Here is a 57132-nt window from a genome sequence, read left to right as displayed (position 1 = left end):
CGACGCCTTGACCTTCTGCACCCAGGCATCGAACTGTTCGCGCGGCTCCGCGAGCGTGCGGAACTTCATGTCGGAGAAACCGCGGCCGCTGAAGTTGGCGGACGTGCCCGCGTAGTTGCCGGGTTCGTCGGCGATCAGGTGCAGGCGCGTCTGCATCCCGGCCATCGCATAGACCTGGCCGCCGAGCTGCGGAATGAAGAACGAGTTCATCACCGAATCCGACGTGATGCGGAAATTCACCGGCGTGCCCACCGGAATCGCGAGCTGGTTGACCGACGCGATGCCGAGCTCCGGATAGATGAACAGCCACTTCCAGTCGAGCGCGACGACCTCGACGTCGATCGGCTTCACCGACGACTCGAGCGGCTTGTACGGGTCGAGCTCGTGCGTGGTCTTCCACGTGAGCACCCCAAGGAACAGGATGATCAGCGTCGGCACCGTCCAGATCACGACCTCGATCGCGGTCGAATGCGACCAGTTCGGCGCATAGGTCGCGTTCCGGTTCGATGCGCGATAACGCCACGCGAACCACAGCGTGAGCAGGATCACCGGCACGACGACGACCAGCATCGCCCAGGTGGACGTCGCGATCAGCGCCTTTTCGGCGGCGCCCACGCTACCTTTCGGATTTAGTACATCTAAATTACAGCCTGACAGGCTCAACGCCGCGCCGATCGACATCAGCGCCGCCCAGCCTCTTGAAGCTTTTCTTTTCATCACACAGCCCGAGGGTCATTGAATCCGTTTGCGTATGCCCGATGCGCATTCGATCCACGAAAGTGGCCGAATCATACGTCGCGCGGGTGTGATGAAAAACCGGTGGATGCGGCAAATCATCATTGCAAAATCTGCCGTGAGTCACATTGTCGCGGGGCAATTTCACGCAGCCGGAAGCCGGCCCGGCGCCCCTGCGCCGGACCTCGATCGATGTGCGCGCAACGACCGCGTCGCCACGCGATGCGGCCTGCGTGGCGCGCGCGCCGCGCTCAGTCGTGCGTCGACGCCATGTACGACGGCAGCGCCGGCACGGGGCCGTCCCCTGCCGGCACCTTCGAGTGGCTCGCTTCCTGGATCAGCTTGCCGACGGTCGGATCGATCGCGTCGGTAAACGGCTTCGGATCGATGCCGATCGCCAGCACGATCAGCGCGAGCGACGCGAACATCACGATCTCGCGACGGTTCAGGTCGGCGAGCTTCGCGATCCGCTGGCTCGCGACCTTGCCGAACACCACGCGCTTGAGCATCCACAGCGTGTACGACGCGCTGAGGATCAGCGTGAGCGCCGCGATCGCGCCGATCCAGAAGTTGAAGCGGATCGCCCCCATGATGACCATGAACTCGCCGACGAAACCCGACGTGCCCGGCAGGCCGACGTTGGCCATCGCGAACAGCAGCGTGAAGGTCGCGAAACGCGGCATCACGCCCGCCACGCCGCCGTACGCGGCGATCTCGCGCTGCTTCGTGCGATCGACGAGCACGTTCACGCACAGCAGCATCGCGCCGGCGACGAAGCCGTACGACACGAGCTGCACGATCGCGCCTTCGACGCCGATCCGGTTGAACAGGAACAGCCCGAGCGTGACGATGCCCATGTGTGCAACGGTCGAATACGCGAGCAGCTTGCCGAGATCGGTCTGCGCGAGCGCGATCAGGCTCGCATAGACGATCGCGAACAGCGACAGCGCGATCACGGCCGGTGCGAAGAAGTGGCTCGCATCGGGCGTGACCGGCAGCGCGAAGCGCAGGAACCCGTAGCCGCCGAGCTTGAGCATCGCGAGCATCAGCGCGGCACCGGTCGGGCCGTCGGTATAGACGTCGCTCAGCCACGTATGGACCGGCCACATCGGCACCTTCACCGCGAACGCCGCGAAGAAGCCGAGGAACACCAGCAACTGCGGCGCGAAGCCGAGTTGCAGCGTGCGCCACGCGGCCATGTCGAACGTATGCGACTGCGCATACAGGTACAGCATCGCCATCAACAGCAGCAGCGAGCCGGCGAACGAGATGAAGAAGAACTTCACGGCCGCATAGACGCGGCGCTCGCGCCCCCACGTGCCGATCAGCAGGTACAGCGGGATCAGCGTCGCCTCGAAGAAGATGAAGAACAGCAGCCCGTCCTGCGCGACGAACACGCCGACCATCAGCCCCGACAGGATCAGGAACGACGCGTAGTACTGCGCGACGCGCACCGTGACCGACTCCCACGACGCGATCACCACCACGAGCGTCGTGAAGGCGGTCAGCACGACGAGCCACAGCGACGCGCCGTCGATGCCGACACGCCATCCGGAATTGAACGCCGCCAGCCAGTCGCGGCTTTCGACAAACTGCATCGCCGCCGAATGTGTGTCGAAGCCGGCAACCAGCGGGACGACGGCCGCCAGCCCCACGATCGCGCCCGCGAGCGCGATCAGCCGCGTCCGGCGCGGGTGATGGTCGGAACCGACGCGCAGCAGGCACGCGCCTAACAGGATCGGAGCCCAGATGGCCAGGCTCAGGAAGGGGAAATCATGCATGTCAACAAAGCCTTGAGGAGGTCGCGCACTGTATCGGGGACAGGCGAGACGAAAGGTACGAAATCAAATCGACAGGTAGATTTCGTGAATCGCCAGCGTTGGCAAAATGTAAAGCGGCATCACGGAAAAACTTGATGCCGCTCAAACGCGATCGGGTTAACGAGCATAAGGCGATTGATTATTTTCTGCAGCGCAGCAGAACCTCAATTTTCCACGTCGACGCATGACGCTGATTTTATTGAGTAATTTTTTGTATTACGCGCCGGGGCTCATCATGAAAAACGACGCAATGCCGCATTTTTGGCACCGGCGGTTCATTTCGTGGGGCCGGAATGGAATTATCGAGGCCGGGCAGGACGATGGTCGGGCGTACCTCTTTTTCTTACATCGATACTTACATTTGTATTTCGATCGGCCGAGCGAATGGCCACCCTGCCCGCCCACCGTCACGGCAGCCCGCGCATGCTTCATGCTCCCGGCCGTCAGCGCCGATGGCTTTGCCGGTCCCACACGCGCATCGTCACCGCTCGATAGTGGTCGTGTTGCGCGGGGAAATGAACGAAGCGGCTGTCGCGCGTCGCGTAGACCGGCGACGCCGCAAGCGTCGTCGCGTCGACGATATGACGCGCATCGATCATGCCGGACTCCAGCAGTTCCACATAGATCGCCTGCTGGTCGCCGCCGCTCGCGTAGACCGACGACCGATCGTCGAAGCGCTCGATGCGCGCGCAGATGCGCTCGACGAGTGCGCGCATCGGCGCCACGTTGCGCACGCCGATCATGCATGAATTGATCGCCCAGGCCGTGTGATCGGTACCGATCAGGAAGTCGCGGCCCTCGATCACGCCGTCGATGGACCGACTCTGGTCGATTGCCAGGATGTCCGCATCGACCCAGAACACGAATTCGTGGCGCGGCAGATGTTCGCGAATCAGATGCAGCTTCGCCCAGTTCGCATCGATGCCGCCCGGCAGAAACGCGGGCGCCTCGCGATACGTGTGGTACGCATAACCGTGCCGCGTGCAGTAGCGGACGAAGTTTTCCTCGTGCAGATCGCCATAGCCCGCGATATGCGGCGTATGCAGGCTCACGAACGCAATACGCGCGTGCGGATTCACGTGCCGCTCCGCTTCGCGCGTTCGCTGCTGCGCGGCGCGCCAGTCGTCCAGCGCGCGCGGGGAATCGCCGCGCTGGTACCGCTCGGCATCGTCGACGAGCGCGACCACGTAGCGAAAGTCGTAGTCGGCCGCCGGCGCCCAGCCACCGTCCACGTCCTGCCACTCGGGCGCGTGGTGCGCGACCAGCGGCCGCGCGCCGGCGATCGAATCGATCGCGATGCCCTCGCTCCAGACCGTCTGCACCGACGCGAAATGCCCGTTCGCGAGCGGTACATCGAACGGCAGTGGCGCAAAGTGCTCCGCGAGCAGCGTCGCCTCGCACGCGTGACGCCGTTCCGGAAGGCGCATCGCCCACTTGCCCAGTTCGAGCGCGAGCTCGCGCAATCGCTCCCGCACGCCGGGCACGTTGCGGAAAATCATGCCGCTCGCGGCAGGCAGCGGCGACTTCGACGTCTGGGTGGTGACGATTGCGTCGTAACCGTGCGCGACGTCCGGCAGCGCGTGCGGATCGAACACGACGGAGAACGGATCGAGCACGAGCAGCAACGCGCCCGGCTCCATCGCGACGAGCTGCGCGATGAGCGCGTGGTACTTGTGCAGGATCTGCTGGCGCTCGCCGTACACGTGCGTGCCGTCGACGATCGCATGCCGGTAGCCGTGCAACTGCGCGTAACGCGCGTGATTGTCGACGAGTCCGTCGACAGGCCGATGAGAGCGGAACGTCAGAACTGCATGCGGGCTTGCCACGAGCATCACCTTGAATTGCGCCGGTCGATACGCGTATGTTGCGCATGACAGGGGCTCAAGTCGAGCATTCATTGCCCGAGGGGCCGCGACGAGGTTCGCGTGAGGACGCGATCCGGCAGCATCGGACCTGTCGCGCGCGACACGGCACGACGGGCCGGAAAAAGAAAAAGCCCCGCAAGTCCGAGAACTTGCGGGGCTTTGTCACCGCTTTTGGCGGAGACGGAGGGATTCGAACCCTCGATCCAGGTTTTGGCCCAGATGCTCCCTTAGCAGGGGAGTGCCTTCGACCTCTCGGCCACGTCTCCCAAACTTTCGCTCGCACCAGGGAGGCAGTGCGACGAGAACGAGATATTATAGGGTTTCGAACCGTGCGTCAATTTCGGTGATGCATTTTCTTCAATGCATCACGAAAAATTCACGACGCCTGGTCGAGTTCGAATGCCTTGTGCAGCGCGCGGACGGCCAGCTCCATGTATTTCTCGTCGATCAGCACCGAAATCTTGATTTCGGACGTCGAGATCATCTGGATGTTGATGCCCTCTTCCGACAGCGTGCGGAACATCTTGCTCGCGACACCCACGTGCGAACGCATGCCGACGCCGACGACCGACACCTTCGACACCTTCGGGTCGCCCTGCACGCGCTCGGCGCTGACATGGCCCTGCACCTGGTTGGTGAGGATGTCCATCGCCTTCTGGTAGTCGCCGCGGCCGACCGTGAACGTGAAGTCGGTTTTGCCTTCGACGCTCTGGTTCTGGATGATCATGTCGACGTCGACGTTCGCGTCGGCGACCGGGCCGAGGATCTGATATGCGATGCCCGGCTTGTCGGGCACGCCCATCACAGCAATGCGTGCTTCGTCGCGCTGGAACGCGATGCCGGAAATGACTGCCTTTTCCATGGTCTCGTCTTCTTCAAAAGTAATCAGGGTGCCCGAGCGCATTTCTTCGTCGAGCGCAATCAGCGGATCGGTCAGGCTCGACAGCACACGCGTCTTCACCTGGTATTTGCCGGCGAATTCGACCGAGCGGATCTGCAGGACCTTCGAGCCGAGGCTGGCCATTTCCAGCATCTCTTCGAACGTCACGCGATCGAGGCGGCGCGCCTCTTCGACGACGCGCGGGTCGGTCGTGTAGACGCCGTCGACGTCCGTGTAGATCAGGCACTCTTCGGCATCCAGCGCGGCCGCGACCGCCACCGCCGACGTATCGGAGCCGCCCCGGCCCAGCGTCGTGATGTGGCCGTCCGGATCGACGCCCTGGAAGCCCGTGATGATCACGACCTTGCCGGCGTTCAGATCGACCTTCACGCGCTCGTCGTCGATCGAGTGGATGCGCGCTTTCGTGAACGCGCTGTCGGTCTTGATCGGTACTTGCCAGCCGGCGTAGCTCACGGCCTCGACGCCGATTTCCTGCAGCGCGATCGACAGCAGGCCGACGCTGACCTGCTCGCCGGTCGACGCGATCATGTCGAGCTCACGCGGGCTCGGCTGGCTCGAAATCTCTTTCGCAAGACCGAGCAGACGGTTGGTTTCGCCGGACATCGCCGAAGGCACGACCACCATCTGGTGCCCGGCCTGATGCCATTTTGCGACGCGTTTCGCGACGTTCTTGATGCGCTCGACCGAGCCCATCGAAGTGCCGCCGTATTTGTGTACGATGAGTGCCATTGTCGTTCTGAACTGGAGGAGAAACCGCACGGGCGCGCTGGGCAGGCCGCGTAGCCGTTCGGTCACGCGGCTTGTGGCTGTGGACGGACGACAAGGGGGACGGCTGGGACGCAACACGCAAGCGTGACGGATTTTGCCCGGAAGGCCGATCAGGCCGCGCAAACCGGGTACGTCACGCGGAAAACCTGCACAAAACGCTCAAAAATCGAGCCGAGCAAACGACCGAGCGTACCCGATAGAAGCCCGCTTGACAAGCCGCCCGCCGTGCTGGGAGCCGTTCAGGCGCTGTTTACCAAATGGTGAAAATGGGCGCGCCATCGCGCCGACGGACGCGTGCCGGCCACTACGCGATCAGCAGGTCGGGGCGCCATTCGATCCGGCGCCAGTCGCCGTTGCCGGCCGCCTTGCTCCCGGACAGGCCGATATCGCGATCGAGGCCAAGCCGCGGCACGTAGAGCAGCCGGTCGCCCGCGAACAGAAGCGGCACGTCGCGCTGCCAGGCCGGCACGCCGCGCTCCTGGAACAGGTTCTTCAGCGTGCGGCCCGGGCCGCCCGGCGACATGCGCATCCGCTCGCCGCCGGCGCGGGCGCGTACCGTGAGCCTGGCGCCGCGCAGCAGCGCCTCCGGCACCGCGCCGGCGCTCGCCGCGTCGGCCGGCGCGAACACGAACGTGCCGCGCCAGCCCGGCACGTGCCAGACCTCCTGCCCATCCCACGCGAGCGCTGCTTCCGGGTGCGGCGTGCCCGTGCCGTCATCGGCCGGTTCGCTGCTGTCGCCCGCTTCCCAGTAAACGGTATCGCGATAGAGCCGCAGGCACTGCCCTGCGTGATCGACACGCAGCGCGTGCGCGTCATGCGCGGCGCGCAGCTGCCGCATCATGTTGGCGAGCCGCGCGGCCGACGCGCCCGGCAAGCCGAGCCGGCGCATCCAGAAGCGCAGCAGGTTCGCGCCGCGCGTGTCGTCGAACGCGACCAGCGCGTCGCGCGACAGCGCATGCCCGTCGTCGCGCGCAACGGCGGCGAAATCCAGTTCGGCCAGATCGTCGAGCAGCTTCTGCGCGGCGGCCGCATGCTGCGCCGCGCGGCCGAGCGCATCGCGAAAGCCCGGGAAATGCACGGCCAGCGCCGGCAGCACGTCGATGCGCAACGCATTGCGCGCATAACGCGTGTCGCCGTTCGATTCGTCGTCGATCCATGCGAGCGCATGCTGCTCCGCGTAGCGCTCAAGTTGCGCGCGCAACAATCGCAGCAACGGGCGCACCCGTTCGACGCTCACGCCGTCGGGGCGATAGCGCGGCGCCATCGCGGCGAGCCCGGCGATGCCCGCGCCGCGCAACAGCTGCAGCAGCACCGTCTCCGCCTGATCGTCCGCATGTTGCGCGAGCCACAGCGTGGCCGCGCCATGGCGCTCGCACATCGCGTCGAGCGCCGCGTAACGACGCTCGCGTGCCGTGGCCTCGATACCGAGGCCGCTGTCGCGCGGCACGTCGACGCGCATCGATTCGAACGCGACGCCGAGCCGCGCGGCTTCCGCTTCGGCATGTGCAACCCATGCATCGGCGTTCGCGCTCAGGCCGTGATGCACATGCAGCGCGACGCAACGCGACGCGCCCGCGACGCGCACGGCCGCATCGAGCAGCACCGTCGAGTCTAGGCCGCCGCTGAAGGCGATCGCGATGCGCGCATCGGCCGGCATGCCGGAAAGCGCAACGCCGACCGCGTCGAGGACGGCGCGGTCGGCGGAGAATTCGGTCGGTGGGATCACGAGAGGAACGCGCGCGCAGCGGCGCGCGAATCGAATACGCAGCCGGTCATGCGCCCGGCGTGGTTTCCTTGAACTTGCCGTAGGCCATCAGGCGCTCGAAACGGCGCTCGCGCAGCGCATCGATGCTCATGCCCTGGAACTGGCGCAGCGAATCGGCGAGCGCGCGGCGCAGCAGTGCGGCCATGCCCTTCGGGTCGCGATGCGCGCCACCGAGCGGCTCGTTGATGATCTTGTCGATCAGGCCGAGCGCCTTCAGGCGGTGCGCGGTCAGGCCCAGCGCTTCCGCGGCTTCCGGCGCCTTCGCGGCGCTCTTCCACAGGATCGACGCGCAACCTTCCGGCGAGATCACCGAATAGGTCGAGAACTGCAGCATCATCACGGTATCGGCCACGGCGATCGCGAGCGCGCCGCCCGAACCGCCCTCGCCGATCACGGTCGTGATGATCGGCGTCTTCAGCTCGGCCATCACGTACAGGTTGCGGCCGATCGCCTCCGACTGGCCACGCTCTTCCGCGCCGATGCCCGGGTACGCGCCCGGCGTGTCGACGAACGTGAAGATCGGCAGCCCGAACTTCTCGGCGAGACGCATCAGGCGTTCGGCCTTGCGATAGCCTTCCGGACGCGGCATCCCGAAATTGCGCGCGGCGCGCTCCTTCGTGTCGCGGCCTTTCTGGTGACCGATCACCATGCACGGATGACCGCCGAAGCGCGCGAGACCGCCGACGATCGACAGGTCGTCCGCGAATGCGCGGTCGCCATGCAGCTCGTGAAAATCGGTAAACAGTTCCGCAACGTAATCGAGCGTGTACGGACGCTGCGGATGCCGCGCGATCTGCGACACCTGCCACGGCGACAGGTTCGCGTAGAGGTCTTTCGTCAGTTGCTGGCTTTTCTTCGACAGCCGCTCGATTTCTTCCGAAATATCGACAGCCGAGTCGTCCTGCACGAATCGCAGCTCTTCGATCTTGGCCTCGAGTTCGGCGATCGGCTGTTCGAAATCCAGAAACGTGGTCTTCATGTGTTCGAATCCTTGGGTCTTGCGGCAGCGCGTATTCTACCCGCGCGGGCGACGCTCAAAACCGGCTCTCAACTATTGACATTCAAAACCCGATAGTCGACGCTCAGGCGTCGGCGTCGGGCGCATCGAGGCTGCGCCACATGTACCAGGTCGCGACGGTGCGCCACGGCTCCCAGTTGGCGGCGACTTCACGCGCCTCGCTGCGTGTGACGGGTTCCCCGCTGAAGTAATTGACGCTGATCGCGCGGATCAGGCCCGGGTCGTCGAGCGGCAGCACGTCCGGCCGCGACAGGTTGAAGATCAGGAACATCTCGGCCGTCCAGCGGCTGATGCCGCGGATCTGCGTGAGTTCCGCGATCACGTCCTCGTCGTCCATCGACGTCCATTTGTCGACGTGCAACGCGCCCGAGACGAAATGCTGCGCCAGATCCAGGATGTATTCCGTCTTGCGTTTCGACAGCCCGCATGCGATCAGCTTGTCCGCACCGAGCCGTATCACCGGCTGCGGCGCGAGCTTCGGACACGCGTCCTCGATGCGCGCCCACAGCGACTGCGCGGACGGCACCGAAATCTGCTGGCCGACGACCGAGCGTGCGAGCGTGACGAACGGGTCGCCGCGCTTCACGAGATGCGCGGGACCGAACTTCGGAATCAGTTTCTTCAGGATGCGGTCGCGCTTGACGAGATCGGCGCACGCCTTGTCCCAGTAAGCAGGACGCACGACGACCTCCTCGCTGCCCGCTTCGGGCGCACGCGTCTTGCGGGCCGCGTCGGCGGCCGGCTGCGCAGCCGCCGGCTGCGCGTGACCGTTCAGCGCACCGTTCGGCACGGCGCGCGTCGCGTCCGCCTTCGCCGCCGGCACGCGCCTGGCTGCCGGACGTGCGGCGACCGCGGTCGCGCGCCTGACCGGCGCTTTTCTAGCCGTTGCCATCTTGCCTCCTACCTGACGGATCGGTCAGTGGAACGCGCCGCGCTCATACGCGACGCCATTCGGTCGATCCGCCCGGTTTGTCTTCAAGTGCGATGCCGGCTTCGAGCAGCTGCGCCCGGATCCGGTCCGCTTCGGCATAGTCCTTCGCTTGCTTCGCCGCGACGCGCGCGGCGATCTTCGCTTCGATCTCGTCGGCTGCGAGCGCGCCCGCCTGCGCGGCGCCGGACGCCTGCTGCAGGAATGCGCGCGGTTCGCGGCCCAGCAGGCCGAGCAAGCCCGCCAGCTGTTTCAGCTGCCGCGCGAGCGACGCGTCGCGCGTGCGATTCACTTCGCCGGCGAGCTCGAACAGCGTCGCCACCGCGACCGGCGTGTTGAAGTCGTCGTTCATCGCGGCCGCGAAACGCTGCGCATGCGGCTCGTTCCAGTCGAGCGCGAGCGTGTCGGCCTCGACGTCCTTCAACGCCGTATACAGGCGCGTGAGCGATGCGCGCGCGTCGTCGAGATGCACGTCGCTGTAATTGAGCGGCGACCGGTAGTGCGTGCGCACGATGAAGAAGCGCATGACTTCCGCGTCGTAGCGCTCGAGCACCTCGCGGATCGTGAAGAAGTTGCCGAGCGATTTCGACATCTTCTCGTTGTCGACCTGCACGAAGCCGTTGTGCATCCAGTAGTTGACGAACGTCTCGCCGGTCGCGCCTTCGCTCTGCGCGATCTCGTTCTCGTGGTGCGGGAATTGCAGATCCTGCCCGCCGCCGTGGATGTCGAAGTGATTGCCGAGCAGCGAGCAGCCCATCGCCGAGCACTCGATGTGCCAGCCCGGGCGGCCCATCCCGTACTTCGACGCCCACGACGCGCCTTCCGGCTCGTCCTCCTTCGCGCGTTTCCACAGCACGAAGTCGAGCGGATCCTGCTTCGCGTCGTTCGCCGCGACGCGCTCGCCCGCGCGAAGGTCGTCGAGCGACTTGCCCGACAGCTTCCCGTAGTTCGCGAACTTGCGCACCGAGTAATTGACGTCGCCGTCGGTCGCCTGGTACGCGTAGCCGTTCGCCTCGAGCGTCTCGATCATGCCGAGCATCTGCGGGATGAACTGCGTCGCGCGCGGCTCGAGGTCGGGCCGCTGGATACCGAGCGCGGCTTCGTCCTCGTGCATCGCGTTGATGAACCGGTCGGTCAGCGACTTGATCGTCTCGCCGTTCTCGACCGCGCGGCGGATGATCTTGTCCTCGATGTCGGTGATGTTGCGCACGTACGTGACCCGATAGCCGATCGCACGCAGCCAGCGCTGGACGAGGTCGAACACGACCAGCATGCGCGCGTGGCCCACGTGACAATAGTCGTAGACGGTGATCCCGCATACGTACATCCGCACTTCGCCGGACTGGCGCGGCACGAAGACTTGCTTGTCACGCGCGAGCGTGTTGTAGATGCGCAGTGATTCCATAGAGATGAACCGTGAGCCGAAGGAAACCGCCCTGGCGAAGCTCGCCCAGCATGCGACACGGACGGACCATCTGCTGCGGCACCGGGCCGAGCGTCCTCGTATCACATGGGGCGGTCAGGCTGCAAGCACAGCGGTGACGGCCACGAGAGGCTAAGAAAGACTGTCTGCGGCTCGCCGGAACGCGCAGACGTTTTGTTAGAATGGCTCGGAGTATAACATTCCGATTTACGCCTATGAAACCTCATCGCGGCCGCGCGCCGAGCGCTGCGACCCTCGTTGCGACCACCGTCATGGGCGTCGTGCTGACGCTTTTCGCGGCCCCCGCGGCGCATGCGCAGAAAGCCCCGGCCGTCGCCGACGGCACCCCCGAAATCGACTCGTCCATCGCCGGCAAGCAGTGGAAGCAGGCGCTCGCGCAACTCGACGCGCGCATCGCGTCGAACCCGCACGACGTGCAGGCGCAGTTCAAGCGCGGCACCGTGCTGGCCCGCCTGAACCGCGACGACGACGCGATCCAGCAGTTCGTCGCGATCACGCAGGCGTACCCGGAACTGCCCGAGCCGTACAACAATCTCGCGGCGCTTTACGCGAAGCATGGCCGCTACGACGAAGCGCGCACCGCGCTCGTCACCGCGACGCAATCGAACCCGAGCTATTCGCTCGCATACGAGAACCTCGGCGATCTCTACCTGCGCCTCGCGGCCGAGTCGTACAAGCGCGCGCAGTCGCTCGGCCGCACGAGCGGCGCGACCGCGCAGCGCCTCGCCGATCTCCAGAAGATCGTGTCGCCGCCGAAAGCCGCGCCGAATGCGCGCGCGGTGACGCCGGCCACGCGCGACTACACCGACCGCGCCGCCGCGAACGTGAGCACCACCACGCTGCCGATGTCGCCGACGTTCCAGTTCAACGGTCCGTCGGGCGCGCTGGCGGCGCCGTACGTCGCGCCGTCGCAATAAGCGGCGCGGCCTTCTTTCCCCTCCCAACCTGAGGATCGCAATGAAACGTCTGTTGCTGGCGCTTGGCGGCGCCGCCCTTCTCGCGACCGCACCCGCGTTCGCGCAATCGGCCACCGCGCACCCCGTCGTGCAGCTGAAGACCTCGCAGGGCGACATCCGTGTCGAGCTCTACCCGGAGAAGGCGCCGAAGTCGGTCGCCAACTTCCTCGATTACGTGAAGGCCGGCCAGTACAACGGCACGATCTTCCATCGCGTGATCAAGGGCTTCATGATCCAGGGCGGCGGCTACAAGACCAACTTCGAGGAGAAGCCGACCCGCGCGCCGATCCCGCTGGAGAGCCGCAATGGTCTGAAGAACCTGACGGGCACGATCGCGATGGCCCGCACGAGCGATCCGAATTCGGCCACCGCGCAGTTCTTCATCAACACGGTCGACAACAGCGGCCTCGACTACCCGAACCCGGACGGCAACGGCTACGCGGTGTTCGGCAAGGTCGTGTCGGGTCTCGACGTCGTGAAGAAGATCGAAGGCGTGGCGACGACCTCGCGCGGCCCGATGCAGGACGTGCCGGCGCAACCGGTCGTGATCGAATCGGCCAGCATCGTCTCGAAGTAAGAACCTGCCGGCACGTCCGGCGACTCACGCGGCCGCGTCGCACGACCGGCCGCGTGCCATTTAAACCGCCTCACCGAAGGAATTCATCATGGTTGAACTGCATACGAACCACGGCGTGATCAAGCTCGAACTCGACGCCGCGAAGGCACCGAAGACGGTCGAGAACTTCCTGAACTACGTGAAGAAGGGTCACTACGACGGCACCGTGTTCCATCGCGTGATCAACGGCTTCATGATCCAGGGCGGCGGCTTCGAGCCGGGCCTGAAGCAGAAGCCGACCGACGCGCCGATCGACAACGAGGCGAACAACGGCCTGAAGAACGACAACTACACGGTCGCGATGGCGCGCACGAACGATCCGCACTCGGCGACCGCCCAGTTCTTCATCAACGTGAACGACAACGACTTCCTGAACCACTCGTCGCCGACGCCGCAGGGCTGGGGCTACGCGGTGTTCGGCAAGGTCGTCGAAGGCCAGGACGTGGTCGACAAGATCAAGGGCGTCAAGACGGGCAACGCTGGTTTCCACCAGGACGTGCCGACCGACGACGTCGTGATCGAAAAGGCCGTCGTGGTCTGACGCACGGTTACGGAGACACTTCGATGTTGCAGGAGAGTCCGCCGCGAAGCGTCTCCGCGGGCGTGCCTGGCGAACGCCAGTACGCGCAAGCCGCACGCCCGTTCCTGTTTCTGTCCGATCTGCATCTGAGCGAAGCGATTCCGAAGACGGTCGCCGCGTTCGAGCATTTCGTGAAGTACACCGCCGACAGCGCCGACTCGGTGTTCATCCTCGGCGATCTATTCGAATACTGGATCGGCGACGACCTCCTCGACGACGACCCGTTCGCGGCCCGCATGGCCGCGCTGATGCACACGTTCTCCGAGCGCGGGATCGCGCTCTACGTGATGCACGGCAATCGCGATTTCCTGCTCGGCCGGCGCTTCATGAAGGCAGCCGGCGCGATGCTGCTGCCCGACCCGTCGCTGATCATGGCGTTCGGCCAGCGTATCGTGCTCGCGCACGGCGACGCGCAATGCACGGCCGACCGCGGCTACCAGGTGTTCCGCCGCTTCGCGCGCAACCGCGTCGCGCAATGGCTGTTTCTCGCGTGGCCGTTCCGCTGGCGCCGCGCGCTCGCGCAACGCATGCGCTCGAACAGCGAAGCGGGCCGGATGCGCCCTGCCTCGGCCATCTACGACGTCACGCGCGAAGGCGTGGCCGCCCTGTTCCGCAAGAGCCGCGCGAGCGTGATCATTCACGGCCACACGCACCGCCCCGCGCGCCATCTGGAACCCGGTGGCATCCGCTGGGTGCTGCCCGACTGGGATCTCGATCACGGCACGCCGCGTGGCGGCTACCTGCGCGTCGATGCGGAAGGCATCCACGCCATGCCGCTCGAGTGACGCCGCCGCTGCCGTTGCATTGACCGGCCGCCGTCGGCGCCCGCCGCGTGGATTACATCTGGCGCTCGACCGTCTTGCCTTCCAGCACCGCCGACAGCCGGCGCAGATCGAGGCGCGCCGCATCGGCGCCCTGCAGCGTTTCCAGATGCGTGCCGAGCTGCTCGAGCGCCGCGACGATCTCGTCGACACGACGGCTTTCCTTCGCCGCGTGATCGATCAGGCCGTGGATCGCGAGCGACATCGGATCGTCGGCGTTCGGCGTGATCCCGTAGGCGCAGAATGACGCACGCTCGGGCTGCGGCTTCGGCTGCGCCGGCATCACGATGCGCGCCGGATTGCCGACCGCCGTGCCGCCTGCCGGCACCGGCTTCACGACGACCGCGTTCGAGCCGATCTTCGCCCCCGCCCCGACCGTGAAACCGCCGAGCACCTTCGCGCCCGCGCCGACGATCACGCCGGCTTCGAGTGTGGGGTGGCGCTTCGCGCCGCGCGTGAGCGACGTGCCGCCCAGCGTCACGCCCTGATAGATCGTGCAGTCGTCGCCGATGATCGCCGTCTCGCCGATCACGACGCCCATGCCGTGGTCGATGAACACCCGCCGGCCGATCGTCGCGCCGGGGTGGATCTCGATCCCCGTCAGGAACCGCCCGGCCTGCGACGCGAAACGCGCGAGCCAGTAGCGCTTCGCGCGCCAGCAGGCGTGCGCGAAACGATGCAGCACGAGCGCATGCAGCCCCGGATAACAGGTCAGCACTTCCCATGCACTGCGAGCGGCGGGATCCCGCTCGCGAATCGTGGCAACGTCTTCGCGCAGTCTCGTGAACATGATGTGGTCTGGGAAAAGGCCGGCGGGCATCGCCGGCAATGCCCGGCCGTTATCGCACCGGGTAATTTGCTTATGACGTCCGGCGATTGTAGGGCCAGTCGCGCATGGCCGCACGCGGTCGCGCGTTCACCCCGCCGCCGGCGCGGGTATTCGAACGACAGGCTTGCTGGAACGGGCTTGCGGGGAGGATCGGCCGGATGGAATGGACCGGACCCGGCGCCGCCGGTCGACCGACGCACGGCCCGACGCGATACCCGGGCGGCGACCGAACGACCGGCAACCGGTGCGCCGGCCGCTTACGCGTCGCCGTCGGGCTTGCCCGACTTCAGCAGGATGTGCTTCGCGACGCCGCGCAGGATGTTGACCTCCTCGCGCTCGAGGCCCGTGCGCGCGAACAGGCGCCGCAACCGCGGCATCAGCTTCTTCGGATTGCGCGGATCGAGGAAATCGAGCGCGATCAGCGCGTGCTCGAGGTGGACGTACATCCGCTCGATCTCGTCGCTCTGCGCGAGCGTGCCGGCTTCGGCCGACGGTTGCGCCGACGGCTCGCTCGCCTGTTCGAGAAACGCGACGCGCAGCTCGTACGCGAGCACCTGCACGGCCTGCGCGAGGTTCAGCGAGCTGTAGGCCGGGTTCGCCGGAATATGCGCGAGCGCGCTGCACTGCTCGACATGCTCATTGGCCAGGCCCGTGCGCTCGTTGCCGAACACGAGCGCGATGTCGCCCGTGCCGACCTGCGCACACGCCTGCGTGGCGGCCGCGCGCGGCGCAAGGCGCGGCGGCCCGTATTCGCGCGTGCGCGCGGTCAGCGCGATCGACCAGTGGACGCCCGACAGCGCGTCGCCGAGCGTCGGCACGACATGCGCGGACGCGAGGACGTCGTCCGCGCCGCTGGCCATCGCGATCGCCTCGGGGTCGCTCTGCACGTGCGGCACGCGCGGCGCGACCAGCACGAGACGCGAGAAGCCCATCGTCTTCAGCGCACGGGCGGCCGCCCCAACATTGCCGGGATGGCTCGGCTCGACGAGCACGAAGCGGGTGGACGTGAAGCCGCCGGACGGCGGCGGAGACGAGGCCGCGCCCGGCTCGGCCGGCGCGGCGGTGTTCTGCGGGGTTTCCACTACGATACGACTCGGTTCATCAGAATGGCAGTATGGTATCGCCATCGCCGCGGCAAACCCACTCGTCCGGACGGACAGTGGGGGTTTCCCCGTATCCCGGTCGCCTGAAACCGTCAAAAATCGGGTAAAATCATGCCTTTACGCGTCGCACACCGTGCGGCGCGGGTCGTACCCCGCTCTTTGTCAATTCGCGTCTCACCTCGCCCGGCATGCTTGCGCCGTTCCGGGCGGTTGTTCCACTTCGTGGCGGCCCGTGCCGCCGGCTACAGGATCCAGGCCCATGCATCCCATGCTCAACATCGCTGTCAAGGCTGCGCGCCGCGCCGGACAGATCATCAACCGCGCGTCCCTCGATCTCGACCTGATCGAGATCCGCAAGAAGCAGCAGAACGACTTCGTCACCGAAGTGGACAAGGCCGCCGAAGAGGCGATCATCGAGACGCTGAAGACCGCCTACCCCGATCACGCGATCCTCGCGGAAGAATCGGGCGAATCCGACAACGAATCCGAATTCAAGTGGATCATCGATCCGCTCGACGGCACGACCAACTTCATCCACGGCTTTCCGTACTACTGCGTGTCGATCGCGCTCGAGCACAAGGGCGTCGTCACGCAGGCCGTCGTCTACGATCCGAACAAGAACGACCTGTTCACGGCCACGCGCGGCCGCGGCGCGTACCTGAACGATCGCCGCATCCGCGTCGGCCGCCGCGACCGCCTGGCGGACGCCCTGGTCGGCACCGGCTTCCCGTTCCGCGAGAAGGACGGCCTCGACGCATACGCACGCCTCTTCACCGAAATGACGCAGGCCTGCACGGGCCTGCGCCGCCCGGGCGCGGCGGCACTCGATCTCGCGAACGTCGCGGCCGGCCGCCTCGACGCGTTCTTCGAGCAGGGCATCAACGTGTGGGACATGGCGGCGGGCAGCCTGCTGATCACCGAGGCCGGCGGCCTCGTCGGCAACTACACGGGCGACGCCGATTTCCTGCATCGCCATGAGATCGTCGCGGCAAACCCGAAGATCTACGCGCAGATGATCCCGATCCTCAACCGCTACAGCCGCTTGCATCCGGCAGCGGAATAAACGCCCGGGCCGCGCCCGCATGGCGCGGCTTTCGCGCAAACGCTCGCGGGCATCGCCAGGATCGCGTGCCGTCCGCCTCCCGGTCACCAGGGAGGCGCGGTAATCTTCCGTGCGCAAGGCGTGCTTCGTGCGCCTATCCTGAAGTTGCCCGAGTTGTCCGGACGGGTCGGCGCGCTGCCGCTCGCACCGCTTGCCCGTAACGACAACGAATGGTTTGCGCCCGGCAGGCGCGCGCGGCGAACAACGCCGTCATCGGCATGCCGGCCCCACCTGTATCAACATCGCCACGGCGCCGTGGCAATCGCATCCGAGTCCCCATGTTACGGCTAAGCGAAATCAAACTCCCCCTCGACCACCCCGAAAGCGCGCTCGAGGCCGCGATTCGCGCGCGCCTCGCCGAGCTCGGCGTGGCGGCGGACGCGCTCCTCCGTTACACCGTGTTCCGTCGCGCGCACGATGCGCGCAAGCGTTCGGACATCAAGCTCACGTATATCGTCGATCTCGAGGTCAAGGACGAAGCGGCCGCGCTCGAGCGCATCGCCGGCAAGCCGCATTGCGGCGTGACGCCCGACATGGCCTACCACTTCGTCGCGAAGGCGCCCGAGCGCGCCGATTTCCTGCGCCCGGTCGTCATCGGCATGGGGCCGTGCGGCCTGTTCGCAGGCCTGATCCTCGCGCAGATGGGCTTCCGCCCCATCATCCTCGAACGCGGCAAGGCCGTGCGCGAGCGCACCAAGGACACCTTCGGCCTGTGGCGCAAGAGCGTGCTCAACCCCGAATCCAACGTGCAGTTCGGCGAAGGCGGCGCCGGGACCTTTTCCGACGGCAAGCTGTACAGCCAGATCAAGGATCCCCACCACTATGGCCGCAAGGTGCTGGACGAGTTCGTCAAGGCCGGCGCGCCGGAAGACATCCTGTACCTGAGCCGGCCGCACATCGGCACGTTCCGCCTCGTCAGCATGGTGGAAAAGATGCGCGCGTCCATCCACGAACTCGGTGGCGAAGTGCGTTTCGAAACACGGGTCGACGACATCGAGATCGACCAGGGCAAGGTGCGCTCGCTCAAGCTGTCGAACGGCGAAACGCTCCGGTGCGACCATGTCGTGCTGGCCGTCGGCCACAGCGCGCGCGACACGTTCCAGATGCTGCACGATCGCGGCGTCCATATCGAGGCGAAGCCGTTCTCGCTGGGTTTCCGGATCGAACATCCGCAGGGGCTGATCGACCGCAGCCGCTTCGGCAAGTTTGCGGGCCACAAGCAGCTCGGCGCGGCCGACTACAAGGTGGTCCATCACTGCAGTAACGGCCGGGCCGTCTACAGCTTCTGCATGTGCCCGGGCGGCACGGTGGTCGCGGCGACCTCCGAGCCGGGCCGCGTCGTCACCAACGGGATGAGCCAGTATTCGCGCGCCGAGCGCAATGCGAACGCCGGCATCGTCGTCGGCATCACGCCGGACGACTATCCCGGCGGCCCGCTGGCGGGCATCGCGTTCCAGCGCAAATGGGAGGAACGCGCGTTCGAACTCGGCGGCGGCGACTACCGCGCGCCGGGCCAGCTGGTCGGCGATTTCATCGCGGGCCGGCCGTCGACCTCGCTGGGTTCCGTGGAGCCGTCGTACAAGCCCGGCGTGAATCCGACCGACCTCAGCACCGCGCTGCCGGACTACGTGATCGAAGCCATCCGTGAAGCCCTGCCCGAGATCGACAAGAAGATCGCCGGCTTCGCGATGCACGACGCCGTGCTGACCGGCGTGGAGACACGCACGTCTTCACCGATCCGGATTCGACGCAAGGACGACTACCAGAGCATGAACGTCGAAGGCCTGTATCCGGCCGGCGAAGGCGCCGGATATGCGGGCGGCATCTATTCGGCCGCCATCGACGGCATCGAAGTCGCGCAGGCGGTCGCACTCAGCATGACGTCGGGGCACACGTCCTGACAGGCCGGAAGGGGTCGGCGCGCGAAGGTCCGTGACCTGAGCGCGCCGACTTTTTTCATGTCTGCCGCACGGGTGCGCTTCGTCGACGCTCGGCCATTGCGCGCTTTCCGCATTCCCGTCAAAACACGCCCGGAATCAGCCGGTACCGGACTGTCGCCTTGTACGCGCGATAATCGGCGTCTTCCGACAGCACCCGTTCTTCCATGCTGATTCGGCCGATCTGCAACAGCATCCAGACACCGATCGTGACCAGGTTTCGGGTGCTGAAGTTAGCCAGCAGGAAGCCGATTTCGGACAACAGATAACCGGTGTAGATCGGGTGCCGCATGAACCGGTACGCGCCGGTCGAGACGACCCCGCGATTCGCCGGCAGCAAGCCGAACGAGCGCCCGAGCGACAGTTTGGCGAACAGCTGCCACGCGATCCCGATAATTTGCCAAGTGCCCCCCGCCCACTCCGGAATCAGTTGGGTACTGGCGGTCAGCTGATAGGTCAGGCAGTAGAACGAGCCGCCCAGAGAAAAGCACACCGCGACGGGATGCCAGTCGCGCTGTTTCGGCAGTTTCGCAAAAGCCGACATGCCGACGGTCAGTACCGCGGAAACCAGCAGCAGGATCAGCGTGATCCGGCTCGGGTCCGATCGCCACGGTATATAGATCAGATAGGCAAATACGCCCAGCACGGTGACCGACGCCACGCGAGCGCAAAGCTCGATCCAGTTGATCCGCTCCGACTCATCCGCGACCGCCGTAACGTGCGGCACCAGGGTATTCTGCGCGCACGCGCCCCCCGCGTCCTGTATGGCCTGCTTCATGGTTGTGCCCCGTAACTCATTGCGTTTTTATATATTGCCGTTTCAGACTAGCACGCTCCCCTCATTGAAACTTGTCTAAGTTTCAGTTTAGAGAGGTTGATTGGTGTAAGTCCCGAGAGAACAGGCGATTAAAACGGCCGAGTCACTGGAGCAGGTGGCGTGCCAAACGTTTCACAGTTTGCGGCACTCTTCGGCGGACGAAATCGCCTGCAGTCTCCGGTAACGGGTGGCTGGTATCTTCGATGAAATGGGGGCCTGATTATCCGCACTGTTAAGGCTCTGATCGGAAGGTTACGCTGCAAGCTACGCCACCGCATTCCTACCGTATTGCCGCAATGCGGCGGCCGCCAAAAGAGGATCGCAGTATGGTCACGACAGCGTTTGTCGTCGAAGTTTCCGCAGCCGAACCTGCAGTCGCCGACCTGCGGCGGCGCTTCGATGCTTCTGCAAGCCTGGGCGTCCCGCCACATATCACGCTTCTGTTCCCTTTCATGTCACCCGACGAAATTACGTCGACCGTAATACGACAATCCGAAAGCGCGTTGAGCTTTGTGCCATCGTTCGATTTTTCGTTGACGCAGATTGGTCGGTTTCCGACCACCACCTATCTCACCCCCGACCCTGCCGAGCCGTTCGTCGCACTGACAACTGCCTTAGTCGAACGCTTTCCCGGATATCGTCCGTACGGCGGCGTACACGATGGCACGATTCCGCATCTGACTGTCGCGCACGGTGACGCCGCAACCGCAAATTCCGCAGCCATCGCGCTGGAAGAACGTCTGCGCATGCTTGCGCCGATTCGAACGCGGTGTAGTTCCGTGTCTTTGCTTGAAAACACCTCAGGACGCTGGAAACAGATGCATGTATTCGAACTTCCCGCAATCAACGTGCGGAGCCGATAGGCCCAGCCCCACCACGCCCGCAACACTATTGAACGCGCCAGTGACACCGGTACGCCTCGGATAATCAGCAAGGTACGATGACAACTCGAGGCCAGCGCTTTCGGTATTGCTTTTCCGCTACACGCTTTCGATATGTCTCGACACTCACTCGCCGTGGGTTGCGCCGAATGACCATTGAAAAAAGATCGTCCAGCCCATGAGGCGCAATAACGTCGACCGAGTCGTCATCACGAAGCACGACCCCGACCGAGGTCGCAAATTCGGGCCACGACGCGACTGACTCCTCCAGCGAACCCAATGGTGAAACTGGATGGCCAAAGGTTCGCTCGAACCAGAGGTGAACGGCGGCCTGATTGGTTACCTCCCAGCGCACACCGGGAAGCATGTCGGTCAAACGAAGCTTGAAGCGCGCGTCCCGTGCGGCGGAGAAATCGGTCGAGTCAAAGTAAGCAACATCGATGTCCGATAGCGCAGACGGCGTCCGAAACGCGTGCAGTTCATCCCACACCAGGTTGCGTACCGCTCCTGCCCCAATACACCATGAGGTGAGCTTCAGGCTACGCGTGGCGACGAGTGCCGCCCAGAACCATTCCGATTGGCGCACGATACTCGTGAGACGTGCTTCCAAGTCGACTGCTGACATGGGCGCTTTTTCTCCATTGACGACGCGTTGACTGCCGGCCAAACAGCGCAAGATCCAATAGCGGAAATCGGCAATCAACTTGCCCACCCTTCCGGACGATTGTCGTCCCATCCGAGCGTCATCGTCCAACTATTCGGACACGTGATCTGCCACGCTCCCTCGCCCGCACCTGGCCAAACGGCGAACTTCGCGCGTGCACGCGGACTCGACTGGTAAACTCGGGCAACCCAAGCAACAACTTCCCGCCTGACCTATGACCACGCTGTCGCCCGAAGCCTTCGCCGGCCATACTCCGATGATGCAGCAGTACCTGCGCCTTATCTGACGCGGGTCGGCGAAAAGACCTACGCCAAGACTTACGCCTGCTGTTTTGAGAAGCCATTAGCTCAGTCCATCAAGAATCTAGATTCTGGACAAACCCACGGCCGGCCATTACCGATGAAGAAGATGTAGCGAGTGCCTTGTTCTGAAATCGAATTTCTAGCATCCGGCCTTCGCAAGAAACGAATTTTAACCGCCTTAGCAACAACACCCACCTCTGCTTTCAGGGTCGCACTTTCCGGGCTTCCTTCGACTGCTTCAAGGCGACCAAATCTGTATCCAATTGCCATGTAGAAGTGGGCAACCGCGACAACGAATAAACAAATACCCGCGCCCCCAAACGCTATTCCTCCTACTGAATCACCAGTGATGCCAAAGTACGCAATAGCGCGCTCCAATGCATAGCTACCCAGCAAGGTAGATCCCAGGCCCATGATCGCGTAAGCATTTGCGCGTGACTCTGGTCTCATTTGTAGCCTCACTGAACCGTGATTGATAATTTCAAGAAGCACACCGCCCCCTGATGCGTCCCTGGCGATCGACGAACCCAAACAGTCATAATCTAGGCGATCTAGCAGAGTCGACCAACGGGAAGTGGTCGCGTTGCGCGTTGTCGCCCCCCTTTCACTCGGACGCTTCCTCGATAGCCTTCAAAATTATTTGCTGGTCGTCAATTACACTCTCATCTCCGGAAAAGCGGGACATTTCCATATGTCCATCGTCGAACACGTCGATCTCGATACGCTCGCCTGGCACAGTTATGGAAATCGGAATGGTGTCTGGGCGATGCCGGCCCAATGCATAAAAGAGGCGGCGTTTGTCGAGGTCTCTAAGCAATTCGTACAAGGCGTGCGACATATGTCCCCCGTCACAGGCAGCAGATATCGCCCCATGATAGACCGTTGAACTTGCCGATAGCAGCCACCCGCCTTCCCTAGCACCTGGCCGGATGGCGAACTTCGACCGATCCCGTCCGGCCCACTGGTAAACTCGGGTAGCTACCGCTCGCCATCGCCGACAACTGGCCGGGTGGCGAACTTCAATCGATCGCGTGCGGGCCGCTGATAAACTCGGGCAGCATCGACGCGTCTAGTATGTCTTATGGCAATAGCGGCACTTTGAACCAACCCAGGGAGTCCAGATACCACGTGGCGTACGAATGGCAAGTGATTGACAATGCGGGCAGACTAGAACAGCAAGCTGAGCCACAGAAAAAAACATTGCAATTACAAGCGCAACGATCGCCGCCAATGCTTTGGTTGATGCTGGGAGAAAAATAGCAAGAGGTGCGGCAACGCCAAGTGGTATCGCTATGGCTGCCAAGTAGAAAAGCGTCGCCCTTGTACGCAGTCGCATTGCCGCCCCCCGCTCTAGTGAGGCTACGGATGACCGCTTGCAGCAGTCTACAAGCGGTAGAACCGCACCCATCGCCTCCTGATGTTTTCCGAGCAATCACCGAAGCCATGCAGTCACAGTCTAGACTGTCCCCCGCAACGGACGTGCATGGGTAAATACTACGTTGCAGGTTGTGACGCGCAGCGCGAAGTCCACGCCCCGCTCGCTGCCAATTCTCAACGCCCGCAACTGGCCAAACGGTGAACTTCGCGCAGGCGCGTCCGGTCCGCTGATAAACTCGGGCAGGCAAAGCAACTTTTCCCGGTCACATGAGCACCCAACCCACCGCAGCACCTGCACCCGTCACTCCAATGATGCAGCAGTACCTGCGACTCATCTGACAAGGCTCTACACAAAGCTACGCTACGACCCACGCCAACTCTTTTGGGGTTCGGCCGGTAGACCGCTACGCATCAGTCAATAACGATGCCTTCGGAATTTATAAGAATCGCGATCTCGATGAATATCAGTGCGATACCTGCTAAAGCAGATGTCGCATGCCAATAGCTGTACTTCCAGATCGAGTGGGTGACCTCATGGCATGAGCCATGTGCGCAAACAAAGTAGTGCAGATCGCGCACATAACCGTTCAGGGCGTCACCGCCCAAGTAGACAGCGGCGCACCAGAAAGCGAAGAAGTTGATAACGGCGAGCATGCCAGTGACATGTAGTATCGGTTTGGCACGCCTCGACATTTCTTTGATCTTTACAGTCACGACGAGCCTCACGACCACGCACTGGACCGGCGCCCGAGGCAGCGCCCGTATAGTCATAATCTAGACCTGTCGACTACAAACGGCGTGTTGGGGTTAGCACTACGTGGAGGGTCATTCCCGCCACTCGAAGCCCAGAAGCTGGGGCGGAAACATTCGTCGCATCGATCCCGAGCAACTGACCAAACGGCGCCCCCTGTCACTTGGACGCCTCCTCGATAGCCCTCAAAATCACTTGATGGTCATCAATTACACTCTCATCCCCGGAAAAGCGGGACATCTCCAGGTGCCCATCGTCGAACACGTCGATCTCGATACGCTCACCTGGCACAGTTATCGAGATCAGGATGGTGTCTGGGCGATGCCGGCCCAATGTATAAAAGAGGCGGCGATCGTCGAGGTCACTAAGCAATTCATACAAGGCGTGCGTCATATGTGTCCCGTCACGATCTGCAGATATCGCCCCATGATAGACCGTTGAACTTGCCGCTCGCAGCCGCTTGCTTTCCCCCGCACCTGGCCAAACGGCGAACTTCGCGCGTGCACGTGGACGCGACTGGTAAACTCGGGCAACCCAAGCAACAACTTCCCGCCTGACCTATGACCACGCTGTCGCCCGAAGCCTTCGCCGGCCATACTCCGATGATGCAGCAGTACCTGCGCATCAAGGCCGATCATCCCGACACACTCGTCTTCTACCGGATGGGCGACTTCTACGAGCTGTTCTTCGAGGACGCGGAAAAGGCCGCACGCCTGCTCGACCTGACCCTCACGCAGCGCGGCGCGTCGGCCGGCACGCCGATCAAGATGGCCGGCGTGCCGCATCACGCGGTCGAACAGTATCTGGCGAAGCTCGTGAAGATGGGCGAATCGGTCGCGATCTGCGAGCAGATCGGCGACCCTGCCACATCGAAGGGGCCCGTCGAGCGCAAGGTCGTGCGTGTCGTCACGCCCGGCACGCTGACCGATGCCGCGCTGCTGTCCGACAAGAACGACGTGTACCTGCTCGCGATGTGCACGGGCCACAACAAGCGCGGCGTCGCGGTCAATGTCGGCCTCGCCTGGCTGAACCTCGCCAGCGGCGCGCTGCGGCTCGCCGAAATCGAACCCGATCAGCTCGCAGCCGCGCTCGAGCGCATCCGGCCGGCCGAAATCCTGACGCCGGACGGTGCGACCGACGCCGTGCCCGCAAGTGCCGGCGCGAGCAAGCGCGTGCCGGCCTGGCACTTCGACATCGCATCGGGCACGCAGCGCCTGTGCGACCAGCTCGACGTCGCGAGCCTCGACGGATTCGGCGCGCATTCACTGACGAGCGCGTGCGGCGCAGCCGGCGCGCTGCTGCTCTATGCGGCAGCCACGCAAGGCCAGCAGTTGCGGCACGTGCGCAGCCTGAAGGTCGAGAACGAAACCGAATACATCGGACTCGATCCGGCCACGCGCCGCAACCTCGAACTGACCGAGACGCTGCGCGGCACCGAATCGCCGACGCTGTATTCGCTGCTCGACACCTGCTGCACGACGATGGGCAGCCGCCTGCTGCGTCACTGGCTGCATCACCCGCCGCGCGCGTCGGTCGCCGCGCAATCGCGCCAGCAGGCAATCGGCGCGCTGCTCGATGCGCCGGCGAACGCGAGCCTCGACGCGCTGCGCGGCGCGCTGCGCCAGATCGCCGACGTCGAACGGATCACCGGGCGGCTCGCGCTGCTGTCCGCGCGCCCGCGCGACCTGTCGAGCCTGCGCGATACGTTCGCCGCGCTGCCGGCACTGCGCGAGCGCATCAGCGCGATCGTCGCGAATGCCGATGCGCTCACGCGCGTCGACGCGGCGCTCGCACCGCCCGCGGAATGCCTCGACCTGCTCACCAGCGCGATTGCGCCCGAGCCTGCCGCGATGGTGCGCGACGGCGGCGTGATCGCGCGCGGCTACGACGCGGAACTCGACGAACTGCGCGACATCTCGGAGAACTGCGGGCAGTTCCTGATCGACCTCGAAGCGCGCGAACGCGCGCGCACCGGCATCGCGAACCTGCGCGTCGAATACAACAAGGTGCACGGCTTCTACATCGAGGTCACGCGCGGCCAGACGGACAAGGTGCCCGACGATTACCGCCGCCGCCAGACGCTGAAGAACGCCGAGCGCTACATCACGCCCGAACTGAAAACCTTCGAGGACAAGGCGTTGTCCGCGCAGGAACGCGCGCTCGCGCGCGAGCGCGCGCTGTACGACTCGGTGCTGCAGGCACTGCTGCCGTTCATCCCCGAATGCCAGCGCGTCGCGTCGGCACTCGCCGAGCTCGACCTGCTCGCCGCCTTCGCCGAACGTGCACGCGCACTCGACTGGGTCGCGCCCACCTTCACCGACGAGATCGGCATCGACATCGAACAGGGGCGCCACCCGGTCGTCGAAGCGCAGGTCGAGCAGTTCATCGCGAACGACTGCCGGTTCGGGCCCGAGCGCAAGCTGCTGCTGATCACCGGCCCGAACATGGGCGGTAAATCGACGTTCATGCGGCAGACCGCGCTGATCGCGCTGATGGCTTACGTCGGCAGCTACGTGCCGGCGAAGTCGGCGTGCTTCGGCCCGATCGACCGGATCTTCACGCGCATCGGCGCAGCCGACGATCTCGCGGGCGGCCGTTCGACGTTCATGGTCGAGATGACCGAAGCCGCGGCCATCCTCAACGATGCGACACCGCAAAGCCTCGTGCTGATGGACGAGATCGGGCGCGGCACGTCGACGTTCGACGGCCTCGCACTCGCGTGGGCGATCGCCCGCCATCTGCTCGCGCACAACGCGTGCTACACGCTGTTCGCGACACACTACTTCGAGCTGACCCAGTTGCCGGCCGAATTCCCGCAAGCGGCCAACGTCCACCTGTCGGCCGTCGAACACGGCCACGGCATCGTGTTCCTGCACGCGGTCAACGAAGGCCCGGCGAACCAGAGCTACGGCCTGCAGGTCGCGCAGCTCGCCGGCGTCCCGGCCCCGGTGATCCGCGCCGCACGCAAGCACCTCGCGTATCTCGAACAGCAGTCGGCATCGCAGCACACGCCGCAACTCGACCTGTTCAGCGCGCCGCAGGCGGTCATCGACGATCTCGAATGCGCGGATGCGCCGGCGTTGCCGGACACGACGCATCCGGCGCTCGACAAGCTGCGCGACATCGATCCCGACGATCTCAAGCCGCGCGAGGCGCTCGACCTGCTGTACGAACTGCGCACGCTGGTCCGGTCGCACGATGCCGACGGCCACGCTTGAACGCGTCTCGCCGGGCCTGCCGGCTCGCGCGGCCGCCGCGCTCGTCGCGGCGGTACTCGTGCTCGTGCAGGCCGGCGCGCAGGCTGCACCGCCGAAGCGCACCGCCGCGCCCTACTCGTTCGCGGTCGTGTCGGGCGTCATCAACGGCCCGGCGGACGAACCGTCCGCCCAGCGGCTGCTCGATGCGATCGCGCGCGAACGCAACCTCGCTTTCGTCGTCTATGCGGGCGATCTCAAGGGTTCGAAGGAAGCGTGCCGCGACGCGCTGTATTCGCAGCGCGGCGCGATCCTGGATTCGGCACGCATGCCGCTCGTGTTCATTCCCGGCCACGACGACTGGTTGACGTGCAATACGGCAGCCGGCGGCGGTTACGATCCGGTCGAGCGGCTCGACTTCCTGCGGCAGACGCTGCTCGCCGATGCGGCATTGCCCGACCCCGGCGCGCTGCAGATCACGCGGGAGAGCGAAGTCGCACGGTTCCGGCCATATCGCGAGAATGCCCGCTGGATGCGCGACGACATCGTCTACGTCGCGCTCAACGCACCGGCACCGAACAACCATTACCTGACGGCCGGCGGCCGCAACGGCGAATTCGAGGATCGCATCATCGCGAACGGTTTCTGGATCGACCACGCGGCCGAATACGCGAAGCGGCGCGAAGCGCGCGCGATGGTGGTGATTTTTGAAGGCGATCCGCAGTTCGAACGCTACGAACGCGCGGAACGCTTTGCGTGGCTGCGTTTCAACCGGCCGCGCGTACGCGACGGCTTCCGTGAACTGAAACGTACGCTGGTGAAGGCAGCGGCGACGTTCCGCGGCCCGATACTGGTGATGCACGCGAGCGGCGAACCGCTGGCGAACGGTTTCCTGATCGACCGGCCGCTGCGTGCCGACGACGGGGAGCTGATAGGAAACGTGACGCGCGTCGCGATCGGACCACGCCATCCGGCGAATCAGTGGGTCAAGGTAAGCGTGTCGCCATCGCGGCAGACGATCTTCAACGTCAGCCTGCAGGAGGTGCCGAAGAACCTGCCGGTGCCGCCCACGCTGCCGCTCGTGCCGCATGACGACGTGCCGCTGCCGCAGATGCCGGAAATCCCCGCGCTGCCGGCACTGCCCGACTCGTCGTCGGTCGCGCCGCCGCTGCAGGGTGACGGCGCCGCTCCGGGCGGCGCGTCGTGGCCGGCGCCGCCCCCTGCATCGGGGCCGGCGCCCGGCCTGCCTGCAAGCTCAGTGCAGGGTACGCCCTGACGACGGCGCTTCGCCGTCTTCGTCTTCGTCCTCGTCGACGATCTCGAGCCCTTCGGCGCCATGCGCGTGCTCATGTTCGATTTCGTCTTCGGTGGCTTCGCGAACGTCCTTCACGGTCAGCGCGAAACGCAGCGCCATGCCGGCCAGCGGGTGATTGCCGTCGAGCACGACCTTGTCTTCGGCGATGTCGGTGACCGTATAGATCAGCGAGTCGACTTCCTCGTCGCCGTCTTCCGGCGTGCCTTCGAACTGCATGCCCACTTCGAGCGGCTCGGGAAAACGATCGCGCGGCTCGACCTTCACGAGTTCCGGATCGTAGTCGCCGAACGCGTCCTGCGGCTCGAGCTGCACCTGCGCCTCGTAACCCGGCTCGTGGCCGTCGAGCTGTTCCTCGATCTTGGGGAACGTGCCATCATAGCCGCCGTGCAGATAGACCATCGGCTCGTCGCTTTCCTCGATCAGATTGCCCTGTGCATCCGACAGCTTGTAAGTGACCGACACGACGGTGTTTTTTGCGATTTTCATCCAATTCTCCCAAATACAACTGTCATTATACGATGCGCAACCGGTCTCAAGCCGAACCGCGGGATGCCGCTGCCGCCCCGCTCGGCGCGCCGCCTTCCGATCTTCCCACACCGCTGCTCGGCGGTCTTACGCCGGCGCAATTCATGCGCGGCTACTGGCAGAAGAAGCCGCTGCTGATCCGCCAGGCGATCCCCGGCGTCGCTTCACCGGTCTCGCGCGACGCGCTGTTCGAGCTCGCCGCCGACTATGACGCGGAATCGCGACTCATCACCCATTTTCGTAACAAGTGGCAACTGTCGCACGGCCCGTTCGAACCGGGCTCGCTGCCGGCCGTCACGCGCAAGGCATGGACCCTGCTCGTGCAGGGGCTCGACCTGCACGTCGACGCGGCGCGCGCGCTGCTCGACCGCTTCCGCTTCATCCCCGACGCGCGGCTGGACGACCTGATGATCTCGTATGCGACGGACGGCGGCGGCGTCGGCCCGCATTTCGATTCATACGACGTCTTCCTGCTGCAGGTCGAAGGCCGGCGCCGCTGGCGCGTCGGCGCGCAGAAGGATCTGTCGCTGCAACCGGACGTGCCGCTGAAGATCCTCGAAAACTTCGAGCCGAGCGACGAATGGGTGCTGGAGCCCGGCGACATGCTCTACCTGCCGCCGCACATCGCGCACGACGGCGTCGCCGAAGGCGAGTGCATGACCTGCTCGATCGGCTTCCGGGCCCCGTCCGCCGGCGAACTGGGCGCCCAGTTCCTGTACTATCTCGCGGAGCGCGGCGGCCTGCGCGACGGGGGCGGCGACGACCTCTACCGCGACCCGAAGCAACCGGCCGTCGACACGCCCGCGCAATTGCCTCCGGCGATGGTCGAGCGTGTCGCCGAGATCGTCGACGCGATCCGCTGGCGCAAGCGCGACGTCGCCGAATTCCTCGGTTGCTACCTGAGCGAGCCCAAGCCGAACGTCGTCTTCGACCCGCCGGCGCGCCCGTTGTCCGAGTCCGCGTTCGTCACGCAAGCGTCACGGCGTGGCGTGTGTCTCGACAGAAGGGCCGCATTGATGTATAACGCGCGCTCGTACTTCATTAATGGCGAGGAAGGACCGCTCGAGCAGGCCGATGAATGGCTGCCCGAACTGGCCAATCAACGCCAGATGGAGGCGAAACGGTTTGTAACACTATCCCGGGTTCCCTCGATGACAGCCTTGTTGCACGAGTGGTATTGTGCGGGCTGGATACGGGTCGGAAGCCGGAATTAGTGTGAGTCGCCCCGTATGCCCGTACAGATCAAATTCTGTATGGGAAAGACAACGTATTGACCCCGCATTTGTCGACGGTCGATAGGAAAGTGCATATAATTTCCGCCCAAGCCGTAGGGAAGATTCACGCTCTAAGAAGTGCATCTCCACCAGCGGCCCAGGTCGGTGTTGGAGCACATTACCGGTATTGTTTCGCGCTGTTGCTTACCTTTAACCATAAAAGGACGTGATCATGAAGAAATCCCTCCTCGTAGCTTCCCTGTTGGCTGCTGTTGCACTGGCTGCTTGCAACAAGAGCGCTGATCAAGCTGCTTCGTCGGCTGCAAGCGACGCGGCTGCTGCTGCTTCGTCGGCTGCTTCGGCAGTTGCTGGTGCTGCGAGCGACGCTTCGGCTGCTGCTTCGTCGGCAACGGCTGCTGCGAGCGACGCTGCTGCTGCAGTGGCGTCGGCTGCTTCGGCAGCGACGGCTGCTCCGGCTTCGGGCGCAAGCCAGTAAGCCTTCAGCATCAGCTGAAAAAAAACCGGCCCGAGGGCCGGTTTTTTTACGTCTGCCGTTTCCGAACACCGCGCCCGGCAGCCGCACAGGGCCGCAGCAGCGGCCCTGCCCTGCCCTGCTCATCCGAGCATCAGCCAGTCGAAGCCCGCGTCCTGCGAGGCCACGATCACGTCCTCTCCGTCCGTCCCCAGCACGCCGCCAAACGCCCGGCGGGCCAGTTCCGGCAGGTTGTTCTGCTGGCTCAGGTGAGCCGCGACCAGGTGCTGGAGGCGGCTGCGCTCGAGCGACGCGAGAATGTCGGCCGCCGCGTCGTTGCTCAGGTGGCCATGGTTGCCGCCGATCCGCGCCTTCAGCGATTGCGGATAGCGGCTCGCGGCCAGCATCGCGGTATCGTGGTTGGATTCGAGCACCAGCGCGTCACAGCCGCTCAGGACGGCCGTAATGTGCGGCGTGGCCATCCCGACGTCCGTCAGCACGCCGAGCCGGCTGCAGCCGTCCATGAAGACGAACTGGAGCGGCTCCCGCGCATCGTGGGGGACCGTATAGGGCATCACGGCCAGATCACGGATCGGGGCCGTCTCGTCGCCCCACAGCACGTGGAGATCGACATCGGCCTCGTCCGCGCCCACCGCGCGCGCGGTGCCCCAGCTCATGTAGAGCGGCAGCGACGCACGGCGGGCGAGCGTCAGCGCGCTGCCGACGTGGTCGCTATGTTCGTGGGTGATGAGAATCGCATCGAGATCGTCGATGGCGAGATTCAGTCGGCCGAGCCGGCGCTCGACCTCCTTGGCGGAAAAGCCGCAGTCGAGCAGCACGCGGGTGGTCGTCGTGCCGCTCGAGGCCTCGACGACCAGCGCATTGCCTTCGCTGCCGCTTCCGAGGCTGGCGAATCGCACGCGCTCAGTTCAGCTGAGCGTGCAGCAGCGAGATGATCCGCTGCGCGTCCGACGAGTTGTCGATCTGGCCGTTCGCACCGACCACCGCGACCTGCGTGCCGCCGGCGCCCTGCGCGCGCACGTTGACGAGATATTCCTTGCCCGGCTTCGCCGCCGACGGGCCGCCGTAGAACAGCTTGCCGAACAGGCCGTCACGCTTGAGCTCTTCCATCGAATTCGCATAGCGCACGGTGTACACGCCCTTCTCGCGGTCGCGATTGTCGACCGTGAAGTTGGTGCGGTCGAGCGCCAGGCCCACGCGCAGCCACGCGCGATCGAACGACTCGGCCAATTGCAGCGTCGCCGCGCCGCTGCTCGTGTCGCTGACCTGCGCCGGCGCCGTCGCGGGGCGCGCATCGGTCAGCAGCTGCTTCGCCTGGGCGTCGGTCAGGCCGAACTTCTGCATCAGCTTCGACAGGAACACGGCTTCGAGCACCGGGTTGCGCGGACGCTCTTCCCAGCGCGACGACGTGCCGCCCTGCGGGCCGACCATCATTTCCTCCATCGCGCTGTGCGTGATCGAGATGTCGGTGTTGCCGTCCGACGTACGGTTCACGAGCGTGCGGAAACGGTCGCGTGTGCCCGACGAATACGCGAAATCGATGACCTTGCCGATCGTGCGGCGGAACCAGTCGTCCGGAATGTTCGCGCGGTTTTCGGCCCAGTCGGTGGCCATGATGCCGGTCGACGGCGCGTCGGTCTTCAGCGAGAAGCCGTTCTCCTGCCAGAACTCCTTCAGGATCGGCCACAGCTGCTCCGGCGTGCGGCCATCGACGACGAGCCAGCGGCGATCGCCGTCGCGCTCGATGTGCATGCCGAGCGGATCCTGCGCGCTCGGGATGCCGTCGGTCGCGTTGCCGGCCTGCGTCGTGACCCGCGGCGGCAGCGTGCCGAGCCCGGCGTTGCTCGGCGGCGCAACGAACTGCTGCGTCGTCGGCACCGGCTTCAGGTCGCTCGGCACGGCCAGCGGCGGCGCCGACCCGGTGTTCTTGTAGTTGACCCGGTCGGGGGCCAGGTAATCGTTCAGCGTATCGCAGCCAGCGAGCGCGCCCAGCGCCAGCGCCACCACCGACAGCTGGATGGCGCGAGAGGAAATGGCGAAACGTTTCATGAAATCCTTCGTCTTGCTAGAACGCTCGTCAGGAGCGGCGCCGGACGGAGCCGGCCGGTGCGGGTTGATCAGGGGTCGAGCCGGCGGCCGCAGGACGCGGCCGCCTCGGCATCAGAGGACGCCGGCCTCGACGAGGGCCGAACGCACGGCATCGTGGCAGCGCTCGTCGAGCGCCGTGAGCGGCAGCCGGATGCCGCCCTGCATCTTGCCCATCGCCTGCAGCGCCCACTTCACGGGGATCGGGTTCGCCTCGATGAACAGGTTCTTGTGCAGCGACAGCAGCTTCATGTGCAGCGCGCGGGCCGTCTGGACGTCGCCGGCCAGCGCCGCGCGGCACAGATCGCTCATCGCACGCGGTGCGACGTTCGCCGTCACCGAGATATTGCCGTGGCCGCCGAGCAGCATCAGCGCGATCGCGGTCGGATCGTCGCCGCTGTAGATCGCGAAATGCTTCGGCGCGGCCTTGATCAGATGCGCGGCGCGATCGATGTTGCCGGTCGCTTCCTTCACGCCGATGATGCCCGGCACTTGCGCGAGGCGCAGCGTCGTCTCGTTCGCCATGTCGGCGACCGTGCGGCCCGGCACGTTGTACAGGATCACCGGCAGGTCGACCGCTTCGGCGATCGTCCGGAAATGGCGGTACATGCCTTCCTGCGTCGGCTTGTTGTAGTACGGCACGACCTGCAGCGTCGCGTCCGCGCCGACGGCCTTCGCGTGCTTCGTCAGCTCGATCGCCTCGGCGGTCGAGTTGCCGCCCGCGCCCGCGATGATCGGGATGCGCTTCGCCGCATGCTCGACCGCCGTGCGGATCATCAGGATGTGCTCTTCGACGTTGAGCGTTGCCGACTCGCCGCTCGTCCCGACCACGACGAGCGCATCGGTGCCTTCCGCGATGTGCCAGTCGATCAGTTTGCGAAACGCCGGCAGGTCGAGACTGCCGTCTTCGAGCATCGGGGTGACGATCGCGGGGATGCTGCCGCGGATTTGAATGCCGTCTTGGGTGCCGTTAGCCATGAAACGCGATTGAATGTGTACCGGTAAACGTTGAGATTGTAGCGGATTAGCCGGGCAGTTCGTAACGTGGAATTCCCGCCCCCGCCTTCGGGGTCGCGCCCTCGCGCACCGCGCTGAGACGCTGGACGAACGCCTCGCGCGGCGCGGCGACGAAACCGTCCTCGTACGCAACCACCCGCAGGTGGCCGTGCACGGCGTCCAGCAACTCGCCCGGGGCGAGCAGGAACGCGGGGTTGGACGGTTTGCCGACCGTTTCGTTTCCTTGCGCGAAGGTTTCGTAGATCAGCACGCCGCCCGGCGCCACCGCATCGAGCAGATGGGGCCAGAGCGGACGATGCAGGTAGTGGGTGACAAGCACGGCCGAAAACCGCTCGCCGGCCGGCAGCGGCCACGGCGCGCCTTCGAGATCGGCCGCACGGGCATCGACGCCGGGAATCGCCCGCAACGCGGCCAGCGCGGCCGGATCGCGGTCGAGCGCGACGACCGGATGCCCGCGCGACGCGAACCAGCGCGCATGGCGCCCGCCGCCCGCGGCGACGTCGAGCACCGCGCCGCCGGCCGGCACGAGCCGCGACCATTGCGCGACCCAGCGCGACGGCTCGGCCTGGGCGACGTGGCCGCCCGCGGCGGCGATGACGGATTCGCTCATGCGCCGGATCAGTTGTACGACAGGCCCATCGCGTCGCGCACGTCGCGCATCGTTTCCGTCGCGTACTTGCGTGCCTTGTCGCAACCGTCCGCGACGATCGCGCGCAGCAGCGACGGATCGTCCATGTACTTCTGCGCGCGCTCGAGCATCGGCTGCTGTTCGCGCAGGATGCCCTCGACGACCGGCTGCTTGCAGTCGAGGCAACCGATGCCCGCCGAGCGGCAGCCCTTCTGCACCCACTCGTGCGTCGCTTCGTCCGTATAGACCTGGTGCAGTTGCCACACCGGGCACTTGTCGGGATCGCCCGGATCGGTGCGGCGCACGCGCGCGGGGTCGGTCGGCATCGTGCGGACCTTCTTCGTGATCGTCTCGGCGTCTTCGCGCAGGCCGATCGTGTTGCCGTACGACTTCGACATCTTCTGCCCGTCGAGGCCCGGCATCCGCGATGCCTCGGTCAGCAGCGCCTGCGGCTCGACCAGGATGATCTTGCGCGCACCCTCGAGATAGCCGAACAGACGCTCGCGGTCGCTCATCGACAGGCTCTGCGATTCCTGCAGCATCGCGCGCGCCTGTTCGAGCGCCTCGTCGTCGCCCTCCTGCTGATACGCGTTGCGCAGTTCGTGATAGAGCTTCGCGCGCTTGCCGCCGAGCTTCTTCGCGGCTTCGAGCGCCTTCTCCTCGAAGCCGGGCTCGCGGCCGTACAGGTAGTTGAAGCGGCGCGCGATCTCGCGCGTCATCTCGACGTGCGGCACCTGATCCTCGCCGACCGGCACGAGCGAGCCGCGATACAGCAGGATGTCGGCCGCCATCAGCACCGGGTAGCCGAGGAAGCCGTAGGTGGACAGGTCCTTGTCCTTCAGCTTCTCCATCTGCTCCTTGTAGGTCGGCACGCGTTCGAGCCAGCCGAGCGGCGTGCTCATGCCGAGCAGCAGCGCGAGTTCCGCGTGCTCGGGCACCTTGCTCTGGATGAACAGCGTCGCCTGCGCCGGATCGATGCCGGATGCGAGCCAGTCGATCAGCACGTCCCACACGTTCTTCTCGATGACCTCGGGCGTCTCGTAGTGCGTCGTCAGCGCATGCCAGTCGACGACGCAGAAGAAACACGGGTACTCGGACTGCAGCTTCACCCAGTTTTTCAGCACGCCGTGGTAATGACCGAGGTGCAGCGACCCGGTAGGTCGCATGCCGGAGAAAATACGTTCTGGGAACATGATTGTCGTTAGAAAAGCGAGGCGAATGGGGACAGGATGGCGCTCAGGACGGCATAACCGACGTTGACGAGCGGGCGCAGCCAGAAGTTCGTCAGCACGCCCGTCGCGACCAGCGCGAGGACGATGATGAAACCGTACGGCTCGATGCGCGACAGCGCGATCGATTGCTTCGGCGGCAGCAGCGCCGCCAGGATACGGCCGCCGTCGAGCGGCGGCAGCGGAAACAGGTTCAGCACGCCGAGCACGAGGTTCGCGCTGACGCCGGCGAACGCCATCCGCGTGAAGAACGGCTCGTCGATGCCGACGGCGGGCAGCACGAGGGTCAGCAGGCCCCAGACCAGCGCCTGCACGAAGTTGCAGGCCGGACCCGCGAGCGATACCCACAGGCTGCCCCAGCGCGGATTGCGCAGATTGCCGAACGAAACCGGCACCGGCTTCGCATAGCCGAACAGGAACGCGCCGCCCGTCACGAAGTACATCACGAGCGGGATCGCGATCGTGCCGAGCGGATCGATGTGGCGCATCGGGTTGAACGACACGCGCCCCATCACGTAGGCGGTGTTGTCGCCGAGCAGGCGGGCGGCGTAGCCGTGCGCGGCCTCGTGCAGCGTGATCGCGAAGATCACGGGCAGCGCGTAGACGGCGATGGTCTGTATCAGGGAAGCATCCATATCGCGTTATTGTAACAAGCGCGTTCGCGCAAAATTGAACGACTCGCTCAGGCGGCCGAGAGGCCGAACGGTTCCAGCGCGCCGCGCCCCGCACGCACGAGCTCCGGCGCGTCGCCGGTCAGGTCGATCACCGTCGACGGTTCGCGCGGGCAGGCGCCGCCGTCGATCACGAGGTCGACCTGTTTCTCGAGCCGCGTGCGGATTTCCTCGGGATCGTTGAGCGGCTCGTCGTCCGGCGGCAGGATCAGCGTCGTGCCGAGCAGCGGCTGGCCGAGCGACTCCAGCAGCGCGAGCGTGATCGCGTGGTCGGGCACGCGCAGCCCGATCGTCTTCCGCGACGGATGCGACAGCCGGCGCGGCACTTCCTTGGTCGCCTGCAGGATGAACACGTACGGGCCCGGCGTCACCGACTTGATCTGCCGGTACTGGCGGTTGTCGACCATCGCGAAGTTGGCCAGCTCCGACAGGTCGCGCACGAGCAGCGACAGGTGCTGCTTCTCGTCGAGGCCGCGAATCCGGCGCACGCGCTCGACCGCATCCTTGTCGTCGAGATGGCACGCGAGCGCATAGCTCGAATCGGTCGGCATCGCGATCACGCCGCCCTTGCTGATGATCTCCACGGCCTGCTTGATCAGGCGCGGCTGCGGATTATCCGGATGAATCCTGAAGAACTGGGACATGGGGGTACGTAAAGGGGGATGAATCGGCAACGCACGGCGGCGGCACGGGCGGCGCTCGGCCGCCCGGCGTCAGAGCCAGCGCTCCCAGACCGGCGTGAGGTCGGACGGCAACGGCGGCAGGCTGCCGAGCTCGACGCGTCCCTCGCCCGGCGCATGGAAATCGGAGCCGCGCGACACTTCGAAGCCGAAGCGACGCGCGACGTCCGCGTATTCGCGGTACTGGTCGGGCGTATGGCTGCCCGTGATGACTTCGATCGCGCGGCCGCCCAGATCGATGAACTCGCCGAAGAAGGCGTCGAATTCGACGGGCGTGTACCGGTAGCGGCCCGGATGCGCGACCACGGCTTCGCCGCCCGCCGTGCGGATCCAGCCGACCGCGTCGGACAGCGATGCCCAGCGATGCGGGACGAAGCCGGGCTTGCCGTCGCCGAGCAGGCGGTCGAACACGTCGGACGTCGACTCGGCGTGGCCGTTCTCGACGAGAAAGCGCGCGAAATGCGTACGCGAGATCAGGTCGGGATTCGACACGTACTTCAGCGCGCCGTCGTATGCACCGGGAATGCCGAGCGTCGCAAGCTGCTCGCCGATCGCCACCGCGCGGGCCGCACGACCGTGGCGCGTACGGTACAGGCCGTCGACCAGCGCCGGGTTCGCGGGATCGATGTTCAGGCCGACGATGTGCACGGTGCGCGACGCCCACGTGACCGAAATCTCGACACCGCTCAGGTAGCGCATGCCGAGCGCTTCCGCCTCGCTGCGTGCCGCTGCCTGGCCGCCGATTTCATCGTGGTCGGTCAGCGCCCACAGGGTCACGCCGCCCGCATGTGCGCGGCGCGCGACGTCGGCAGGCGACAGCAACCCGTCGGAAACATTGGAATGGCAGTGGAGATCGGCGTTCATTGTCGGTATGGCAGGTAAGGCTTCATTCTACTGCAACGCGGCAATTGCGCCGCCCGCCTGCCCTGCCGCCGGCGTCGCGCGCCTACGCGCAGAACGCCTCGATCAGCGCCGCGACCTGCTCGGGCTGGTCGTGATGCACCATGTGACCGGCGTCCTCGACGAGCTTTTCGCGCCAGTCGGGGAACGCGGCGAAGCGCGCCTTGAACTCGGGCAGCGGGATGTCGCCGGCGATGTGCGCGAGCGTCGGCGAGTTGACGGCTTCAACGTGCAGCACCTTCGCGCGCACCTGCTTCCACGTGGCCATCACCTCGTCGAGCCGGTACAGCAGCGGGCCCGGCATCTTGTGCGCCGGGTCGGCCAACAGGTGGTAGAGACCGTCGTCGCCGCGCGTCGACCAATGCTCGGCGAGGAATGCGGCCCGGCGCGGGGCGAGCCGCGGATTGGTCTTGATCAGGCGCGCCGCCACGTCGTCGAGGGACGCGTAGGGCCGCAACGCGGGCGGCTCGCGCAGCTCGTCCAGCCAGCCGCGCAACCGGCGCGGCGCCTGCTCGGCACGCGCGGGCGCGAGCCCGAAGCCTTCGAGGTCGACCACGCGCCGCACGCGTTCCGGCCGAGCGCCGGCGTACAGGCACACGACGTTCGCACCCATGCTGTGGCCGACCAGGTTGACTTCGCCGCCCGGCGCATAGTGGTCGACGAGCGCATCGAGATCGCCCAGGTATTCGTGGAACCAGTAGTGGCCGCCGCCCTGCCGGGCGACCGGCCAGTCGGACAGCCCGAAGCCGCGCGCATCGGGCGCGATCACCTGCCAGTCGCCCGCGAACGCATCGACGACGAACTGGAACGACGCCGCGACGTCCATCCAGCCGTGCAGCATGAACAGCGTCGGCGCATCGGGCCGGCCCCAGCGCCGCACATGCAGCCGGACGCCGCGCACCGTGACGAAATCGGAAACAGAACTCGAGGCACTCATGGCAGCCGCCAAAAAAAGAATGGTCGTTCGATTATAGCGGCGGCGCTTCCGTTCCGGCGGCCCGCAATCGAGGCCGCGCTCTAGCGGCGGCGGCATTCGAGCGGCCGCCGGCTCGCACCGCCGGCCGGGCGCGCGGGCCGGCTAACGTGCCGCGTGTGCGTCCGCGGCGTCCTGCGCGGCCAGTTCGTCGAGTTCGGCCTGCTCGAAGCCGGCATCGCGCCGCGCGTCGACATTGAACGGGCCGCGCAGCCGCGGCGCATGGTATTGCCCGGCAAGCTGCCGGTAGGTCGGCACCGGATCGCGGCCGGCTGCATCGCACAGATGCCGGAACCAGCGGTTGCCGATCGCGACATGGCCGATCTCGTCGCGCAGGATCACGTCGAGGATCGCGGCCGACGCGTCGTCGCCCGCCTGCACGAGCCGCGCCCGGATCGGCGGCGAGGCATCGAGCCCGCGCGCCTCGAGCGTGCGCGGCACGAGCGCCATGCGCGCCAGCACGTCGCCCTTGGTCCGCTCGCACATCTCCCACAGTCCGTTGTGCGCCGGAAAATCGCCGTACGCATGCCCGAATGCCGCCAGCCGGTCGGACAGCAGCGTGAAGTGATAGGCCTCCTCGGCCGCCACCTTCAGCCAGTCCGCGTAGAACGCATCCGGCTGGCCCGCGAAGCGCCAGACCGCGTCGAGCGCCAGGTTGATCGCGTTGAATTCGATATGGGCGAGCGCGTGCAGCAGCACCGCGCGCCCTTCGGGCGAACGCATGCTGCGCCGTTGGAGCTGGCGCGGCTCGACGAGCGGCGGGCGGGCCGGACGTCCGGGCAGGTCGGCCGGTTCAGGCAACGCGAGCGACGGTGCGATCGTGGCCTGCCCGGCCCGCAGCGCATCGTGCAGCGCGCGGACCCGGGCTGCCTTCGCCGCCGGTTCGGACAGGCACAGCGCATCGAGCGCCACGCGGCGCACGCAGGCCGGCGCGATGCCGGAAGAAGAAGACTCCATGCTCATAAACGGGGACACCTTGCGTACGCGTCGCGGGAGCACCTGCACGCGACGGTTTACAATATGCGTTTGTTCCGCGGCGCCACGCGCCGGGCAAACCGGACGCGCCATTTTACCGGCGCCCCTCATCGAAGAGACAAGGAGACTCCGTGACGATCTACAAGCTGGGCGAGACGGCCCCGACGATCCACGAAAGCGTGTTCGTCGCCGATACGGCGGCCATCATCGGCAAGGTCGTGCTCGAGGAGAATTCGAGCGTGTGGTTCGGCGCGACGATTCGCGGCGACAACGAGACCATCGCCGTCGGCGCGGGCAGCAACGTCCAGGAAGGGGCGGTCCTGCATACGGACCCGGGCTTTCCGCTGACGATTGCCGAAAACGTGACGATCGGGCACCAGGCGATGCTGCACGGCTGCACGATCGGCGAAGGTTCGCTGATCGGGATCCAGGCGGTGGTCTTGAATGGAGCGGTCATCGGCCGCAACTGTCTGGTGGGTGCCGGCGCGGTCGTGACGGAAGGCAAGACGTTCCCGGACAACTCGCTGATTCTCGGCGCGCCGGCGAAAGTCGTGCGCGAGCTGTCGGCGGAAGACATCGCGCGGCTGCGCGCGAACGCGAAGACGTATGTCGAGCGGCGCGCGCATTTCAAGGAGCAACTCGTGCGGATCGGGTGATTCGCGCGGATTTCAAGGAAGAAGAGTGAGCGACCAGTTACAGAAATTCATGTTCAATGCGGCGCCCGTGCGCGGCGAGATCGTTTCGCTGCGCAATACGTGGCAGGAAGTGCTCGCCCGCCGCGACTACCCCGCCCCGGTGCGCACGGTGCTCGGCGAGATGATGGCCGCGTGCGCGCTGCTGTCCGCGAACCTGAAATTTCACGGCACCCTGATCATGCAGATCTTCGGCGACGGGCCGGTCCAGATGCTGGTCGTCCAGTGCGGCTCGGATCTGTCGATGCGGGCTACCGCGAAATTCGCCGGCGACGCGGCGCAGACGATCGGCGACGACACGAGCTTCGCGTCGCTCGTCAACGCGAGCGGCCACGGCCGTTGCGTGATCACGCTCGACCCGGCCGACAAGCTGCCGGGCCAGCAGCCGTACCAGGGCATCGTGCCGCTGAACGGCGTCGACGGCCCGCTCGAATCGGTGTCGCAGGTACTCGAGCACTACATGCATCACTCGGAGCAGCTCGACACCCGGCTGTGGCTCGCGGCCGATCGCGACCGCGCGGTCGGCATGCTGCTGCAGAAACTGCCGGGCGACGGCGGCATCGTGCCGCGCAACGCCGAAACCGATATCGACACGTGGGAGCGCGTCTGTACGCTCGGCGGTACGCTGTCCGCGAAGGAGCTGCTCGAGGTCGAACCGGAAGTCGTGTTCCGCCGGCTGTTCTGGCAGGAAAACGTGCAGCACTTCGAGCCGGCCGGCACGCGCTTCCAGTGCTCGTGCTCGCGCGAGAAGGTCGGCGCGATGCTGCGCATGCTCGGCCGCGAGGAAGTCGACAGCGTGATCGTCGAGCGCGGCCACGTCGAGATCCACTGCGAGTTCTGCAACCAGCGCTACGAATTCGATCCCGTCGACGTCGCGCAGCTGTTCGCGGCGCCCGGCGTCGAGACCGGCATCGCGCCGGCAACCGACCAGCGTCACTGAGCGGCGTGCCCGTGCCCGCCACCCGGGCACGGGCGCATAATGACGCACGAGCGCCGCACGCACGGTTCTGGCGCCGGAGGCCCGGCCTTCGGCGCACACCGCTTCCCGCCGTCGGCGCGCTGCAGGAGAAACACATGAATCGCCTCCGCCCGTTTCGCCCCCTCATCCTGACGAGCGTCGCCGTCGGCACGCTCGCGCTCGCCGGCTGCGCGATGCCGCCGCCGACTTCCACGATCCTGAGCCGCCTGCCCGAGCCGGGCGCGTCGAACGGCCGCCCACCCGCGCTGTCGAGCGCCGAACGCAAGCGCTACGACGAAATCGACCAGCAGGTCCTGCGCGAACAGAACAGCGCGATCGCAGCCGAGGCCGCCGCGCGCGCATGGGCGTACTACTCGCCGCCACCCGTGACGGTCTACGGCGGGTATTACGGCGGATGGGGAAATCGCTGGGGAACGGGTATCGGCTACGGCTACCCGGGCTGGTGGTGGTAAGCCGTCAATCGATCGATTGATTGATGCCTGGCAGGAAATAAAAAAGCGCGGTATTTCCCGCGCTTTTTCAATGGATTCGACCGTATCGCGATCAGTGATGCGCTGACTTGCCCTTGTCGCCGCCATGGTGCCGCGACGGCTTCGCGATCGACTGCGGATTCGGCACGACACGCACCGGCGCCGCGGAGACGGTACCGCGCGTCGACGTGTTCGACGGCGTGTTGTTCAGCGGCCCCGCAGGCGCATTGGGCGACACGAACTGCACGAACACCTCGCCGTCCTTCACCATGCCCATCTCGTAGCGCGCACGCTCCTCGATGGCCGCGGTGCCGCTCTGCAGATCCTGCACTTCGCCGGCCGTGCGCTCGTTGCGCAGCTTCTCGTCCGCATTCTTCTGGAGCTGGTCGTCGAGCTGCTGACGCAATTCATGCACCCGCAGCCAGCCGCCGTGTCCCCACCATAGGGGGTACTGAATGAGCGCCAGCAAGGCAATCAGGACGACAGTGACAAGCCGCATGTAAGAGACGCAGATATAAGAAGCGCCGCTCCGCGCACGAGCACAGAGCGGCGTCGATATGACGAACCCGATAGTAGCGCGTTAGCGCAGGTTATAGAAAGCCGATTTACCCGGGTAGCTCGCGATGTCGCCGAGATCTTCCTCGATGCGCAGCAGCTGGTTGTACTTCGAGATGCGGTCGCTGCGCGACAGCGAGCCCGTCTTGATCTGACCGGCGTTCAGGCCGACCGCGATGTCCGCGATCGTCGAATCTTCCGTTTCGCCCGAGCGGTGCGAGATCACGGCCGTGTAGCCCGCGCGCTTCGCCATTTCGATCGCCGCGAACGTTTCGGTCAGCGTACCAATCTGGTTGATCTTGATGAGGATCGAGTTCGCGATGCCCTTCTCGATGCCTTCCTTCAGGATGCGCGTGTTGGTGACGAACAGGTCGTCGCCGACCAGCTGCACCTTCTTGCCGAGGCGGTCGGTCAGCAGCTTCCAGCCGTCCCAGTCGCTTTCGTGCATGCCGTCCTCGATCGACACGATCGGGAACTTGTCGGCGAGCGTCGCGAGGTAGTCGGTGAATTCGGCCGACGACAGTTGCAGGCCTTCGCCCGCGAGCTGGTACTTGCCGTCGTGGTAGAACTCGGATGCCGCGCAGTCGAGCGCGAGCAGCACGTCTTCGCCCGCACGGTAGCCGGCCTTCTCGATCGCCTGCAGGATCGTCGACAGGCACTCGTCGTTGCTGCCGAAGTTCGGCGCGAAGCCGCCTTCGTCGCCGACCGCCGTGCTCATGCCGCGGTCGCTCAGGATCTTCTTCAGCGCGTGGAACACTTCCGCGCCGCAACGCAGGGCTTCACGGAACGTCGGCTGGCTGACCGGGACGATCATGAATTCCTGGATGTCGAGGCTGTTGTTCGCGTGCGCGCCGCCGTTGACGATGTTCATCATCGGCACCGGCAGCTGCATGGCGCCCGAACCGCCGAAGTAGCGGTACAGCGGCAGGCCGGCCTCTTCGGCGGCCGCCTTCGCGACGGCCATCGACACGGCCAGCATCGCGTTCGCGCCGAGGCGCGACTTGTTGTCGGTGCCGTCCAGCTCGAGCAGCGTCTTGTCGAGGAACGCCTGTTCCGACGCGTCGAGGCCCATGATGGCTTCGGAGATTTCGGTGTTGATGTGCTCGACGGCCTTCAGCACGCCCTTGCCGTTGTAACGGCCGGCTTCGCCGTCGCGCAGCTCGATCGCTTCACGCGAGCCGGTGGACGCGCCCGACGGCACCGCCGCGCGGCCCATCGTGCCCGATTCGAGCAGCACGTCGCATTCGACGGTGGGGTTGCCGCGCGAATCCAGAATCTCGCGGCCGATGATATCTACGATGGCACTCATGGGTTTCCTCTGAGAATGACGATGGATTCTTCAAACTGCGACGGCGCGCGCGCCGAAACCGCTTTCGCTACAGACGCGCGAAGCCGTCGCAAGGTTCATTCGATCTTTAATTGAAATCGTTTTCCAGGAACGGATTGCGCTTCACCGCCTGGTCGAGCGTGACGAGCGTCTCCAGCAACGCGCCCATCCGGTTCAGCGGCACCGCGTTCGGGCCGTCCGACTTCGCTTCCGCCGGATTCGGGTGCGTTTCCATGAAGAGGCCGGCGACACCCGTCGCGACCGCCGCACGCGCGAGCACCGGCACGAATTCGCGCTGGCCGCCCGAGCTCGTACCCTGCCCGCCCGGCAACTGCACCGAGTGGGTCGCGTCGAACACGACCGGCGCGTGCGTCTCGCGCATGATCGCGAGCGAGCGCATGTCCGACACGAGATTGTTGTAGCCGAACGAGACGCCGCGCTCGCACGCCATGAAGCGGTCTTCCGACAGCCCCGCTTCGCGTGCCGCGTCGCGCGCCTTGTCGATCACGTTCTTCATGTCGTGCGGCGCGAGGAACTGGCCCTTCTTGATGTTCACGGGCTTGCCCGAGCGCGCGCATGCGTGGATGAAGTCGGTCTGGCGGCACAGGAACGCCGGCGTCTGCAGCACGTCGACGACCGACGCGACCTGCTCGATCTCGTCGATCGCGTGCACGTCGGTCAGCACCGGCAGGCCGAGCTGGCGCTTCACCTCGGCGAGGATCCGCAGGCCTTCGTCCATTCCGAGGCCGCGGAACGACTTGCCCGAGCTGCGGTTCGCCTTGTCGTAGGACGACTTGTAGATGAACGGAACGTTCAGCTTCTCGCAGATCTCCTTCAGGCGGCCCGCCGTGTCGATCGTCATTTGCTCCGATTCGACGACGCAGGTACCCGCGATCAGGAAGAAAGGCTTGTCGAGACCGACCTCGAAATCGCACAGCTTCATGCTTTACACTCCGCGCGCTTGCTTGTTGGCGAGCGCGGCTTCGACGAACGACTTGAAGAGGGGATGGCCGTCACGCGGCGTGGACGTGAATTCCGGGTGGAACTGGACGCCGACGAACCACGGGTGCATCGAGCGCGGCAGCTCCATCATTTCCGGCAGATCCTCGCTCGGGGTACGGGCGCTGATGATAAGGCCGCCGGCTTCGAGCTGGGGCACGAAGCGGTTATTGACTTCATAACGATGGCGATGGCGTTCGTTCACGTCCTTGCCATAGATTTCTTCCGCCATCGTGCCCGGCTTGATCGGGCAACGCTGCGAACCCAGGCGCATCGTGCCGCCGAGGTCGGATTCCTCGGTGCGCGTCTCGACCTTGCCTTCGCGGTCGTACCATTCGGTGATCAGCGCGACCACGCGCTCCGGCGTGTCCGGATCGAATTCCGTGCTGTTCGCCTGCTTCAGGCCGACGACGTCGCGCGCGAATTCGATCACCGCGAGCTGCATGCCGAGGCAGATGCCGAGGTACGGCACCTTCGACTCGCGCGCGTAGCGGATCGCCGCGATCTTGCCTTCCGTGCCGCGACGGCCGAAACCGCCCGGCACCAGCACGGCGTCGAGATGCTTCAGGCTGTCGACACCGTTCGTCTCGATCTCTTCCGAGTCGATGTACTCGATGTTGACCTTGGTCGACGTATGCAGCGATGCGTGGCGCAGCGCCTCGATCAGCGACTTGTACGACTCGGTCAGGTCGACGTACTTGCCGACCATGCCGATCGTCACTTCGTGCTTCGGGTTCTCGAGCTTCTCGACGAGCGCCGACCACATGCTCAGGTCGGCGTCCTTCGGCGACAGCTTCAGCTCGTCGCAGATGATGCGGTCGAGGCCCTGGTCGTGCAGCATCTGCGGAATCTTGTAGATGCTGTCGGCGTCCCACACCGAGATCACGGCGTCTTCCGGCACGTTCGAGAACATCGAGATCTTCTTCGATTCGTCGTCGGGGATGCGGCGATCCGCACGGCACAGCAGCACGTGCGGCAGGATGCCGATCTCGCGCAGCTTCTGCACGCTGTGCTGGGTCGGCTTCGTCTTCAGCTCGCCCGCCGTCGCGACGTACGGCACCAGCGTCAGGTGCACGAAGCACGCGCTGTTGCGGCCGAGGCGCAGGCTCATCTGGCGCGCAGCCTCGAGGAACGGCAGCGACTCGATGTCGCCGACCGTGCCGCCGATCTCGACGATCGCGACATCCGGCTCGCCGCAGGTGGCCGACGCGGCCCCGCGCTCGATGAACGCCTGGATTTCGTTCGTGATGTGCGGAATGACCTGCACGGTCTTGCCGAGATAGTCGCCGCGGCGTTCCTTGCGGATCACCGATTCGTAGATCTGGCCGGTCGTGAAGTTGTTGGCCTTGCGCATCTTCGTGCTGATGAAGCGCTCATAGTGGCCGAGGTCGAGGTCGGTCTCCGCCCCGTCTTCCGTCACGAACACTTCCCCGTGCTGGAACGGGCTCATCGTGCCGGGGTCGACGTTGATGTACGGATCGAGTTTGAGGAGGGTGACTTTCAGACCGCGCGATTCAAGGATCGCGGCGAGGGAAGCGGCGGCAATACCCTTGCCAAGGGAAGAAACTACGCCGCCGGTGACGAAAACATATTTGGTCATCGCTGGATGCTCGCGGGAAAAACGGATTATACCGTAAAGCCCGCCCTTTTCTCAGCAATTGCCGTGGTGATCGCGCCCTTTCGCGCCGGCCCGCGTCAGCCGTACGCGCCGCGGAAAACCGGCCGGCCGGGCAACGCGGCCGGCTCGCCGCGGCCCATGACGGGCCTCGCCGGACGACGCGTCAGGCGCGCCTCGCGAGCGGTGCGCCGCCGTGCGCCGCCCCGGCCTCTTCCGCCCGCAGCGAATTCAGCATCCGCTGCAATGCGCGGGCGGTCTCGAGCGGCCGCTCCATCGGGAACAGGTGGCTGCCTTCCAGCCACTCGACGCGGCCGCGCGCCGCCCGCCGCGTCGCATCGAGCCCGACCTGCCGCACCTCGCGCGAACGCGTGCCGGCGAGGAAGCCGAGCGGCACCGGCGCGCCGTGCGCGAGCCGCGGGCCGAGCGTGTGCGGCAGCGTCCGGTAGATCAGGTATTCGACCTGCCGGTCGAACGCGAGCGCCCGCTCGCCGTCGGCGCCAGCCTGCGGAATCCCGTAATCGATGTAGTCGGCCAGCATCCGTTCGTCCCAGCGCGCGAACGCCGGCTTCTCGAGGAAGTGCCGCCAGACTTCGTCGCGGCTCACCCAGCGCGTGCGCCGGTTGCGCGTCGCGGCGGCCGGCGACAACCGCTCGTCGAGCCCCGCCCACTGGCTCGCCCGCAACGCGCCGGCACGCCATCCGGCGATGATCGGCGAGTCGATCATCACGACGCCGCGCACCCATTGCGGCTTCTTCAGCGCGGCCATCAGCGACAGGTAGCCGCCGAGCGAATGGCCGACGAGCCATACCGGGCGCTCGTAGCGGCTGCCGATGTCGTCGAGCAGCTGCTCGACGAGATGCGGCCAGTCGCGCGTCACCGGATAGCGGCGGTCATGGCCGATCCGCTCGATGTAGCGCAGCTCGTAGTCGTCGGCCAGTTCGGCGAAGATCGTCCGGTACGTGGACGCCGGGAAGCCGTTCGCATGCGAGAAGTGGAGGATGTCCTTCAAACGCCGATGTCTCCTGTGTCGACCGGAGTGAGTGCTTCGGCACGTGCTCCGGCTCCATGCTTTGCGTTCTGTCGGGCTCGCGCGCCGGCACGGTGCGCGGAGCCGCGCTTTCCGTCCCGCCCGCCGTCACCGCTCCATCCAGTACCGGCGCCGCTCGTCGCGATAACGCGCGAATGCGAACCCGCCGCCGGCCGGCGCGACGTCGAACCGCACGGCACCGTCGCGATCGGTGCGCGGCAGCGGTATCCCGCGCGCCTCGTAGCGCGCGAGGACGGTCCGGTGCGGATGCCCGAAACGATTGCGATAGCCTACAGGAAATACCGCGACGCGCGGCCCGACCGAATCGAGGAAAGGCTCGACCGACGACGTGCGGCTGCCGTGATGCGGCACGACCAGGATCTGCGCGGCCAGCGCGTCCGGCGTCGCGTTCACGAGCTCGCGTTCGCCGCGGGCGTCGATGTCGCCCGTCAACAGCGCGGACGTGCCGCCCGCGTCGACGCGCAGCACGCACGACTGCCCGTTCGACGAGCCCGCGCCCGGGCCGCCGCGCGGCCACAGGATCGTGAAGACGACGCCGTCCCAGGTCCAGCGCTGCCCGGCCGCGCACGGCAGCCGGTCGGCGACGCCGGCGGCCTCGGCGTCGCGCCACAGCCGGTTCGTCGGCGGAATGCCGGCCAGCAACTGGCGCACGTCGGCCGCCGCATAGACGGCCGGCGCACCGCCCGCATGGTCGGCATCCGCATGACTGAGCACGAGCGAATCGATTGCCGCGATGCCGCGCGCCCGCAACGCCGGCGCGACGATCCGCGTGCCGGCGTGCGTCGACTCCGGCCCCGGGCCGGCATCGAACAGCAAGGTCCGCCGCGCGGTTTCGACCAGCACCGACGCCCCCTGCCCGACATCGAGCACGGTCATCCGGAAACCGCCAGGCGGCGGCGCATCGGGCGCCGGCGCAACGAGCGGCAGCCACGTGAGCGGCGCCGCCCAGCGCAACGGCCAGCCGCGCGGCATCAGCGCCCAGGCGACGCCCACGCAGGCGAGCGCCAGCACCGGCCAGTCGGGCATGCGCAGCCAGAGCACGCCGGCCGGCCAGTCGGCGAGGCGCCCGAGCAGCGTCATCATCGGTTCGAGCGCCGCATGCGCGAGCCGGAACGCGTAAGCATCGAACGGCGCGGGCAACGCGATGCCGGCCAGCACGACCGGCGTCACGACCGAGCTGACCCACGGAATCGCGAATGCATTGCCGAGCGGCCCCGACAGCGAAACCTGCGCGAACCACGCGGCGGTGAGCGGCGCGAGACCGATCGTCACCGCGTATTGCACGCGCGCGGCCTCGGCGACGCGCCGGCCCCAGGCACGCAACCGGCTCGACGGACTCGCGCCGCCGCTGCCCTCGTCGCCCTCCGCGTCGGCCACGCGCACGGCGCGCCAGCCGGCGACGGCCAGCAGGATCACGGCGACCGCGCCGAACGACAGCCAGAACCCGGCCGACAGCACGGCCCACGGATCGGCGAGCAGCACGCCGCCAAGTGCCGCGCCCAGCACCGCGGATGTCGGCACGCTGCGTCCGGCCAGATACGTGACGCCTCCGCCCGCGATCATCCACCACGCACGCTGCGCCGGCACGTTGAAGCCGGCCAGCGCCGCATAGCCGGCCGCGGCCACCAGCGCGGCGAGCGCGGCCGCGTACGGCGCCGGCAATACGAGCGTCGCGGCCCGCGCGCGCCAGCGCACGCGGCGCCAGACCATCGACACGAGCCCACCCGCGATCGCGCCGACCAGCCCGACATGCAATCCGGAAATCGCGACCAGGTGGCTCGTGCCCGTGTTGCGCAGGACACGCCAGTCGTCGTCGCCGATGGCCGACTGGTCGCCGATCGCCAGTGCGGCAACGATGCCGCGATGCGCCGCATCGACACCGAGCGTCTCGCCGATGCGTGTCCGCAGCCAGTCGCGTACCCGGTCGATCGACGCGCGCCATCCCGTTGCGCGCGCATCGAGCAATGCCGTCCGGTGCGGCGCGCTGACATAGCCGATCGCGCGAATCCCCGCGGCGAGCCACGCCGCCTCGCTGTCGCGCACGCCGGGATTGGCCTCGGCATGCGGACGCTTCAGGCGCACGACGAAACGCCAGCGCTGGGCGGCCCGCAGGTCGGGCAGCGCGTCACGTGCCGCGGGCGCGCCATACGCGCGCCACGACAGCCGGATCAGCGGCGGGAAACGGGCCAGCCCGGCATCGTTCGACTCGACCGCGAACAGCAGCCGCGCACCGCTCTCGTCGACGACGGGCAGCCCCCTGATCACACCGGTGACGACGATGTCGCGCCCTTCCCATTCCGCCGGCAAGCTGTCGCTCAACCGCCATTCGGCGCGCACGGCCGCGTAGCCGAATCCCGCGACGCAGGCCGCGAGCGTGCACAGCATCCATCCGAGCGCGGCCGTCGCGCGCGTGCGCCGGCGACGCATGCACCACGCACCCAGCGCCGCGCATCCGGCGAGCACGACCGCACCGGCCATCCATGCGATCGCACCCGGCAACGCCGCCTGCCGCTGCAGCACGACGACGCCGAGCGCGAACGCGATCCACCCCACGCGCATCGCGCCTCCTCGTCGACCTGGCGCCGCGCTGACGAATGCGGCGCCTTCCGGCAACGATTATGCGGACGAAAGCGCGAGTCGCGGCAGCGCGGCGAGCGCGTTGGCCGTTGTGGATAGACCGAGTGAACGGGTATCGATCCCGCGCAGTTCGGCGAGCACGTCACCGATGCGCGGCACCTGGTCGGGCGTATTGCGGGATTTGTACGCCCATTCGGGCGCGATGTCGGGCGCGTCGGTCTCGACGACGAGCGCGTCGAGCGGCAGTTCCGTGGCGAGCCGGCGGATCTGCAGCGCGCGCGAGAACGTCACGTTGCCGCCGAAGCCGAGATGCAGCCCTTGCGCGAGATACGCGTCGGCCTGCTGGAAACTGCCGTTGAACGCATGCGCGATGCCGCGCCGCACGCCGAAACGGCGCAACCCCGCGAGCACGCGATCCTGCGACTTGCGCACGTGGCACAGCACGGGCAGGTCGAATTCGCGTGCCAGCTTGAGCTGTCCCTGATAGAAGAACTGCTGCCGGTCTTCGTCGAGCCCCGGCACGAAGTAGTCGAGGCCGATCTCGCCGATCGCGACGAAGCGCGGATCGTCGAGACTCGCTTCGATCTCCATGCGCAGGCGGTCGAGATCCTCGTCGCGCGCCTGCGGCGTATACATCGGATGGATGCCGAGCGCATAGACGGCGCCCGGCGTGCGTTGCGCGAGTTCGCGCACCGTCGTGAAGTTGTCGCGCCCGATGCTCGGGATCACGATGCGCGACACGCCGGCCGCGCGCGCCGCATGCGCGACCGCGTCGCGGTCGGCGTCGAACTCGGCGGCGTCGAGATGGCAGTGCGTGTCGATCCACATGGCGGCAGTCCTGCGCCCTTGCGCCGCGCCGGGACCCACCCGGCATCGGCTCAAGGACGATCGCGTATCACACCGGCAGCGCCGGCTCCTCGTGCAGCACGCCGTCGCGCAGCCGCATGATGCGGTCGCAGCGTGCGGCGAGATCGGGATCGTGCGTGACGATCACGAAACTCGTTTCGAGCGTCTCGGACAGTTCGAGCATCAGGTTGAACACCGTGTCGGCCGTCGTGCCGTCGAGGTTGCCGGTCGGCTCGTCGGCGAGCACGCATGCCGGCTTCGTGACCAGCGCGCGCGCGATCGCGACGCGCTGGCGCTCGCCGCCCGACAGCTCGCCCGGCCGGTGCTTCGCGCGCGGGCCGAGACCGACGCGCTCGAGCATCGCCTGGGCCTGCTCGCGCGCATCCTCGGTCGTCATCCGGCGGATGCGCAGCGGCATCGCGACGTTGTCGAGCGCGGTGAATTCGGGCAACAGGTGATGGAACTGGTAGACGAAACCGAGCGCGCGGTTGCGCAATTCGTTGCGCTCGCGCTCGGCGAGTTGCGTAAACGGCTTGCCGAGCAGCGAAACCTCGCCCGCGCTCGGCTCGTCGAGCCCGCCGAGCACATGCAGCAGCGTGCTCTTGCCGGAGCCCGATGCGCCGACGACCGCGAGTTTCTCGCCGCGCCGCACCGTCAGCTCGGTGTTGCTGAGCACCTGCACGTTGAAGCCGCCCTGCACGAACGCCTTCGTGATCCCGCGCGCCTGAAGCACGTATTCCTGCATACCAGCCGAATCCTGTCTGTTGTGTTGTCGTGAATCCGCGAATGCGGTCGCGCGGTCATTCATAGCGGAGCGCCTCCGCCGGCTTCACCTTCGCGCCGCGCCAGCTCGGATACAGCGTCGCGACGGCCGACAGCGCGAACGCGATCAGCCCGATCCGGATCACGTCGCTCGCGACGAGTTCGGACGGCAGCTCGCTGATGAAGTACACCGACGGCGGCAGGAACTGCACGCCGAACAGGTGCTCGATCATCGGGATCAGCCACGGGATGCTCCACGCGATCAGGCAGCCGAGCGCGACGCCGGATGCGGTGCCGACGAAGCCGATCGTCACGCCCTGCACGACGAAGATCTTCATGATCGACCCCGGCTGCGCGCCGAGCGTGCGCAGGATCGCGATGTCGGCCTGCTTGTTGGTCACCGTCATCACGAGCGACGACACGAGGTTGAACGCGGCCACCGCGATGATCAGCGTGAGGATGATGAACATCATCCGCTTCTCGATCTGCACGGCCGAGAACCAGGTCTTGTTCTGCTGCGTCCAGTCGCGGATGTACAGGCTGCCCGACAGCGTGTGCGACAGCTCGACCGCGACCTGCGGCGCCTTCTGCATGTCCGTCAGCCGCAGCCGCACGCCGGTCGGCGCGGTCATCCGGAACAGCGCCTCGGCGTCGCGGATGTTGATCATCGCGAGCGTGCTGTCGTATTCGTAGTGGCCCGATTCGAACACGCCGACGACCGTGAACTGCTTCAGCCGCGGCATCATGCCGGCCGGCGTGATCGAGCCTTCGGGCGCGACCAGCGTGACCTTGTCGCCGACCGTCACGCCGAGGTTGCCGGCGAGCGCATCGCCGAGCACGATCCCGAACTGCCCCGGCACGAGCGCGGCGAGCTGCCCGGCCTTCATGTCCTTGCCGATGTCGGACACCTGCGGCTCGAGCGTCGGCTCGACGCCGCGCAGCATCACGCCGCTCACCGCGTCCTGGCGCGTGAGCAGCGCCTGCGCGTCGACGTACGGCGCCGCGCCGATCACCGACGGATTGCGGCGCGCTTCCTGCGCGGTCAGTTGCCAGTCGGGCATCGAGCCCGTCGGCGAGAACACCTCGACGTGCGCGAGCACCGACAGCATGCGGTCGCGCACTTCCTTCTGGAAGCCGTTCATCACCGACAGCACGACGATCAGCGCCGCGACGCCGAGCGCGATCCCGAGCATCGACACGAGCGCGATGAAGGAAATGAAGCCGTTGCCGGTCGTGCGTTTGCCGGCGCGCGTGTAGCGCCAGCCGATCTGCCATTCGTACGGAAGTTTCAAGCGAATCCTTTCTGCTGGTTACGGCGGGGAGGCACCCCGCGGCCGGACCGCCGCCCGGTGGCGGCCATCGGTCCGGGCACGGTCGAAAAACGGCCGCCGGACGCAAACGGGCCGTCGGCCGGCCCGATCACGCGCGCAGTTTGCCATACAATGCGCACCATCATGCACGACCGACGCCTCCATTTTCTCGTTCCGTTCGCACTGCCGTCGGCAGCCGATGCGGCCTCGTCCCTGCACACGCTGGACAGCCCCGCGCTCGAAAAGTTGCTCGCCCGCGCCAGCCTCGTCGAGCGCGTGGCCGGCGAGGACTTCCAGCGCACGCTGCCGCACGAGCGCTGGCTGGCCCGCCGGTTCGGCGCGACCCAGGGCAACGCCGCGGACGAGGCGCCGCTCGCGCCCTACATGTTGCTGGCCGACGGCGGCGACCCCGGCGCGCACGCGTGGGCGTGCGTCGAGCCCGTTCACGTCGAAATCGCGCACGATCACCTGGTGCTCGTCGATCCGGCCGCCCTCGCGCTCGACGAAGGCGACGCGGCCGCGCTGCTCGCGGTCGCGCGGCCGCTGATCGAGGAGCTCGGCGTGCGGCTCGACGCGCCGAACCCGGCGCGCTGGTACCTGTCGAGCGACCAGCTCGCCCGGCTGGCCGGCGCAGCGCCGCTGCGCGCGAGCGGCCGCAACATCGAGATCTGGCTGCCGCACGAGGCCCACACCGGCGAACGCTCGCGGATGTGGATGAAGCTGCAGAACGAAGTGCAGATGGCGTGGTTCCAGCACCCGGTCAACGAAGCCCGTGAGGCGCGCGGGCTGCCGGCCGTCAATTCGATCTGGTTCCATGCGCAGGGCACGCTGAAACCGGTCGGCAAGCCGTTCGCGCGCGTGCTGTCGGCGTCGCCCGCCGCGCTCGGCCTCGCGCGCGCCGCGCAAATCGAAGGCGGCAGCGCCCCCGCGACGTTCGGCGCGCTGCCCGCCGCCGACGGCGCGACGCTCGTCGAGCTGCCGGCGCTGACCACCCCGTTCATCGAACAGGACTGGGCGCGCTGGCACGACGGGCTCGCCGCGCTCGAGCGCGACTGGTTCGCGCCGGCCCTCGCCGCGCTGCAGACCGGCGCCTTGTCGAGCGTCGATGTCACGTTGTGCGGCGACACGAGTTCCGTGACGCTGCATGCGACGCGCGGCGACCTGCGCAAGTTCTGGCGCCGCCGCGCCCTCGCCTCCCTGTTCGAATAACCCACCCACCGCGTATGACCCGGATCGTTACCCGCCCCGTCGCGCCCGCCGACGCAGAAGTGCTCGCGCGCCACGGCCTGCACCCCGTGCTCGCGCGCCTGTATGCGTCGCGCGGCGTGCAGTCGCCCGCCGACATCGAGACCGCGCTGGCGCGCCTCGTCCCGCCCACCGAACTGAAGGGCTGCGCCGATGCGGCGTCGCTGCTCGCCGACGCGATCGCCGACAAGCGGCGCCTGCTCGTCGTCGCCGACTACGACTGCGACGGCGCGACCGCCTGCGCGGTCGCGGTGCGCGGCCTGCGGATGTTCGGCGCGCAGATCGACTACCTGGTGCCGAACCGCTTCGAATACGGCTACGGCCTCACGCCCGAGATCGTCGAACTCGCGGCCGCGCGCAAGCCCGACCTGCTGATCACCGTCGACAACGGGATCGCGAGCGTCGCGGGCGTCGAGGCCGCGGCCGCGCGCGGCATCGACGTGCTCGTGACCGACCACCACCTGCCCGGCGACGCGTTGCCCGCCGCCCGCGCGATCGTCAACCCGAACCAGCCCGGCTGCGCGTTCCCGAGCAAGCACCTCGCCGGCGTCGGCGTGATGTTCTACGTGCTGCTCGCGCTGCGCGCCGAGCTGCGCCGCCGCGGCGCGTTCGCGAGCAAGGAAGCCGAACCGCGCCTCGACGGGCTGCTCGACCTCGTCGCGCTCGGCACCGTCGCCGACGTCGTGCGGCTCGACGGCAACAACCGCGTGCTCGTCGCGCAGGGGCTGCAACGCATCCGCAACGGCCGCATGCAGCCGGGCGTCGCCGCGCTGTTCCGCGCCGCCGCGCGCGAAGCGCGCACCGCATCGGGCTTCGACCTCGGCTTCGGCCTCGGCCCGCGCCTGAACGCCGCCGGGCGGCTGTCCGACATGTCGCTCGGCATCGAGTGCCTGATCACCGACGACATCGGCCGCGCCTGGGATCTCGCGCAGCAGCTCGACGTGATGAACCGCGAGCGCCGCGAGATCGAGGCCGGCATGCAGCAGCAGGCGCTCGCCGATCTCGCCGACGTCGACCCGGCCGACGCGTGCACGATCACGCTGTTCAACCCCGCGTGGCACCAGGGCGTGATCGGCATCGTCGCCGGCCGGCTCAAGGAAAAATTCCACCGGCCGTCGTTCACGTTCGCGCACGCCGACGAAGAAGGCAAGCGGGTCAAGGGTTCGGGCCGGTCGATCGCCGGCTTCCACCTGCGCGACGCGCTCGACCTCGTGTCGAAGCGCGAGCCCGACCTGATCGTCGCATTCGGCGGCCACGCGATGGCGGCCGGCCTCACGCTCGACACCGAGAACGTGCCGCGCTTCGCGGCCGCGTTCGAGGCCGTCGCGCGCGAATGGCTGTCCGACGACGCGCTCGCCCGCGTGATCGAGACCGACGGCGAGCTCGAGGACGCCTACTTCACGCCGCAGTTCGTCGGCCTGCTCGACGAGGCCGTGTGGGGGCAAGGCTTTCCGGCCCCGCTTTTCTCGGGTGAATTCGACGTCGTATCGCAGTCGCTCGTGAAGGAAAAGCACCTGAAGCTGCAGCTCGCGCGCGGCCGCCAGCGCTTCAACGCGATCTGGTTCAACCACACCGAGCCGCTGCCCGCGAGCGCGCTGGTCGCGTACCGGCTCGTTGCCGACACGTGGAACGGCGTCACGCGCGTCCAGCTGATCGTCGAGCACGCGGCCGGCTGAGCGGCGGGCCACTGGGCCCGCCCCGAGTGCGCCCCCGAGTACGCCCCCGCACGCGCACCGCGCCGGACGGGGCCGCGGCACGCATGCACCCACCGTTTGCGTCACCGGGCAACCCGGCCGATCGGCTATAATTCCGCTTTTTTACGAAGCAAGAACAGCGAACGATCATGGAAGCGGAACGACTCAACGCGATCGAAAGCTCCCTGCTCGACCTGCGCAACCGCGCGGGCGAGCTCCGGGGGTATCTTTGACTACGACGCCAAGGCTGCGCGTCTGACCGAAGTCAACAAGGAACTCGAAGACCCGAACGTCTGGAACGATTCGAAGAACGCGCAGGCGCTCGGTCGCGAGAAAAAGCTGCTCGAAGGCGTCGTCACGACGCTCACCGCGCTCGATAGCGACCTGCGCGACGCGCTCGACCTGTTCGAGCTGGCGCGCGAGGAAGGCGACGAAGACACGCTCGTCGCGTCGGAAGAAGACGCCGCGAAGCTCGAAGCGCGCGTCGGCGACATCGAATTCCGCCGGATGTTCTCGAACCCGGCCGACCCGAACAACTGCTTCATCGACATCCAGGCAGGCGCCGGCGGCACCGAGGCGTGCGACTGGGCGTCGATGCTGCTGCGCCAGTACCTGCGCTACTGCGAACGCAAGGGCTTCAAGGCCGAAGTGCTCGAAGAGTCCGACGGCGACGTCGCCGGCATCAAGAACGCGACGGTCAAGGTCACGGGCGAATACGCGTACGGCTTCCTGCGCACCGAGACGGGCATCCACCGCCTCGTGCGCAAGTCGCCGTTCGACTCGTCGGGCGGCCGCCACACGTCGTTCTCGTCGGTGTTCGTCTATCCGGAAATCGACGACTCGATCGAAGTCGAAATCAACCCGGCCGACCTGCGCATCGACACGTACCGCGCATCGGGCGCGGGCGGCCAGCACATCAACAAGACCGACTCCGCGGTGCGGATCACGCACATGCCGACCGGTATCGTCGTGCAGTGCCAGAACGACCGCTCGCAGCACCGCAACCGTGCCGAAGCGATGGCGATGCTGAAGTCGCGCCTGTACGAAGTCGAGATGCGCAAGCGCCAGGCCGAACAGGACAAGCTCGAATCGAGCAAGACCGATGTGGGCTGGGGCCACCAGATCCGCTCG

Annotated in this window: 54 protein-coding genes, 1 tRNA gene and 1 pseudogene (2 of these 56 running past the window's edge); 17 read left to right on the top strand and 39 right to left on the bottom strand. The window is 66.5% G+C overall.

Features of this window, described 5'->3' with window-relative positions; translation table 11 throughout:
- From cyoA to cysS, 10 genes are all read right to left on the bottom strand, one after another.
- Positions 1–717 carry the 5' portion of a ubiquinol oxidase subunit II gene (gene cyoA / locus AC0KUR_RS31655; RefSeq protein ID WP_034188896.1) on the bottom strand. 171 nt of this gene lie to the left of the window's left edge, so only the first 717 of its 888 coding nucleotides appear in the window; its start codon is at positions 715–717; the stop codon falls past the left edge of the window.
- On the bottom strand, positions 644–883 hold the full coding sequence (locus AC0KUR_RS31650) for a hypothetical protein (protein ID WP_167361858.1): 240 nt from the start codon (positions 881–883) through the stop codon (positions 644–646). The genes cyoA and AC0KUR_RS31650 overlap by 74 nt, the downstream gene beginning before the upstream one ends.
- A 103-nt stretch (positions 884–986) precedes the next feature.
- Positions 987–2516 (bottom strand): complex I subunit 4 family protein, encoded by a 1530-nt coding sequence (locus AC0KUR_RS31645; protein ID WP_473376859.1) that lies wholly within the window; start codon positions 2514–2516, stop codon positions 987–989.
- Between the two features lie 482 nt (positions 2517–2998).
- A complete protein-coding gene (locus tag AC0KUR_RS31640; RefSeq protein ID WP_034188898.1) occupies positions 2999–4387 on the bottom strand; it encodes a glycosyltransferase family protein in 1389 nt (462 codons plus the stop codon).
- 205 nt (positions 4388–4592) lie between these two features.
- Positions 4593–4686 (bottom strand) — tRNA-Ser (locus tag AC0KUR_RS31635).
- Between the two features lie 110 nt (positions 4687–4796).
- Positions 4797–6050 carry an aspartate kinase gene (locus AC0KUR_RS31630; protein ID WP_473376858.1) on the bottom strand — a complete coding sequence of 418 codons (1254 nt, stop codon included), beginning with the start codon at positions 6048–6050 and terminating at the stop codon, positions 4797–4799.
- A gap of 343 nt (positions 6051–6393) precedes the next feature.
- Positions 6394–7815 carry a tRNA lysidine(34) synthetase TilS gene (gene tilS, locus AC0KUR_RS31625; RefSeq protein WP_200088363.1) on the bottom strand — a complete coding sequence of 474 codons (1422 nt, stop codon included), beginning with the start codon at positions 7813–7815 and terminating at the stop codon, positions 6394–6396.
- Between the two features lie 46 nt (positions 7816–7861).
- A complete protein-coding gene (locus tag AC0KUR_RS31620; RefSeq protein WP_006478433.1) occupies positions 7862–8833 on the bottom strand; it encodes an acetyl-CoA carboxylase carboxyltransferase subunit alpha in 972 nt (323 codons plus the stop codon).
- Between the two features lie 103 nt (positions 8834–8936).
- Positions 8937–9764 (bottom strand): DNA-3-methyladenine glycosylase family protein, encoded by an 828-nt coding sequence (locus AC0KUR_RS31615; protein ID WP_473376857.1) that lies wholly within the window; start codon positions 9762–9764, stop codon positions 8937–8939.
- Positions 9765–9807: 43 nt separating this feature from the next.
- On the bottom strand, positions 9808–11205 hold the full coding sequence (gene cysS / locus AC0KUR_RS31610) for a cysteine--tRNA ligase (RefSeq protein WP_034188902.1): 1398 nt from the start codon (positions 11203–11205) through the stop codon (positions 9808–9810).
- Positions 11206–11438: 233 nt separating this feature from the next.
- Here cysS and AC0KUR_RS31605 point away from each other — a divergent pair, with 233 nt between their 5' ends.
- The 4 genes from AC0KUR_RS31605 to AC0KUR_RS31590 all read left to right on the top strand — a co-directional run bounded on the left by AC0KUR_RS31605 (position 11439) and on the right by AC0KUR_RS31590 (position 14181).
- Complete coding sequence (locus AC0KUR_RS31605) at positions 11439–12161, top strand: tetratricopeptide repeat protein (RefSeq protein WP_034188903.1); 723 nt, start codon at positions 11439–11441, stop codon at positions 12159–12161.
- Positions 12162–12201: 40 nt separating this feature from the next.
- Positions 12202–12777, top strand: a complete 576-nt coding sequence (locus AC0KUR_RS31600; protein WP_034188904.1) for a peptidylprolyl isomerase — start codon at positions 12202–12204, stop codon at positions 12775–12777.
- Between the two features lie 88 nt (positions 12778–12865).
- Positions 12866–13357, top strand: a complete 492-nt coding sequence (locus AC0KUR_RS31595; RefSeq protein ID WP_006478428.1) for a peptidylprolyl isomerase — start codon at positions 12866–12868, stop codon at positions 13355–13357.
- A 23-nt stretch (positions 13358–13380) separates the two neighbouring features.
- On the top strand, positions 13381–14181 hold the full coding sequence (locus AC0KUR_RS31590) for a UDP-2,3-diacylglucosamine diphosphatase (protein WP_034188905.1): 801 nt from the start codon (positions 13381–13383) through the stop codon (positions 14179–14181).
- A gap of 52 nt (positions 14182–14233) precedes the next feature.
- Here the strand turns inward: AC0KUR_RS31590 and cysE are convergent, their stop codons facing one another.
- Positions 14234–15007, bottom strand: a complete 774-nt coding sequence (gene cysE / locus AC0KUR_RS31585; protein ID WP_473376856.1) for a serine O-acetyltransferase — start codon at positions 15005–15007, stop codon at positions 14234–14236.
- Positions 15008–15303: 296 nt separating this feature from the next.
- On the bottom strand, positions 15304–16128 hold the full coding sequence (locus AC0KUR_RS31580; protein WP_034188907.1) for an RNA methyltransferase: 825 nt from the start codon (positions 16126–16128) through the stop codon (positions 15304–15306).
- Positions 16129–16408: 280 nt separating this feature from the next.
- Here AC0KUR_RS31580 and AC0KUR_RS31575 point away from each other — a divergent pair, with 280 nt between their 5' ends.
- Entirely contained in the window at positions 16409–17212 is an 804-nt protein-coding gene (locus AC0KUR_RS31575) for an inositol monophosphatase family protein (RefSeq protein ID WP_034188908.1), read from the top strand.
- Positions 17213–17529: 317 nt separating this feature from the next.
- The gene (locus tag AC0KUR_RS31570) at positions 17530–19152 is read left to right on the top strand and encodes an NAD(P)/FAD-dependent oxidoreductase (protein WP_034188909.1); all 1623 of its coding nucleotides are present in this window, start codon (positions 17530–17532) and stop codon (positions 19150–19152) included.
- Between the two features lie 118 nt (positions 19153–19270).
- Here the strand turns inward: AC0KUR_RS31570 and AC0KUR_RS31565 are convergent, their stop codons facing one another.
- Positions 19271–19966 (bottom strand): methyltransferase family protein, encoded by a 696-nt coding sequence (locus tag AC0KUR_RS31565; RefSeq protein WP_034188910.1) that lies wholly within the window; start codon positions 19964–19966, stop codon positions 19271–19273.
- Positions 19967–20331: 365 nt separating this feature from the next.
- On the opposite strand from AC0KUR_RS31565, the gene AC0KUR_RS31560 reads away from it, so the two are divergent.
- The gene (locus AC0KUR_RS31560) at positions 20332–20868 is read left to right on the top strand and encodes a 2'-5' RNA ligase family protein (protein ID WP_082744779.1); all 537 of its coding nucleotides are present in this window, start codon (positions 20332–20334) and stop codon (positions 20866–20868) included.
- Positions 20869–20932: 64 nt separating this feature from the next.
- Here AC0KUR_RS31560 and AC0KUR_RS31555 read toward each other — a convergent pair whose 3' ends face one another.
- From AC0KUR_RS31555 to AC0KUR_RS31535, 5 genes are all read right to left on the bottom strand, one after another.
- Positions 20933–21511, bottom strand: coding sequence for a nucleotidyltransferase family protein (locus AC0KUR_RS31555; protein WP_124609714.1), 579 nt, complete (start codon positions 21509–21511; stop codon positions 20933–20935).
- A 386-nt stretch (positions 21512–21897) separates the two neighbouring features.
- Positions 21898–22344 (bottom strand): hypothetical protein, encoded by a 447-nt coding sequence (locus tag AC0KUR_RS31550; protein WP_124863497.1) that lies wholly within the window; start codon positions 22342–22344, stop codon positions 21898–21900.
- 112 nt (positions 22345–22456) lie between these two features.
- Complete coding sequence (locus AC0KUR_RS31545) at positions 22457–22690, bottom strand: hypothetical protein (RefSeq protein WP_069706659.1); 234 nt, start codon at positions 22688–22690, stop codon at positions 22457–22459.
- A 950-nt stretch (positions 22691–23640) separates the two neighbouring features.
- The gene (locus AC0KUR_RS31540) at positions 23641–23943 is read right to left on the bottom strand and encodes a hypothetical protein (protein ID WP_473376855.1); all 303 of its coding nucleotides are present in this window, start codon (positions 23941–23943) and stop codon (positions 23641–23643) included.
- A 196-nt stretch (positions 23944–24139) separates the two neighbouring features.
- Entirely contained in the window at positions 24140–24373 is a 234-nt protein-coding gene (locus tag AC0KUR_RS31535; RefSeq protein ID WP_049030215.1) for a hypothetical protein, read from the bottom strand.
- Positions 24374–24540: 167 nt separating this feature from the next.
- On the opposite strand from AC0KUR_RS31535, the gene mutS reads away from it, so the two are divergent.
- On the top strand, positions 24541–27198 hold the full coding sequence (mutS, locus tag AC0KUR_RS31530) for a DNA mismatch repair protein MutS (protein WP_473376854.1): 2658 nt from the start codon (positions 24541–24543) through the stop codon (positions 27196–27198).
- Entirely contained in the window at positions 27179–28450 is a 1272-nt protein-coding gene (locus AC0KUR_RS31525) for a hypothetical protein (protein ID WP_473376853.1), read from the top strand. Before mutS ends, AC0KUR_RS31525 begins: the two co-directional genes overlap by 20 nt.
- On the opposite strand, the gene AC0KUR_RS31520 is transcribed toward AC0KUR_RS31525, so the two are convergent.
- Entirely contained in the window at positions 28430–28975 is a 546-nt protein-coding gene (locus AC0KUR_RS31520) for an FKBP-type peptidyl-prolyl cis-trans isomerase (RefSeq protein WP_034188913.1), read from the bottom strand. The two genes, AC0KUR_RS31525 and AC0KUR_RS31520, sit on opposite strands and share 21 nt — an antisense overlap.
- 32 nt (positions 28976–29007) lie before the next feature.
- Between AC0KUR_RS31520 and AC0KUR_RS31515 the strand changes: the two genes are divergently transcribed.
- Positions 29008–30228, top strand: a complete 1221-nt coding sequence (locus AC0KUR_RS31515) for a cupin domain-containing protein (protein WP_124609699.1) — start codon at positions 29008–29010, stop codon at positions 30226–30228.
- A gap of 56 nt (positions 30229–30284) precedes the next feature.
- Positions 30285–30531 (top strand): annotated as a pseudogene (locus tag AC0KUR_RS31510) (hypothetical protein).
- Here the strand turns inward: AC0KUR_RS31510 and AC0KUR_RS31505 are convergent.
- From AC0KUR_RS31505 to AC0KUR_RS31455, 11 genes are all read right to left on the bottom strand, one after another.
- Positions 30532–30735 (bottom strand): hypothetical protein, encoded by a 204-nt coding sequence (locus AC0KUR_RS31505; RefSeq protein WP_006487056.1) that lies wholly within the window; start codon positions 30733–30735, stop codon positions 30532–30534.
- Between the two features lie 108 nt (positions 30736–30843).
- Positions 30844–31620, bottom strand: a complete 777-nt coding sequence (locus AC0KUR_RS31500) for an MBL fold metallo-hydrolase (protein WP_034188915.1) — start codon at positions 31618–31620, stop codon at positions 30844–30846.
- 4 nt (positions 31621–31624) lie between these two features.
- Positions 31625–32770, bottom strand: a complete 1146-nt coding sequence (gene bamC / locus AC0KUR_RS31495; RefSeq protein ID WP_034188916.1) for an outer membrane protein assembly factor BamC — start codon at positions 32768–32770, stop codon at positions 31625–31627.
- Positions 32771–32881: 111 nt separating this feature from the next.
- Positions 32882–33784 carry a 4-hydroxy-tetrahydrodipicolinate synthase gene (dapA, locus tag AC0KUR_RS31490; RefSeq protein ID WP_034188917.1) on the bottom strand — a complete coding sequence of 301 codons (903 nt, stop codon included), beginning with the start codon at positions 33782–33784 and terminating at the stop codon, positions 32882–32884.
- A 46-nt stretch (positions 33785–33830) separates the two neighbouring features.
- A complete protein-coding gene (locus tag AC0KUR_RS31485; RefSeq protein WP_069706655.1) occupies positions 33831–34433 on the bottom strand; it encodes a class I SAM-dependent methyltransferase in 603 nt (200 codons plus the stop codon).
- An 8-nt stretch (positions 34434–34441) separates the two neighbouring features.
- Positions 34442–35644, bottom strand: coding sequence for a tryptophan--tRNA ligase (locus AC0KUR_RS31480; protein WP_006487046.1), 1203 nt, complete (start codon positions 35642–35644; stop codon positions 34442–34444).
- Positions 35645–35652: 8 nt separating this feature from the next.
- Entirely contained in the window at positions 35653–36315 is a 663-nt protein-coding gene (locus AC0KUR_RS31475; RefSeq protein ID WP_034188919.1) for a site-2 protease family protein, read from the bottom strand.
- A 47-nt stretch (positions 36316–36362) separates the two neighbouring features.
- Complete coding sequence (locus tag AC0KUR_RS31470; protein ID WP_034188920.1) at positions 36363–36995, bottom strand: L-threonylcarbamoyladenylate synthase; 633 nt, start codon at positions 36993–36995, stop codon at positions 36363–36365.
- A 69-nt stretch (positions 36996–37064) separates the two neighbouring features.
- A complete protein-coding gene (locus tag AC0KUR_RS31465; RefSeq protein WP_034188921.1) occupies positions 37065–37895 on the bottom strand; it encodes a 3',5'-nucleoside bisphosphate phosphatase in 831 nt (276 codons plus the stop codon).
- Between the two features lie 82 nt (positions 37896–37977).
- Entirely contained in the window at positions 37978–38868 is an 891-nt protein-coding gene (locus AC0KUR_RS31460) for an alpha/beta fold hydrolase (RefSeq protein WP_059562003.1), read from the bottom strand.
- Between the two features lie 141 nt (positions 38869–39009).
- Entirely contained in the window at positions 39010–39867 is an 858-nt protein-coding gene (locus AC0KUR_RS31455; protein ID WP_034188923.1) for a ferritin-like domain-containing protein, read from the bottom strand.
- 143 nt (positions 39868–40010) lie between these two features.
- Here AC0KUR_RS31455 and AC0KUR_RS31450 point away from each other — a divergent pair, with 143 nt between their 5' ends.
- The 3 genes from AC0KUR_RS31450 to AC0KUR_RS31440 all read left to right on the top strand — a co-directional run bounded on the left by AC0KUR_RS31450 (position 40011) and on the right by AC0KUR_RS31440 (position 42002).
- A complete protein-coding gene (locus AC0KUR_RS31450) occupies positions 40011–40535 on the top strand; it encodes a gamma carbonic anhydrase family protein (RefSeq protein WP_034188924.1) in 525 nt (174 codons plus the stop codon).
- Between the two features lie 25 nt (positions 40536–40560).
- Positions 40561–41511 (top strand): Hsp33 family molecular chaperone HslO, encoded by a 951-nt coding sequence (gene hslO, locus AC0KUR_RS31445; protein ID WP_034188925.1) that lies wholly within the window; start codon positions 40561–40563, stop codon positions 41509–41511.
- 134 nt (positions 41512–41645) lie between these two features.
- On the top strand, positions 41646–42002 hold the full coding sequence (locus AC0KUR_RS31440) for a hypothetical protein (protein WP_473376852.1): 357 nt from the start codon (positions 41646–41648) through the stop codon (positions 42000–42002).
- A 91-nt stretch (positions 42003–42093) separates the two neighbouring features.
- On the opposite strand, the gene ftsB is transcribed toward AC0KUR_RS31440, so the two are convergent.
- The 9 genes from ftsB to AC0KUR_RS31395 form a co-directional block, all read right to left on the bottom strand.
- On the bottom strand, positions 42094–42519 hold the full coding sequence (ftsB, locus tag AC0KUR_RS31435; RefSeq protein WP_034188927.1) for a cell division protein FtsB: 426 nt from the start codon (positions 42517–42519) through the stop codon (positions 42094–42096).
- Between the two features lie 81 nt (positions 42520–42600).
- A complete protein-coding gene (eno, locus tag AC0KUR_RS31430; protein ID WP_006478406.1) occupies positions 42601–43884 on the bottom strand; it encodes a phosphopyruvate hydratase in 1284 nt (427 codons plus the stop codon).
- A gap of 106 nt (positions 43885–43990) precedes the next feature.
- Complete coding sequence (gene kdsA, locus AC0KUR_RS31425; RefSeq protein ID WP_034188928.1) at positions 43991–44845, bottom strand: 3-deoxy-8-phosphooctulonate synthase; 855 nt, start codon at positions 44843–44845, stop codon at positions 43991–43993.
- A gap of 3 nt (positions 44846–44848) precedes the next feature.
- Positions 44849–46501: a CTP synthase gene (locus AC0KUR_RS31420; protein ID WP_034188929.1), complete on the bottom strand. Its 1653-nt coding sequence runs from the start codon at positions 46499–46501 to the stop codon at positions 44849–44851.
- Between the two features lie 181 nt (positions 46502–46682).
- Positions 46683–47528, bottom strand: a complete 846-nt coding sequence (locus AC0KUR_RS31415; RefSeq protein ID WP_473376851.1) for an alpha/beta fold hydrolase — start codon at positions 47526–47528, stop codon at positions 46683–46685.
- A gap of 126 nt (positions 47529–47654) precedes the next feature.
- The gene (locus tag AC0KUR_RS31410; protein ID WP_473376850.1) at positions 47655–50126 is read right to left on the bottom strand and encodes a DNA internalization-related competence protein ComEC/Rec2; all 2472 of its coding nucleotides are present in this window, start codon (positions 50124–50126) and stop codon (positions 47655–47657) included.
- Positions 50127–50183: 57 nt separating this feature from the next.
- Complete coding sequence (locus tag AC0KUR_RS31405; protein ID WP_034188932.1) at positions 50184–50972, bottom strand: TatD family hydrolase; 789 nt, start codon at positions 50970–50972, stop codon at positions 50184–50186.
- Positions 50973–51039: 67 nt separating this feature from the next.
- A complete protein-coding gene (lolD, locus tag AC0KUR_RS31400; RefSeq protein WP_080287859.1) occupies positions 51040–51798 on the bottom strand; it encodes a lipoprotein-releasing ABC transporter ATP-binding protein LolD in 759 nt (252 codons plus the stop codon).
- On the bottom strand, positions 51791–53044 hold the full coding sequence (locus AC0KUR_RS31395; protein WP_034188934.1) for a lipoprotein-releasing ABC transporter permease subunit: 1254 nt from the start codon (positions 53042–53044) through the stop codon (positions 51791–51793). Before AC0KUR_RS31395 ends, lolD begins: the two co-directional genes overlap by 8 nt.
- Before the next feature lie 162 nt (positions 53045–53206).
- Here AC0KUR_RS31395 and AC0KUR_RS31390 point away from each other — a divergent pair, with 162 nt between their 5' ends.
- From AC0KUR_RS31390 to prfB, 3 genes are all read left to right on the top strand, one after another.
- Positions 53207–54271 carry a regulator gene (locus tag AC0KUR_RS31390; protein WP_124609693.1) on the top strand — a complete coding sequence of 355 codons (1065 nt, stop codon included), beginning with the start codon at positions 53207–53209 and terminating at the stop codon, positions 54269–54271.
- Between the two features lie 14 nt (positions 54272–54285).
- Complete coding sequence (gene recJ / locus AC0KUR_RS31385) at positions 54286–55983, top strand: single-stranded-DNA-specific exonuclease RecJ (RefSeq protein ID WP_473376849.1); 1698 nt, start codon at positions 54286–54288, stop codon at positions 55981–55983.
- A 167-nt stretch (positions 55984–56150) separates the two neighbouring features.
- A protein-coding gene (gene prfB / locus AC0KUR_RS31380) for a peptide chain release factor 2 (RefSeq protein ID WP_124609692.1) occupies positions 56151–57132 on the top strand; the annotation gives its coding sequence in 2 pieces (ribosomal slippage) (positions 56151–56231 and positions 56233–57132; 1104 coding nt in all) (it continues 123 nt past the right edge of the window).

The sequence above is a fragment of the Burkholderia sp. YHN3-13 genome (assembly GCF_055810675.1).
Note: the sequence above shows the minus strand (reverse complement) of the source record. Positions and strands in the feature narration are given on the sequence as shown.

Bases quoted from the DNA above. Each gene is read 5' to 3' on its own strand.
- AC0KUR_RS31440 (WP_473376852.1), top strand. From the start codon at position 41,646: ATGAATCGCCTCCGCCCGTTTCGCCCCCTCATCCTGACGAGCGTCGCC.
- AC0KUR_RS31605 (WP_034188903.1), top strand. From the start codon at position 11,439: ATGAAACCTCATCGCGGCCGCGCGCCGAGCGCTGCGACCCTCGTTGCG.
- recJ (WP_473376849.1), top strand. From the start codon at position 54,286: ATGACCCGGATCGTTACCCGCCCCGTCGCGCCCGCCGACGCAGAAGTG.
- AC0KUR_RS31615 (WP_473376857.1), bottom strand. From the start codon at position 9,764: ATGGCAACGGCTAGAAAAGCGCCGGTCAGGCGCGCGACCGCGGTCGCC.
- AC0KUR_RS31390 (WP_124609693.1), top strand. From the start codon at position 53,207: ATGCACGACCGACGCCTCCATTTTCTCGTTCCGTTCGCACTGCCGTCG.
- eno (WP_006478406.1), bottom strand. From the start codon at position 43,884: ATGAGTGCCATCGTAGATATCATCGGCCGCGAGATTCTGGATTCGCGC.
- AC0KUR_RS31480 (WP_006487046.1), bottom strand. From the start codon at position 35,644: ATGTTCCCAGAACGTATTTTCTCCGGCATGCGACCTACCGGGTCGCTG.
- dapA (WP_034188917.1), bottom strand. From the start codon at position 33,784: ATGGCTAACGGCACCCAAGACGGCATTCAAATCCGCGGCAGCATCCCC.
- AC0KUR_RS31465 (WP_034188921.1), bottom strand. From the start codon at position 37,895: ATGAACGCCGATCTCCACTGCCATTCCAATGTTTCCGACGGGTTGCTG.
- AC0KUR_RS31595 (WP_006478428.1), top strand. From the start codon at position 12,866: ATGGTTGAACTGCATACGAACCACGGCGTGATCAAGCTCGAACTCGAC.
- AC0KUR_RS31470 (WP_034188920.1), bottom strand. From the start codon at position 36,995: ATGTCCCAGTTCTTCAGGATTCATCCGGATAATCCGCAGCCGCGCCTG.
- AC0KUR_RS31535 (WP_049030215.1), bottom strand. From the start codon at position 24,373: ATGACGCACGCCTTGTATGAATTGCTTAGTGACCTCGACGATCGCCGC.
- AC0KUR_RS31475 (WP_034188919.1), bottom strand. From the start codon at position 36,315: ATGGATGCTTCCCTGATACAGACCATCGCCGTCTACGCGCTGCCCGTG.
- cysE (WP_473376856.1), bottom strand. From the start codon at position 15,007: ATGTTCACGAGACTGCGCGAAGACGTTGCCACGATTCGCGAGCGGGAT.
- AC0KUR_RS31420 (WP_034188929.1), bottom strand. From the start codon at position 46,501: ATGACCAAATATGTTTTCGTCACCGGCGGCGTAGTTTCTTCCCTTGGC.
- lolD (WP_080287859.1), bottom strand. From the start codon at position 51,798: ATGAATGACCGCGCGACCGCATTCGCGGATTCACGACAACACAACAGA.
- AC0KUR_RS31515 (WP_124609699.1), top strand. From the start codon at position 29,008: ATGCGCAACCGGTCTCAAGCCGAACCGCGGGATGCCGCTGCCGCCCCG.
- AC0KUR_RS31545 (WP_069706659.1), bottom strand. From the start codon at position 22,690: ATGTCGCACGCCTTGTACGAATTGCTTAGAGACCTCGACAAACGCCGC.
- AC0KUR_RS31570 (WP_034188909.1), top strand. From the start codon at position 17,530: ATGTTACGGCTAAGCGAAATCAAACTCCCCCTCGACCACCCCGAAAGC.
- AC0KUR_RS31555 (WP_124609714.1), bottom strand. From the start codon at position 21,511: ATGTCAGCAGTCGACTTGGAAGCACGTCTCACGAGTATCGTGCGCCAA.
- AC0KUR_RS31505 (WP_006487056.1), bottom strand. From the start codon at position 30,735: ATGCTGAAGGCTTACTGGCTTGCGCCCGAAGCCGGAGCAGCCGTCGCT.
- AC0KUR_RS31525 (WP_473376853.1), top strand. From the start codon at position 27,179: ATGCCGACGGCCACGCTTGAACGCGTCTCGCCGGGCCTGCCGGCTCGC.
- kdsA (WP_034188928.1), bottom strand. From the start codon at position 44,845: ATGAAGCTGTGCGATTTCGAGGTCGGTCTCGACAAGCCTTTCTTCCTG.
- AC0KUR_RS31630 (WP_473376858.1), bottom strand. From the start codon at position 6,050: ATGGCACTCATCGTACACAAATACGGCGGCACTTCGATGGGCTCGGTC.
- cysS (WP_034188902.1), bottom strand. From the start codon at position 11,205: ATGGAATCACTGCGCATCTACAACACGCTCGCGCGTGACAAGCAAGTC.
- AC0KUR_RS31645 (WP_473376859.1), bottom strand. From the start codon at position 2,516: ATGCATGATTTCCCCTTCCTGAGCCTGGCCATCTGGGCTCCGATCCTG.
- AC0KUR_RS31640 (WP_034188898.1), bottom strand. From the start codon at position 4,387: ATGCTCGTGGCAAGCCCGCATGCAGTTCTGACGTTCCGCTCTCATCGG.
- mutS (WP_473376854.1), top strand. From the start codon at position 24,541: ATGACCACGCTGTCGCCCGAAGCCTTCGCCGGCCATACTCCGATGATG.
- AC0KUR_RS31405 (WP_034188932.1), bottom strand. From the start codon at position 50,972: ATGTGGATCGACACGCACTGCCATCTCGACGCCGCCGAGTTCGACGCC.
- AC0KUR_RS31485 (WP_069706655.1), bottom strand. From the start codon at position 34,433: ATGAGCGAATCCGTCATCGCCGCCGCGGGCGGCCACGTCGCCCAGGCC.
- AC0KUR_RS31565 (WP_034188910.1), bottom strand. From the start codon at position 19,966: ATGAAGCAGGCCATACAGGACGCGGGGGGCGCGTGCGCGCAGAATACC.
- ftsB (WP_034188927.1), bottom strand. From the start codon at position 42,519: ATGCGGCTTGTCACTGTCGTCCTGATTGCCTTGCTGGCGCTCATTCAG.
- AC0KUR_RS31410 (WP_473376850.1), bottom strand. From the start codon at position 50,126: ATGCGCGTGGGGTGGATCGCGTTCGCGCTCGGCGTCGTCGTGCTGCAG.
- AC0KUR_RS31455 (WP_034188923.1), bottom strand. From the start codon at position 39,867: ATGAGCATGGAGTCTTCTTCTTCCGGCATCGCGCCGGCCTGCGTGCGC.
- AC0KUR_RS31620 (WP_006478433.1), bottom strand. From the start codon at position 8,833: ATGAAGACCACGTTTCTGGATTTCGAACAGCCGATCGCCGAACTCGAG.
- bamC (WP_034188916.1), bottom strand. From the start codon at position 32,770: ATGAAACGTTTCGCCATTTCCTCTCGCGCCATCCAGCTGTCGGTGGTG.
- AC0KUR_RS31590 (WP_034188905.1), top strand. From the start codon at position 13,381: ATGTTGCAGGAGAGTCCGCCGCGAAGCGTCTCCGCGGGCGTGCCTGGC.
- AC0KUR_RS31560 (WP_082744779.1), top strand. From the start codon at position 20,332: ATGGTCACGACAGCGTTTGTCGTCGAAGTTTCCGCAGCCGAACCTGCA.
- AC0KUR_RS31575 (WP_034188908.1), top strand. From the start codon at position 16,409: ATGCATCCCATGCTCAACATCGCTGTCAAGGCTGCGCGCCGCGCCGGA.
- AC0KUR_RS31600 (WP_034188904.1), top strand. From the start codon at position 12,202: ATGAAACGTCTGTTGCTGGCGCTTGGCGGCGCCGCCCTTCTCGCGACC.
- AC0KUR_RS31460 (WP_059562003.1), bottom strand. From the start codon at position 38,868: ATGAGTGCCTCGAGTTCTGTTTCCGATTTCGTCACGGTGCGCGGCGTC.
- AC0KUR_RS31520 (WP_034188913.1), bottom strand. From the start codon at position 28,975: ATGAAAATCGCAAAAAACACCGTCGTGTCGGTCACTTACAAGCTGTCG.